This window comes from Neobittarella massiliensis (ex Bilen et al. 2018), assembly GCF_014269355.1.
Lineage (GTDB): Bacteria > Bacillota > Clostridia > Oscillospirales > Ruminococcaceae > Neobittarella > Neobittarella massiliensis.
In genome coordinates this window covers 1-57671 of sequence record NZ_JACOGI010000003.1, presented here as the reverse complement: position 1 = coordinate 57671, position 57671 = coordinate 1, and the positions used below count along the sequence as shown (strand labels likewise).

The following is a 57671-nucleotide window of genomic DNA, read 5'->3' as shown; positions in this document are numbered from 1 at the left end:
TCGATCACAATCCGGGCGAGCCACGACTTCTGCTGCCCCATCTGCCAGAAGGAGAGCCGGTGGAATACGTGCAGTCAGCCACCGATTTTTCTGAAGGGGTGGCTATTGCCAAGGAAATCGCCCGCCTGTCCGGCGGTGTAGACATGTTGGCCGCTCAAGATATGGAACAGCCAGAACGCGTCTATGCCTTTGGTGAGATAGCAGTGTTGGCGCGCACACACCACCAATTAGATCTGATCGAACAGTGTCTGCGCCACGATGACATCCCCTGTATCGTCACCGGGCGAGAAAATTATTTAGAACAGCCAGAGGTACAAGGTGTGCTGGCCCTTTTTAGCTGGTTGTGTCAGCCGGCTGATCGTCCGGCACTGGGGGCGGCACTGCGGATGCTGTGGAACTGCCCAGAAGACCTGGTACAGTCAGTGTGTCGGCAGTGTGGTGAGATGGGGGAACTAGAGATAGAAGACCTACAGCGGACCTTCGGTCAACAGCCGCTGCTCGCCTCTTGGTTGACCGCAGTGGAGAGTTATCTACCCCACTTAAAAGATAAGCCGCTAAAGCTTTTACAACAATGGACCGACAACCAGCCGGAGCAGACGGCAGGCCTACAAAAGCTGCTGGGAGCCGCAGCTTTTTACAAAACGCTGCCAGAGATGTTGCAGGCGCTGATCTTGGGTCAGGAAGGCGACTTGCGCCGCCGCAGTGGTAAAGTCGGCTCTGGCGGAGCAGTGCAGTTGATGACCCTGCACGGTGCCAAGGGATTGGAGTTTGCGGCGGTAATACTAGCGGGGCTTTCTAAAGGGAATTTGCCCCTGGAACGCGGTGGCGAAGTGGATGACCTGGAAGAGGAACGACGGCTGTTTTATGTGGGGATTACCCGAGCTAAGGAGCACCTGATGCTGACGGGAGCTGACAAGAGCAGCCTTTTTGTGGCTGAGCTGCCGGCAGAGGTGCGCATGATACAGCGCCGTCGCCCGGCACCCCGGGTACAACAGCTGCGCTTTTTCTAAGAGCTACCGGAGGTCAAAAAATGAGAGTGAGAGAAAAGCAGGCCAACAGTCGTATGTGCGTGATCTGCGGGATGGATAATCCACTCGGTGTACAGGCGCCGTTTTACGTAATGGAAGACGACTCGGTAATGACACGCTTTTGCTACCGCCCCGAACACCAGAGCTACCCCGGCCGGGTACACGGAGGTATGATCACAGCTATGCTCGATGAGTTGGGTTTCCGCGCTTACTGGGTGGTAGAGCCGGAGGTGTTGGCAGTTACCATGACGTTGCAGACCAAATACCGCAAACCAGTGCCCTACGGGGTGCCGCTGCTGGGACAGGGTTCTATAGAGATGGCCAACTCACGATTTGTGAAGAGCCACGCCGAGATACGAGACTTAGATGGGGAAGTACTGGCCGAAGCCGAGATGAAGTATATCAAGTTGCCGAGTGCGGCAGTGACCGACGCTGACTTTCACGAGGAGATGTGCTATCCGCTGATAGATGATGTGTGGGAGCTATAAATATTCTTGCTGTATCCCTTTCATATTCCAGAAAACAGTGCAGAGATAACGGCGCCTATTGGTCAATTGAGAGGAAGACGCAGGGATGTTATCTCCAGTGTGATCCACTACTTTAACAGGCCTGTTCTAAATATAATTGCAAACAATTTTAGTACAAAACAGGCGTATGCAGATTATTATAGGTTGGTCGTCAAGTGTTTCCCTATCTCCTGATATACGCTCACTGTCTTGGAAAATACCCGTACAAAATGTGCGTATTTCAACAAAATAGAAACAGACAAGTCCTATATGCTCTATATACTTGTAGGTATAGATGCTTGTACGAGCGCATACAGCAGGAACAAAGGCAGTCGTCGATGGACACGAACCGGATATAAACCCCGATTTTTCACAACACAGAATATTTAATGTCGAGAGACTGCGCTTTTATCATCAGCAATTACTATCTTGCCATTGGTTATCTGGAGCATCGAATCCCCACTTTCTGAACTGTTGCCAGCAGATATGGGTAGAAAGAGACACTTCAGTACTTTTTAGTCAGGAGGGGTCTAGGGCCGCTACACGCTCAAGTGCTAAAGAAGGCATTGGTGCAGATCTAGACAAAGAATACAATAGTAGGGGCGAATTTCTGAGTTAAATACTTATAATATAAAAGTGGCGCTATATTTATATAGCGCCACTTTTTGCTTATCAGTAGATTTATAAGCAGCTATAACTGCTCGCTGCTCAATCTGCCAGGCAGAGACAGAGCGGATGACCGGCAGGGTCGAACATGGTGACGAAATGATCTCCGCCAAATTGAGCGGTAGCCTTAATAGCCCCCAACTGCTCTGCTTTAGCTACAGCTGCCGCCACATCGGGCACCAGAAAGTCAAAGTGCAGCTGTTTTTGCTGCTTATCAGGTTCCTCTGGCCAGACAGGAGCTACATAGTCTTCCTCCTGAACAAAAAGAAACATCACGCCGTTTTCGCTGACCACTGCCGGATGTCCAAACATCTCACTGCGAGACCAGCCCAGCAATTCCTGGTAAAACGTGCAGAGTTTCTGTTCATCTGGGCAATCCACCACAATATCGGCTAGTTTGATCTGATCAGCCATTGAGATCCCTCCTATTCGTTAAACAAGTAGAACAATTTTACAATCTTACCATACTACTTGCTGCAGGTGGAAACAAGAGATCTCATATACTTTTTACAGATTGTACAGGAATCGCTGCCTCGATAGCGTGCATCTGCCGATAATACTGGTATGCAAAAAAGAGTGAGACAGTGCTGAGCACAAATGCAGGGTACAGAAAGAATGGTTTAGTATAAATAAAAGGCACCCGACGTTTAAAACGGCGGGTGCCTTTTATTCACGTAGATAAACCTAGACAGAGTTATTCGGTGCCAGGCACCGGCGCTCTGTTTAAAAAACTTAGTCTTTCAGCGCAGCCTGAGCAGCGGCCAATCTGGCGATGGGCACGCGGAAAGGCGAGCAGGAGACATAGTCTAGGCCGGCGCGGTGGCAGAACTCGACTGACGTCGGATCGCCGCCGTGCTCGCCGCAGATGCCCAGGTGGATGTCAGGTCTGGTCTGGCGGCCCAGTTTGGCGGCCATCTCTACCAGCTTGCCAACACCTTTCTGATCCAGGTGAGCGAACGGGTCAGACTCGTAGACTTTGTTGTCGTAGTAGTAATCCAGGAACTTGCCGGCGTCGTCACGGCTAAAGCCGAAGGTCATCTGGGTGAGGTCGTTGGTACCGAAGCTGAAGAACTCGGCCTCGGTGGCGATCTCGTCGGCAGTCAGAGCAGCGCGGGGGATCTCGATCATGGTGCCGACTTCGTACTCGAGGTCGATACCCGACTCGGCGATCAGCTTGTCAGCGGTGGCAACGACCACGTCTTTGACAAACTTCAGCTCTTTGACCTCGCCGACCAGCGGGATCATGATCTGGGGTTTTACCGAGAATTTGCCTTTCTTGGTGACGTTGATAGCCGCTTTGATGACGGCAGTGGTCTGCATCTCGGCGATCTCGGGGTAGGAGACAGCCAGGCGGCAGCCGCGGTGACCCATCATGGGGTTGAACTCGTGCAGAGAGGCGATAACGGTCTTGAGCTTCTCAACGGTGATGCCCAGCTCGTCGGCGATCTCTTTGATGTCTTCTTCCTTGGTGGGCAGGAACTCGTGCAGCGGGGGATCGAGGAAACGAATGGTTACCGGGTCGCCCTCCATCACTTCGTACAGCGCCTCGAAGTCACCCTGCTGATAGGGCTCGATCTTGGCCAGCGCTTTTTTGCGGTCCTCGGTGTTCTCGGCCACGATCATCTCGCGCATGGCTTTGATACGGGTCTCCTCGAAGAACATGTGCTCGGTACGGCACAGACCAATACCCTGTGCACCGAAAGCGCGGCCCTGCTTGGCGTCGCGCGGATTGTCGGCGTTGGCCAGCACTTTGAGCTTGCGCACAGCGTCGGCCCAAGCCATGAAACGGCTGAAGTCGCCAGAGATAGCAGCGGGGCTGGTGGGGATGGCGCCGTAGTAGATGTTGCCGGTAGAGCCATCAATGGAGATGAAGTCGCCCTCTTTGATGGTCTTGCCACCCAGGGTAAACTCTTTGGCTTCCTCGTTCATGACGATCTCGCCGCAGCCGGATACACAGCAGGTACCCATGCCACGGGCAACAACAGCAGCGTGGGAGGTCATACCGCCGCGAACGGTCAGGATACCCTCAGCTACGTTCATGCCTTCGATATCCTCAGGAGAGGTCTCGCGACGGACCAGAACGATCTTCTCACCGCGGTCGGCCCACTCTTTGGCGTCCTCAGCGGTAAAGACGACTTTACCACAGGCAGCGCCCGGAGAAGCGGCCAGACCTTTGCCGATGAGCTCGGCTTTTTTTAGCTCGGCAGCGTCGAACTGGGGATGCAGCAGAGAATCCAGCTGTTTGGGCTCAACGCGCAGGACAGCTTCGTTCTCAGAGATCATGCCTTCGTCGACCAGGTCGACAGCGATCTTCAGAGCGGCAGCGGCGGTGCGTTTGCCGTTTCTGGTCTGCAGCATGAACAGCTGACCATTCTCGATGGTAAACTCCATGTCCTGCATGTCGCGGTAATGTTTCTCCAGTCGGTCGGCGATAGCGGCAAACTGGTCGTACACCTCGGGCATATCCTCTTTCAGGTGAGAGATGGGGAACGGAGTGCGTACGCCGGCGACCACGTCTTCGCCCTGAGCGTTGATCAGGTACTCGCCGAACAGCGCTTTCTCGCCGGTGGCGGGGTTGCGGGTAAAGGCAACGCCGGTACCGGAGTTGTCGCCGGAGTTACCGAATACCATCATCTGTACGTTGACAGCGGTGCCCCAGTCGTAGGGGATCTCATTCATGCGGCGGTAGACATTGGCGCGGGGATTGTCCCAAGAGCGGAACACGGCTTTAACGGCCTCCATCAGCTGGACCTTGGGGTCAGCGGGGAAGTCGGTGCCTTTCTTCTCTTTGTAGAAAGCTTTGAAACGGACGACCAGATCTTTCATGTCGTCGGCATCCAGCTCGGTATCCTGAACGACACCGCGCTCCTCTTTCTTCTGGTCGATGATCTTCTCGAACTCGGGTTTGGGCAGCTCCATGACCACGTCGGAGAACATCTGGATGAAGCGGCGATAGGAATCGTAGGCGAAACGGGGGTTGTTCGTGAACTTGGCAAAGCCCTCGACCACCTCGTCGTTGAGGCCCAGGTTGAGGATGGTGTCCATCATGCCGGGCATAGAAGCTCTGGCGCCGGAGCGGACAGAGACCAGCAGCGGGTTCTCGGGGTCGCCGAATTTTTTGCCGACCAGTTTCTCAAAATCAGCCAGATTGGCGAAGATCTCGTTCCGGATATCCTCGTTGATCTGTTTGCCGTCTTTGTAGTACTGGGTGCAGGCCTCGGTGGTGACGGTGAAGCCCTGGGGCACCGGCATGCCCAGGTTGGTCATCTCGGCCAGGTTGGCACCTTTGCCGCCCAAGAGCTCGCGCATAGTGCCGTTGCCCTCGGAAAATTTGTACACAAATTTTGTGCTCACAAATATCTACCTCCTGATATTTTTACATCCACACAAACAGACAGCAAAATACCCATGCAGACATCTCCTCGCAAGCGGATTTCTCGCGGGGTTAAAATCTGCACAGAGTGCGTCGCTGATTGTTCATATGCTTTAGACCCTTTGTCTATGCCTATCATTATAACAAATGGGACCTCTATTTGCTATACCCAAATTGATTTGGCGGGCAAATATTGTGTAGTTTCCATATATTTTCCCCAGCAAATCAAAAAGGACTTGCAAAAAAGTTTTAAAATTGTAATAATTATATATACAAACTGGGTCGGACGTCTGCCTATTTCACAAAAAATTGTTGTTTCCGCGGGTGCAGTGCGCCCGCTTTTGGGCTGTTTTAGGTCGTGAAAAGAGATCGGGCAGACCGCGAGCAGATGTTTTGGCTCACCGCCATGAGAGATAGCGCCTTATCGGCGCGTTTTGTGTGGGAGGAAAAGTAATGGAGCAAACCATCAGCGCAGTGGTGCTGGCTGCCGGCGAAGGCAAACGCATGCGCTCGAAAAAACCCAAGGTGCTCTGCGAGGTGCTTTTTAAGCCGATGATCAACTGGGTCGTCGATGCGCTGCGCGAGGCCGATATACAGGACATATGTGCCGTGGTGGGCAACGGCAGCCAGCAGGTCATCGACGTGTTGGGTGACGATGTGACCACGGTGCTGCAAAAAGAGAGACTGGGAACAGGGCATGCTGTGATGCAGGGGAGAGTATTTTTATCTTCGCGTACCAATGGGCATACCCTGATTTTATGTGGAGACGCCCCTTTTATCGACGCCGACACCATCCGCCGCTCGCTGCAGGCGCACGTGCAGAGCGGCGACGCAGTCACTGTGATCACCGCCGAGCTGAGCGACCCCACCGGCTATGGCCGCATCGTAAAAGGGAGCGATGGCAAGATAGCGGCAATTGTGGAGCAAAAAGACGCCACCCCTGAGCAGCTGCTTATAAAAGAGGTCAATTCCGGCGCTTTCTGGTTCAAGACCGGCGACCTGTTAGAGGTGCTCGACAGCTTAAAAAATGACAATGCCCAGGGCGAGTACTACCTGACTGACTCGGTGGCGCTGCTCGTCGAGATGGGCCGCGGGGCCGGGAGCTTTGCCGCCGCCAGCGATGATGTGGTGCTGGGGGCCAACGATCGGCGCAGTCTGTACAAACTCAACCAGATTGCCCGGCAGCGGGTCATCGAGCGGATGATGGACGAGGGGGTAGAGTTTGTCAGCTGTGACGGCGTAGTGCTGTCACCCGACTGCCAGATCGGCCCCGATACCAAAGTGCTGCCCGGGACCATCGTCAAAGGTCGCTCGGTCATCGGTGGCGGCTGCATCGTCGGCCCCAACTCGCTCATCGACGATTCGGTCATCGGCGACGACAGCATCATCAACAGCACCCAGATGCAAAATGCCACCGTGGGCAGCGGGGTGCGCATGGGTCCGTTCGTGCAGCTGCGGCCCAATTCGCATATCGGTGACATGGCCAAGGTGGGTAACTTTGTAGAGGTGAAAAACTCCACCGTGGGCGAAAAGACCAGCATTGCCCACCTGACCTATGTGGGCGACAGCGATGTGGGCGACCGGGTCAACTTCGGCTGCGGCTGCGTCACCGTCAATTACGACGGGTCTAACAAGTTTCGCACTACCATCGAGAGCGACTCGTTTATCGGCTGCAACACCAACCTGGTGGCGCCGGTAAAGGTGGGGCAGGGGGCCTATACCGCCGCCGGTTCTACCATCACTGAGGACGTGCCCGCCGGCTCGCTGGCTATCGAGCGCGGATACCAGAAAAATATCGAGGGGTGGGCCAGCAAAAAGCTGGCGGCCCGCATCAAGAAACAGCGGACCCAAAAAGAGGAGAAGTAGCCGGCCGCTATCAAAAAGGGGAGAAACGGCGGACCGTGTCCCGCCGGATAAGGGATAGACTTGATTTTAAGATAGGGGAAAAATTATGAACATACACGGGAAAGACATCAAGATTTTTACCGCGAACTCCAACCCCAAGGTGGCCGGAGAGATTGCCGAGTATCTGGGGCTGCCGGTGGGCAAATCCGACGTAGGGCAGTTTTCTGACGGCGAGATCTCGGTGGCAATCCACGAGTCGGTCCGCGGCTCAGACGTCTTTGTAGTGCAGTCTACCTGTGCGCCGGTCAACCGCCACCTGATGGAGATGCTCATCATGATCGACGCCTTTAAACGGGCCTCGGCCGGCCGGGTGACGGCGGTCATCCCCTACTTTGGCTACGCCAGGCAGGACCGCAAGTCCAAGGCCCGCGACCCCATCTCGGCCAAGCTGGTGGCCGACCTGATCACCGCCGCCGGCGCCGACCGGGTGCTGACCATGGACCTGCACGCCGCTCAGCTGCAGGGCTTCTTCGACATCCCGGTAGATCACCTGTTGGGCGTGCCGCTGCTGGCCCCGTACTTTGAAAAGAAGTTTGCCGGCGCCGACGACGTGGTGGTAGTGTCGCCCGATTTCGGCTCGGTGACCCGTGCCCGCAACTTCGCCCAGAAACTGGATTTCCCCATCGCCATTGTCGACAAGCGCCGCCAGAAGGCCAATGTGTCGGAAGTGATGAATATCATCGGCGACGTGAAAGACAAGCGCATCATCTTGGTCGACGACATGATCGACACCGCCGGCACCCTGTGTAACGGCGCCAAAGCGCTGATCGAGAAAGGCGCCAAAGAGGTATACGCCTGCGCCACCCATGCGGTGCTCTCCGGCCCGGCTATCGAGCGCATCAAAGAGAGCCCCATCAAAGAGCTGGTGTTTTTAGACACCGTCCCGCTGCCCAAAGAAAAGCAGCTGGATAAGATCAAAGTGCTGCCGGTGGCCCCCGTATTTGCCGAGGCCATCGCCCGCATCTACTCTGACAAACCGGTGTCGACGCTGTTTGTCTGAGTGCAGTGCCGCCGGGCCAGCTCGGCTGAGGCACCTAGCGCAGAAGACGAGCGACATACAGGTATACATAGCAATTGGCGGGGCGGTGTTTTTCACCGGTCCGCCAATAGGCGTTTCGCCGCTTTTTGGCAAATTTTTGGGCGGCACCGTGACACAATGAGCTGAAAGATCAGTGTCATACTTAAACCGGGCTTACCCAATGGGCAGCGCGGCGATAAAATTTGCCCGCATATAAACCAGCTAAACGCCCCCAGATGGGGAAGTAGGAGGGACTTTTATCGTGGCACTGTTTTCGCGGCCCCAATTTGACCTGTGTGTGGTGGGCCTTGGCAACCCCGGACCCAAATATCAAAATACCCGGCACAACACCGGCTTTATACTGATGGAGAAGATAGCCGATCAACTGGGAGTCAAGATCGATCGGGCCCGTTTTCAGGGCAAATGTGGCAGCGTGCAGATAAACGGAAAAAAGGTGCTGCTGTTAATGCCTCAGACCTTTATGAACCTCTCGGGCCACAGCGTGCTGGAGGCCTGCAACTACTATCAGATCCCACCGGAAAAAGTGCTGGTCATCTTTGATGATATCTCGCTGGAGATAGGCAAGATGCGCATCCGGCGTAAGGGATCGCACGGCGGGCACAACGGTATCCGCGATATCAGTTACTGCCTGGACAGCGAGGCGTTTCCGCGTATCAAGGTGGGTATCGGCAAAAAGCCCGACCCCCGCTACGACCTGGCCGACTGGGTGCTCTCCCGCTTTACCGAGAGCGAGCGCCGCCGCATCGAGGAATTGGCCGAGCCCTGCCTGGACACCGTACAGCTGGTGTTGCAGGACAATATCGGCGAGGCCATGAACCGCTACAACAGCTAGAGGCGCACCATGGAATTTTTTCACAGTATCCTGCAGAACTCGGGACCCTATCAAAGGTTAAAAGACGCACTGAAAGACGAAAATACCCCTATAGCGGGGTACGGGCTGTCTACGGTGCACAAATCCAACCTGGCCATGGCCGCTTACTGCGACCTGGGCGGGCAGTTTTTGCTGCTCTGCCCTGACGAGCGCTCGGCCGAGCGCACCTGTGACAACATAAACAACATGTACGGCAGCCTGCTGGCCCAGGTGTATCGGCAAAAAGATTTTGTATTTCGGCCTATCGAGGGGGCCTCGCGGGAATTTGAGTACAGTCGCCTGGCAGTGCTGGGTGGCATACTCGACGGCAGCTGTAAGATTGTGGTGACCACCGCCCCGGCGGCGCTGCAACACACGATACCACCGCAGCTTTACCGGCAAAACAGTTTTGAGGTGGGTCAGGGCGACGAGCTGCCGGTACAGCAGCTGGCTGCGCGGCTGGTGGCCAGCGGATATATTCGCCGGCCGCAGGTAGATGGTCCAGGTCAATTTTCACTGCGGGGCGGCATTCTGGATATCTTTCCCCCGCAGGCGGCGCAGCCGCTGCGCCTGGAGTACTGGGGCGACGAGATCGATACCATCTGTACCTTCGACCTACTGAGCCAGCGGCGCACCGACCAGCTGGAGAAGATAGCCATCACCCCGGCCAAAGAGGTGCTTATACAGGAGCCGGAAGACCTGGTAAAGCGGCTGCAAAAACTGGCCGCCAAGCAGAAAAACGAGCAGCTGGCGGCAGATATCGAGCGGGCACAAAACGGTGTGGAGATCGTGGACATCGACCGCTATATCGGCCTGTGTTACCCGCAAGGAGCAACGCTATTTGACTATTTAGAAGACGCAGTGGTATTTACCAGTGAGCTAAACGATATTTTGGTAGAGCTCGACAACTTTCTGTGGCAGATGGGAGAGGATATCCAAACGCTCCTGGAAGAGGGGCTACTGGTAGAAAAACTCACCACTTTTTGCGGTGATAAGGGTTATCTGCTGGGGCAGTTGGGCCGGCGGCGCACCGCCTTTTTAGAGACTTTTTCCCGCCCCATCCCCGACTTTGCCTTAAAAGATCTGATCGATTTTACCGCTATCTCTACCTCCTGCTGGAGCGGCCAGATGCAGATGCTGCGCGAGGAGATTGACGGCCAGTTGGAAAAGAGCTACTGCCTGTTAATTTTGGCCGGCACCGAAAAATCAGCCCGCACGCTGGCCCACGATCTGCAAAAAGACGGCTATAGCGCCCAGTATACCGAGAGCGGCAAAGATATCGTGGCCGGGCGGATATACGTGGCCACCGGCAGCTTGTCGGCGGGCTTTGAGTACCCCGAACTGCGAGTAGGGGTCATCACCTATCTGCAGACCAATGTGGGTGCCGGTAAGCGCCGGGCCAAAAAGGTGCGCAAAAAAGACGCTATAACTTCGCTGGAGGACATCACCAAAGGCGACTACGTGGTGCACATCGCCCACGGTATCGGCCAGTTCGACGGGGTGACCCAGCTGGAGATACAGGGGGTAAAAAAGGACTATTTAAAGATCAAGTACTCGGGCAAAGACGTGCTGTTCGTTCCGGTGACCCAGCTCGATCTGGTGTCGAAATACATCGGTCCCAAAGAGGATAAGCGGGTAAAGCTCAACCGGCTGCACTCCACCGAGTGGCAGAAGACCAAACAGCGAGTATACGCCTCAGTGCGCGACATGGCTGACGAACTCATCGCACTGTATGCCTCCCGCGCTCAGGCCAAAGGCTTCGCCTTCTCTGCGGACAACGACTGGCAGCGAGAATTTGAAGAGCGCTTCGAGTACGCCGAGACCGACGATCAGCTGCGATGCATCCAGGAGATCAAACAGGATATGCAGTCTCTTCGCCCCATGGACCGCATTTTGTGCGGTGACGTGGGCTTTGGCAAGACCGAAGTGGCGCTGCGGGCTGCATTTAAATGTGTGCTCGACTCCAAGCAGTGCGCGATCTTGGTGCCAACCACCATCCTGGCTTGGCAGCACTATCAGAACCTGCTCAAGCGCATCGGCGACTTCCCGGTAAAGGTAGAGCTGCTCTCGCGCTTTCGCAATGCCAAGCAACAGCGCGAGATCATCCGTCAACTGCGCACCGGCGAGGTGGATATCGTGGTGGGCACTCACCGCCTCATCCAAAAAGATGTAAAGTTTAAAGACCTGGGACTGGCCATCATCGACGAGGAGCAGCGCTTTGGCGTGGCTCACAAAGAGCGGTTCAAAGAGGCGTTTAAGGGGATCGATCTGCTGACGCTGTCGGCCACCCCCATCCCCCGCACCCTGAACATGGCCATGTCGGGCATCCGCGACATCTCCATCATCGACGAGGCGCCCCAGGACCGCCACCCCATCCAGACTTATGTGGTGGAACACAGCGACGTGCTGGTGGCCGACGCCATCAAAAAGGAGCTGCGCCGTGGCGGCCAGGTCTACTATCTGTATAACAAGGTGGAATCGATCGAGAGCCGGGCGGCCAAGATCGCCCAGATGGTCCCCGGGGCCAGCGTGGCTTTTGCCCACGGTAAAATGACCGAGCGGGAACTGTCGTCGGTGTGGTCACAGCTGCTCGACGGCACCATCGACGTGTTGGTTTGCACCACCATCATCGAGACCGGAGTGGACGTGGCCAACTGCAACACCCTCATTATCGAGGACGCCGACCGACTGGGTCTGTCGCAGCTATATCAGATACGCGGCCGGGTGGGCCGCTCCACCAAGCGGGCCTTTGCCTACTTTACCTTTAAGCGGGGCAAGGTGCTCACCGAGATCGCCTCTAAGCGGCTTACAGCCATCCGCGAGTTTACCAGTTTTGGCTCGGGCTTTAAGATCGCCATGCGCGACCTGGAGCTGCGGGGCGCCGGCAACCTGCTGGGGGCCCAACAGCACGGCCATATGGAGGCGGTGGGTTACGATATGTACCTGCGCCTGCTGGCCGAGGCGGTGAGCGAGAAAAAAGGCGAGGAGCGGCCGTACAAAAATGAGGAGTGCCAGGTAGATATCCAGGTGGACGCCTATATCCCCGAGACCTATATCGAGAGCCTGCCCAGCCGTATCGATATCTATAAAAAGATCGCTGCCATCGCCTCGCGGCAGGAGGCAGACGATGTGCTCGACGAGATCATCGACCGCTTTTCCGACCCGCCGCGCAGCGTGCTGGGACTCATCGACGTGGCGCTTTTGCGCAACCAGGCGGCAGGGCTCGACATCACCGAGATCGTACAGCGGGAAGATACCATCTATTTCTATATAGGCCGGCCGGATATGGACCGCATCTCGCGGGCGCTTTCGGGGGGCACCGGCGCCAAGAATATCGTCTTTAACGCCGGTCAAAAGCCATATTTGGCCGCGCGGCTGGCAGCGGGCCAAAAGCCTATCGACCTGATCAAAAAAGTGTTGGCACTGATGGAGAAATAGCCGTCTAGCCGGCTATAGCTGGCTAGGTTTGCCTTTACACCGGGCGCGAAAATTGCTATAATAACAGGCAAAGTATTATGGGGCCATAGGGCCCTGCAGAATGTTAAAAATTCCCGCCGGCAGCCCGCCGGCGTCGAGGGGGAGACCTAGAAATGTCGATAAAGAAAAAGCTGCTGGCACCGCTGGCGCTGGTACTGAGCTTGGTGATGGCCGGCTGTACCTTTGGCACCCATTTTGGCACCGTGGCCACGGTGGGCGACGTAAAGATCACCGACGGTATCTACCTGTATTATCAGTACACCGCCTATGGCGAGGCGCTCAGCGCGGTAGAGGACTCGGAAAAGAGCCTGTTTAAGCAAAAAGTCGGTGATCAGACCGCTTCTGAGTACATTGTGGACCGCACCAAGACCCACTGCGCCTCCTACGCGGCAGTCGAGCAGCTGTTTGCAGAAAAGGGGCTGGAGCTCACCGACAGCGATCGCGATTACGTCGATGCCGCTGTGGCCCAGAACTGGCCCTCAGGCCAAAAAGTGATGGAGAAAAACGGCGTGAGCGAAGCCACGTATAAGCTCATCGTAGAAAATGCCGTCAAGTCCACCAAGCTGTTTAATGCTCTGTACGGCGAGGGCGGTGAAAAGGCAGTGACCGACGAGGAACTGCTCACCTACACCAGAGAAAATTATATGCGCATCCGCTATTTTGAGATCCCAAAACTCGACAGCAACAGCGCCTCCATTAGTAAAGACGGCGTAAACCAGATGCTGGGGTACGCTCAGCAGGGCGTGACCGATGCCAATGGCGGCAAAGACTTTGCCCAGGTGGCCAGCGACGTGATGGCCCAGTGCCTGCCGGTGGGCGGCTACACCGTGAGCGAGGGGGCCGACTATATCGGCGCCACCTATGTCTCTTACAGCGAGGACGGCACCAACTTCCCGCTGGCGTACGTGAAAGCCATGAAAGACACGGCGGTGGGCAGCTACGGCTACTACGAAGGGGCCCAGTACATCTACGTATTTCAGCGGGTAGAGGTCGACAGCGACCCCGAGGCGTATGCCAGCTACAAGACTAGCCTGTTAGCGGCAATGAAGCAGCCCGAGTACGAGACGCTGGTACAGGAAAAACAGGACAGTCTGGAAGTAAAGATCAGCGAAGAGGCTCTGAAAAAGTACACCCCTAAAAAGGTGAAGTACGAGAAGTAGCCTGCCATTGACAAAACTATACGGCGCAAAAGAAAAAACGGATGCTCCGCTCCGTTTTTTCTTTTACCTATTTGCCCATTTATTCGGTACACCGTGCTGGGCAGCGGGTATGATACCTTGGGAGGACACATTGCAAAAAAACAGCCATCGCCGCTACAGACACCTATTCGTAAGCCTACTGGCCCTGCTGCTCTTGACAGCGCTGACTGGCTGTCAGCTGGGAGACAAAGTGGAGGGCCTGCTCGGGCCTGAGGCCGACCCCATCGTGGCGGGTGAGGATATCGACGCTAAACTAGAGACCAAATATGGCCGCACCCAACTCAGTGGTGACGAGCAGGTCCTCTACGACGCACTGTATACCGCCGTCGCCTCGCGGCAGGACGAGGTGCGTATAAAGGGCGATATCACTGCGGAAGAACTGGAACGGGTATACCGCTACTATTTTTCCGACTCGCCAGAGCACTTTTGGATCGAGGGGTATCGCTATGTGACCCGCACCGAGTCGGGGCGGGTAAAGAAAGTACTGCTGGATTACAGCGGTACCCGGGGCGAGATCGAGGCTCAGTCCTCGCAGCTACAGCAAAAACTGGAAGAGCTCGACAGTCAGATGCAGGGGCAGCCGGGTGATTTTGAAAGAAGCGTGTTCGTCAGCGACTATCTGTCGGCCACACTGCAGTACGATACCGAACAGGCCGCTGGTGCCGATGCTTACACCGCCTACGGGGCGCTGGTGCAGGGGCAGGCGGTGTGCCAGGGGTATGCCAAGGCCGCTCAATTGCTGTTTCAGCAGGCGGGCATGGAGTGCCTATATGTGCGGGGCGAGAGCCGTGGTGAGCGCCACGGCTGGAATATCGTCAAGCTGGAGGGGGCGTACTATCATCTGGACCCGACCTGGAACGACATTCAGTTCGAGAGCTCTGAGCAGGAACAAGGGGTGCGCAACCACACTTATCAAAATATTACCACCGCCGATATTTTGCGCGACCACCAGATCGACGATAGCGAGAACTATCCCCTGCCCGACTGCAGCGAGCAGGCGCTCAACTACTATGTGAAAAACGGGTTGCAGGCTGCTGATTTTGAGCAGATCGCCGACCGGGCCGCCGAGGTTGCGGCCCAGAACATCGCCGCCGGTGAGGATTATCTGGAGCTGCGTTTTGGCAGTAAAGAGCAGGCTTTGGAGCTGGTGGAGTCGCGCAACGCCATGGGTCGGCTGCTGGGTGATATCAACTACCGGCTATACGACGTACAGCTGAGCTACGCTTACTCGTACTACCTCAACGAGGAGCAGTCCACGGTGCAGATCTACTTTCAGCGGGCCGAGAGTTGACTGCATACCAGAGGAGGGGCGGACATTGGCAGTGGATACAGTAAATTTAGAAGAGGGCCGCCCCTTTGTAAAAGAGGCGCTGGAACACATGGAACGCGCACTGGAGCGCTCGAGGAAGAGCGGCTGTAAAGTGCTCAAATTTATCCACGGCTACGGCTCCAGCGGCAAAGGCGGCAAGATCAAAAAGGCAGTGCGCCAGCGGCTGGGCGAAAAACTGGCCGATGGCGAACTGCAGGCGGTGATCTACGGCGAAGACTTTACCCTGTTCGATGCCGATACCCAGCGCGCGTTGGCCAAATACTATTTTTTGGCCGGAGACAGCGATATGGGACGTATGAATTTGGGCATTACTTTCGTGGTATTCAAATGAACACCGCTGTGCCTCCTCAAAAAGACTTTGAGCCCGGTTCTGGCATAAGCGGTGGATGTGCGATCTTGGTGGCGGGTATACCGGCAGCGGGCAAGACCCGTTTTGCCTGCTGGCTAGGCAGTGCCTGGCAGCTGCCCTGCCTATCTAAAGATGGCGTAAAAGAGTTGCTCTTCGATCAGTTGGGCTTTGAGAGCAGGCGACAGAAAGTGGCGTTGGGCGCAGCAGCACAGGCAGTCTTGCTCGATTTTGCCGCGCGCCAGCTAGAAGCCCAAAACAGCTTTATTTTGGAGAACAACTTTGAAGACAGCTCGATCCAGCCACTGACGCAGCTGCTGGATCGGTATGGTTGTCGGGCAGTGACGGTGCGTTTTGGCGGCGATATCGAGGTACTGTACCATCGCTTTATTGCCCGCGACAAGTCACCACAGCGCCACCGCGGCCATGTGGTGAATGCTGTCTACCCCGAAGTAGGACCCCCGCCGCCCTATGTGCCTATGGGATTAGCAGCCTTTACCGCTGGTGTGCAGACCCGCGGCTTTGACCGCTTTGCCGTACGGGGGCCAGTGATCCCGGTCGACTGCACCGATTTTGCTCAGGTGGATTATAAAGAGATCGCCCGGAAAATAAAAGAGGTATTAGGGCAGCTGCTGGCGCAGATAGAAAGCGCCTGTCGCCGCCGAAAATGACTCGTAAAAGCCCCCGGCACAGCTTACTTTGCCTGTGCCGGGGGCTTTTATTGAGGTGAGAGATACGGAGTTAGAGCAGATCTGCTCAACTGTTAGTCGGGTGACGACACAGTAGGTGTCTCTTTTTGGAGGCCCACTCCAAAGTAGTCCCGCAGTACGCTGCCGTGCAGGTCGGGCTGATAGTCGCCATTTTCGTCGCAGTAGATCTGTGGTGTGGTCACTGTGCTGGAGCCGGTAACCAACACCTCGCGCAGAGCGGCCTGTAGATCGGGGATATCGATGGAGGCGATATCGGTCTCGATGTTGTCGGCTACCCCGGTAAAGGTATCGGCCAAACGCTCGACTTCGTCGCGGTTAAAATAGTGTTCGATATAGGCCTTGATGAGCTGTAGGCGCAGGGTATCTTTTTCCTGCCCCTGCAGACCGCAGTAAGAGAGATACCCCAGGCAGCGGCTGCCGTCGAGCCGCTGCCGCCCGTAGAGCAGTTTGAACTGCAGCAGACCGCTCTGCTCACTGTAGTGGTAGATGTTTTCGTGTACGTCAAAGTCTACCGGTCCAAAACTGTCGGACAGAGCGATCAGCGAGGCATCGGTCAGATCAACATAGTAGTCGGTCTTTAGACCGGTGAGCTGCTGCAGACTCTCGATAAACTGGCCCACCCCATTATAGGCATACGCCTGGCGCAGGTCGCCGGTGCGAGTGCCGAACTGTACCTTCCACGACAGGGGAATATTGGTCACCAGCAACTGCCCCTGTGCGGGGGAGATGCGCACCAGCTGGCAGCTCTGGGGCAATCCCCGCCGGTCGGTGCGGTGCAAAAACAGGATATTTACATCGTCGGCAGTATCGGTGTCAGCCGCTGCCTGCTGGGCGTCAGATGCTGCCGGCTTTTCCTGTTTGGGCATAAACAGCAACCACGACAGTCCAAATACCAGCCCAATAGCGGCCAGGCTTAGGAAGAAACTCTTCCAAAAGGTCTTTTGTTCCGGGCGCATGGGCGCACCTCCCCTCGTCCGGTAGTATGGGACAAAATGGGCCGTATCATGCGGGCAAACAAAAGTAGAGGCAGCGGCTGGCGCCTACTGGTCGGGGGCGCCGGCCCGGTGAGAGCGCCATCCCATCAGCACTCGACGACATAGGGGATCGCTGGGGTGATAGTATTTTGTCACTTTGTGGCGCTCATGGTCAAAATGGGGCTGCTGACAGCTGGACAAGCTGGCCCCGGTATGGTATATTTGTACCAGAAAAGTTGGTAGAGGCGCAGTGCGGATGAGTACCGCGGCACAGGGGGCACCCGGTGACGCCGCGGAAAAGGCCAAATTGCCGAAACTGTCTGCCGGGCGCGGCAGGTCAGTTGGGCGCAGGGAAAACATCTCTGTGACTCCTGTTTTTTAACAGAGGCGCTATCGGTGAAAACGGCTATATGCCCGCAGGGCCTATGGAAAAGTTGCATCGGTGGGGTGCAGCTTTTTTATTTTGCCGTGTAGGTAAAAAGAGGAGTAGCGGCGCGCATCCGCGCCGGGAGAAAGGATGTTTTTTCTTATGGCAAACACACAGGATACCCACTTAAAGGAGCTGCAGTCTGAAAAGACCGAGTTCAAGCGCGAAGTGGGGCTGTTCGGCGGCGTCTCGGTGCTGGGCGGCATTATGATCGGCTCGGGTATCTTCTACCTGGGCAGCTATGTGCTGATGCGCGCGGGCATGAGTCAGGGTCTGGCCCTGATCGTGTGGGTGATCGGCGGCCTGGTGATCCTGGCCTCGGGCATCTGCTACGCCGAGCTGGGGGCTATGATGCCCAAAGCCGGCGGCGGCTATGTGTACCTGCGCGAGGCGTACGGTGAGCGCACCGCTTTTATGAGCGGTTTTTCAAACTTTATATTGGGCTCTTCGGGCTCGATCGCCGGGCTGGCCATTGCCTTTCCCGAGGCCATATCCAGCCTGGTGCCCATCAGTGCGCTGGGCTGTAAGATCATCGCCATCGGTATGATCCTCCTGCTCACGGTGATCAATGTGTTCGGTATCAAGATGGGCAGCATCATCCAGAATATCTTTATGGTGCTCAAGCTGCTGCCCATCGCGGCCATCATTCTCTGTGGTCTGTTTATGGGCAAGCAGACCCCCAATTTAAGCCCCATGCCCGCTTCCAATCCCAGCGTGTTCCAGCTCTGCGGCATGATCGCCTTTGGCGTAGTGGCTACACTGTGGGCCTACGAGGGCTGGACCAACCTGAACACCATCAGCGAGGAGATCAAAAATCCCCGCCGCAATCTGCCGCTGGCTATTATCATCTCCATCTGCGGCGTCATGGTGGTCTACGTACTGTTTAACCTGGCTATCTACCGCACCGTCCCCTACGCCACCATCGAGACGATGCTGGCCAACGGCGACTTTTTTCTGGGCACCCAGGCCGCCAAAGAGCTGTTTGGCAATCTGGGCATGATCGTGGTGGGCTCAGCTATGGTGGTGGCCATCTTCAGTGCCCTCAACGGCTGTGTGATGGTGTTCCCCCGCTCCTACTACGCTATGGCCAAAGACGGCGCTTTCTTTAAGAGCGTGGGCAAGCTGCACCCCAAGTACAAAACGCCGGTCAACGCCCAGATCGCCTCGGCCATCGTGTCTATTGCTCTGGTGATGGCCCGCGACCTCAATCAGCTGACCAGCCTGGTGGCTTTCAGCGGCATGCTGTTTAACACGCTCATCTTCTATGCAGTCATTCGGCTGCGCAAAAAATATCCCCATATGGAGCGACCGTACAAGGTGTGGGGCTATCCGGTGCTGGTGATCGTCACCATCCTCATCACCATTGGCCTGCTTATCAACACCCTGATCGAGGACCCGGTCACTTCCCTGATCGGTCTGGCAGTGCCGGCAGCCGGCCTTGTCATCTACGAACTGGTATTTAAAAAGAGCCGCCAGGCAGTGCTGGCTGCTCAAAATGCCGAGAAGGAGGATAACTAACATGGGCAGACTCATAACCAACGCCAAAGTATATGTAGAGCGCGAAAAATTTGCACAGGCGGTGTATATGGAGGACGGTGTCATCAAGGCAGTGGGCACCAACGAAGAGGTGCTGGCCGTAGCCCCGGCCGGTACGCCCCAATACGACGCCGGCGGCCGCACCGTGGTGCCCGGTTTTAACGACAGCCACATGCATCTGTACTTTGTGGGCGAGAACTTAGAATCTATCGATCTGCACGGCGTCACCTCGATGGCCGAGGCCAAGCAGATCGCGCGCGACTTTATCGCCCGCACCAAGCCCGCGCCCGGCACTGTGCTGCACGGAACCGGCTGGAACCAGGATTACTTTACCGATGAGCCCCGCATGATGGACCGGCACGACCTGGATGAGATCACTACGGAATATCCCCTCATTTTAGAGCGGGCCTGTGGTCATGCCCTCACGGCCAATTCGCTGGCCATCCAACTGGCCGGGGTCACCAAAAATACCCCGCAGCCCGAAGGGGCCCAGTTCGATGTGGATGAAAACGGCGAGCCCAACGGCATCTTTCGCGAGACAGCGGCCAATTTGGTGATGTGCCTGCGCCGCGACCCCACGGTAGAGGAGATCGAGCACACCCTGCACACCGCTATGGAGCATGCCGCCGAGTGGGGCATCACCTCGGTGCAGACCATGGATGTGCGGCCCGGTGCCTATAGAGATATGCTGCAGGCCTATCACAACATCCAGTCGACCCACCCCACATTGCGGGTCTATCACCAGTGTAATTTTATGGCCCCCGACGATTACCGGGAGTTTTTAGAGCAGGGCTATATTACCGGCAGCGGCGACGCCTTTAATAAGATCGGGCCGCTGAAACTGTTTGTAGATGGTTCGCTGGGCGCCCGCACTGCGCTGATGCGCGCACCGTACGCCGATGACCCGTCGACTACCGGTATTCAAACGCTCACCCAGCAACAGACCGACGAGCTGGTTCAGATAGCCGATGCCGCCGGCTGTCAGGTGGCGGTGCATGCGATCGGCGATGCAGCCATTGAGCAGGTGCTTAACAGTTACGATACGGTCTGCGGGGATGGGGAGAACCCCCATCGGCACGGCATCGTCCACTGCCAGATCACCGATCGGGCGCTGGTAGAGCGCTTTACCCAAAACAATATTTTAGCTTACATCCAACCCATCTTTTTACACTACGACATGACGGTGTTAGAGAGCCGGGTGGGCAAAGAATTGGCCGCGACCAGCTATGCTTTTGCCACCATGAACCGGTTGGGCATCCACAACAGTTTCGGCACCGATTCGCCGGTGGAAGACCTGAATACCATGCACAACATCTACTGTGCAGTGACCAGAAAAAATCTGGCCGGCACCCCGAGCGGCGGTTTTTATCCCGATGAGTGTGTAGACGTGTACGATGCGGTGGATGCCTACACGGCAGCCAGCGCTTACGCCAGTTTCGAAGAGGATGTGAAGGGCCGCATCAGGCCCGGGTACTATGCCGATTTGGCAGTGCTCAGCGAGGATATCTTCACCATCGACCCCGAGCGCATCAAAGATGTAAAAGTCGACGCCACGATATTGGCCGGTGAGTTCGTCTATCAGCGAAAAGATGTCTGATCGGCTCTATAAATAGAAAGAGGGACGGGACCTATGGCGGTCCCGCCCCTCTTTCTATTTATAGTCTATTCTATCTACAGCAGCGGCGATAGCAGATGGATAAGAAGTAGCGCCGCCAGCGGTACCGCTGTACCACCGGCCAGTTGGGCCGATGTATGCCGCCCGGTGTGCAGACTGGCCCACCACACAAAAACCAAGAGCACCGCCCCCGGGAGCAGCGCCGGCACTCCAAAGTAGCAGAGCAGTGCCACGGGCCCAGCGGCACCACAGGCATGGCCGCTGGCCTTTTTACCGATGAGCTTGTTGACCACCAGCAATAGTAACCCAGAGAGCAGATACTCAGTATACACGATCCACATAGCCCGGGTACCGCGCAGCAGTGCGTTGCCCACACACCCCAGCAGATAGCCGATAACGGCGAACACCATAGCTAAGCTGCGCTGACCCTCCCGCCCGCGGTCGCGAAAACCGGGAATATATCGCTGCAGGGGGTAGGCCAGCAGCGGCAGCACCGTCAAGCACAAAAGCCCCCACTGCAGTGGAGGGGCTCCTCCTATCAGTTCGGGCCGGCAGCAATACAAAACGACCAACATACAGCCGGCCAAAATAGGGGCTGCAGTAGCGACGCATATCCATCGAGAAAGTTTGTCCACAGCACTTTACCTCCTGCTCTGGTATAGGGCGGCCATATTCAGTAAGGGCCCGTTCTCTATAAATACCAGTATACACCAATTTGCCCACAGACAACAAAAAAGCGTTTTCCTGGGCCTTATCTGTAAGTCAGGATAAGAGATAGACAAACAAAAAAAGAGAGGCAAACGCCATCAGCGTTCGCCTCTCAGCAGTGTGAAAATAAAGAGAAGGAAAGAGGGGAGGTTCAGTTCATGCTGCCGGGGAACTGGGGCAGACCGGCAAAACCTCGTGCTAGGTCTTCATCGGTGGGGATATAGTCGCTCATCTCGCCGTTGTTATAGCGCTCGTAAGCGGTCATATCGAAGTAGCCGGTACCGGTGAGACCGAACACGATGGTCTTTTCTTCGCCAGATCGCTTGCAGGCCAGTGCCTCGTCCACCGCCACTTTAATGGCGTGGCTGCTCTCGGGAGCAGGAAGGATGCCCTCGATGCGGGCAAACTGCTCAGCTGCGGCAAACACCGCCGTCTGTTCTACGCTGCGGGCCTCCATAAGACCGTCGTCATAAAGCTGCGACAACACACTGCTCATGCCGTGGTAGCGCAGCCCGCCGGCGTGGTTGGGAGCGGGGATAAAGCCGCTGCCCAGCGTATACATTTTGGCCAGCGGACAGACCATACCGGTGTCGCAGAAATCGTATGCGTATTTGCCCCGGGTCAAGCTGGGGCAAGAGGCCGGCTCTACGGCGATAAAGCGGTAATCTGCTTCACCCCGCAGCTTTTGTCCCATAAACGGGGCAATGAGTCCCCCCAGATTCGAGCCGCCCCCGGCACAGCCAATGATGATGTCTGGGGTGATATCATATTTGTCCAGGGCAGCTTTGGTCTCCAGACCGATGACCGACTGGTGCAGCATCACCTGCGACAGCACACTGCCCAGCACGTAGCGGTATCCCTCGCGGGTGGTGGCGGCCTCCACTGCCTCTGAGATAGCACAGCCCAAACTGCCGCCAGTACCGGGGAACTCGGCCAGTATCTTGCGGCCAACGGCGGTGGTGTCAGACGGAGAAGGGGTGACATCAGCCCCGTAGGTGCGCATCACCTCACGGCGAAACGGCTTTTGTTCGTACGAGACCTTGACCATATACACCTTACAGTCGAGCCCAAAGTACGCACAGGCCATCGAGAGGGCTGTGCCCCACTGGCCGGCGCCCGTCTCGGTGGTGACGCCTTTTAGCCCCTGCTTTTTGGCGTAATAGGCCTGGGCGATCGCACTGTTTAGCTTGTGGCTGCCACTGGTATTGTTACCCTCAAATTTGTAGTAGATCTTGGCCGGAGTACCCAGTGCCTGTTCCAGCCGGTAAGCGCGCATCAGCGGAGCAGGCCGGTACATTTTGTAGTAGTCGCGGATCTCACTGGGGATGTCGATAAAAGGGGTGGTATCGTCGAGCTCCTGCGCCACCAGTTCCTCACAGAACACCGGCGCCAGGTCGGCGGCGGTCATGGGCTGCAGAGTCTCGGGATTTAAAAGCGGTGCGGGCTTGTTTTTCATGTCCGCGCGCAGATTGTACCACTGGCGGGGCAGCTCGCTTTCAGACAGGTAGATCTTGTAAGGGATGTTTTGGTTTGCCATAGTATTTGTCTCCTTTCCAAAATATGCGACTCTTGCGGGACAAAGGCAAACAAAAAAGCCTCTGTCCCTGCATACTGCCGGGACAGAAGCTGTAAAAACACTCCTGCGGTGCCACCCTGCTTGGCGCTCGTCTGTGCAAACAGCACTGCGCCCACTCGCCGCGTACAAACATACGCCAGACATTTGTTAACGGAGGTCTCACTCCGGCGCGCCTACTTTTCTTTTGCTAACCAGAAAAGTTCGGGTTGCTCTCAGAAGCCCATTCACTGCTGTCTTACCGCGCTGCGATCTCACCGCCCGCAACTCTCTTGGCCGGAGGGCACAGCAGTTACTTCCTCTTCCTCATCGATTTAATCTGTATTTTAGCACATGACGGACAAATGTCAAGGTTTATTTTTAAAATCATATCGCCCATCAAAGGTGATCAGATAGGGGTACTTCGCTCAGTCTGCCCATTCTATGCCGATTTTTAATCAGTGTGACTGCGCACCTAAAAGCGCTCTGCCCCACCCGGACAGAGCGCTTTCTTATATGGGCCATATCCCTTATCTACCGCTCTTGGGTGGCGGCGGACAAAGAGCGATAGACGTCTTTTAAGATCTGCACACAGCCATCGATCCCCAATGCACTGCTGTTGAGACAGATGTCGTAGTTGTCGGCATCGCCGAATTGACGCCCGGAGTAAAAACTGTAGTAGGAAGCTCGACGCTTGTCGGTCCTCTCTATATCCGCCAGAGCATGATCGGTCGTCTCGTGATAGGTATGGATGAGCCGGTGTTGGCGGCTCTTGCGATCGGCATAAATAAATACCCGAATTACATTTTGTCGGTCCTTGAGGACCTGATCGGCACAGCGGCCTACAATGATGCAGGAGTTCTCGCTGGCGATCTGACGAATGATCTGTGACTGGTGTAAAAATACCCGATCATCGACCGAGAGACCCTGTCCGACATCGCGGGAGAGCCCATCTAGCAAACTGCCCGCCCAACGTGTCTCGGCCTCTTCAAAAAAGCTCTGGTCGATCGTGCTGGAATTGACGGCCCGCTCGATGATCTCGTGGTCGTAAAAAGGAATCTTTAACTGCTGTGACAGCTGGTGCCCGACCATACGCCCACCGCTGCCGTGTTGGCGGCTGATGGTAATGACCGGCGGCAGGGGTACTGCGCTGACGTTGTTGGTGGCCTCTTGCCGATCAAACTCGCCGGCCCATTCAAACCCCTTTTTGGCCATGACGACGGCGATCACCTCGTTGATCACCGCGGCGGCCGCGATCGTGCCCTGAATGATCTTGGCGCAGGCCGGTGCCGGCCCCGCCAGCACCGATACGGCAATACCGGTAAACACCAGCGATACACCGGAGTGGGGCAGCAGCGTAAGGCCGAGATAGTTGCGCACAGTTTTGGGAGACTTGGTCACCGCAGCGCCAAAAAAGGCGCCAAAGTACTTTCCGAATGCCCGGGCAGCGATGTAGATCGCTGTGTAGAGCCCCGCCCCCAGAATCAGGTGGTAATCCAGCGGTGCACCCAAATTTAGGATGACGACGATCATGGCCACTCCGAGAATGGGATTAAAGCCCTGCATGATCTGATCCAGCCGTTTTTCAGAGACCATATTCGAAAATGTAGCTGAAAAAGCCATACCGATCAGCATAAAATTGAGCACCGGTCGCGGCAGCAAATCATTGCACCAAAAACCCACCCCGGAGGAGAGGAGGATCATCGCTATCAGCAAAGCTAAAGTGGGGCCTGCGCCCCGCTCTTTTTTCAGCACCAAGCCGGCCAACAGGCCGGTGACGACGCCAATGATCAAAGGAAGCAGCACTACCAGCGCGATCATATAGGCCGGTAGCTCTCCCGCCGACAGATTGCCCGCCACGATGGCGATGGTGCTAAAAAATACGATACAGCCCACAATGTCGTCCAGCGCCGCCATAGGAATAAGGGTGGCGGTCACCGGCCCCTCTGTTTTAAATTCGCGCACGATAGAGAGGGCCGGTGCCGGAGCGGTGGCCAGAGCGATACCACCAAAGAGAAACGCCAGGTATAGAGGTATACCGGAAAAATAGAACACGATACCAAATACCAGCGACACGACTAGGAATGTGCCGATAGATTGGGTGAGCGTAGTGATGATGATCGCTTTTCCCGAACGTTTTATCTTACGCCACACCAGTTCGGTACCGATCATCAGGCCCACAGCACACTCTAAAACGTGCATGATGCTCTGATACCAAACGGCATCGAGCAGAGTGTCGCTCACGAGAGAGACCGCGTGGGGGCCTAAGATCATGCCGGCGATCAGCCAGCCTAGGATCGAGGGCAGCTTGAGTTTCGACACCAATTTACCGGCCACAAAGGCCAGCGCAACAGCGGCCAGCAGCCGCAGAAAAAGCAAGATCATTTTTGTATCCTCCTCTCGGCGATACCATATAACATAAAATCGAGCATTTTTGCCAGGCGGCTCTCGTGGTCGGCCACCAGTACCTGTAGGTCTTTGCCCACATAGGCCGGGCTGCTAAAATAGCCGTTAAACATCTCCTGCATGACTTCATAATACGCTATAGCGTCATCCTGCGTAACGCCCGGCCGCAGCGTCATTTTAGACAGTGCCGCCTGGTAGATCTTTTTGTTGAGACAGTCAAAGTCGGCTTTGGCCTCGCGTATCTGTGCCGCCAGCGATGCTGGCGGCTGAAGGACTGCTTCAAAAAAAATTCTGGCGCACAGCGGATGCTGAGAAAAATACCGAATGCGCAGCTGCATATACCGCTCTAAGTCATCTCCGATGTCCTGATCTTTTAAATATGCAGTCACTTCGGCAAAGCAGCGCGATACACAGGCCAGATACAGTGCATCTTTACCGGAAAAATTGTGGTAGAGCAACCCCTTAGATATTTCATGGCCACTGCAGATGTTGTTGATCGCCGCGGCACTGTAACCGACAGTGCCAAATTCTTCTATGGCGGCGCCGACGATCCGCTCACGCGTCCGTTCTGTCTTCTCCTGTTTTTTCACCAAAACACCTCTGATCCCAAATATAGACTGAATGGTCTGTAATTTATTATAACAATTACAGACCGTTCGGTCAATATTGCTTGGGGCTTGTACACCAGGGATATCCTGTAGCTACAAACAGGAGCATGGCAGTATTGTCTTTAGATAAACAGGCGCATATTTGGTTGCTGGATCTACCCGGTAAGGTGTGCATAGCCGTCGTATACACAAAGAGAAGAGCTGTGCCGAGTGGCGGCCATTTTGTAACGCTGGATGTGGACAAAATACTTTTTCGAAAAATGCATGGGGAACGTGTAAATGCGGCTGGAAAATGAGTCTTTTAATTACTATTTGCATTTGCGCGCATGCATCAGACAGTAAAAAAGACTGGACCGAAGTGGCACAGCCTTTTTTACTGAGAGGGACAAGCGGTTTAGATACCGCCTCAAACGCGAGCATTTTGCGTTACTAAAAGAAAAAAGCTGCGGTGTGCAATGCACACGCCGCAGCTTTGGTGGTGGAGGATGGATTCGAACCATCGAAGTCACTGACAACAGATTTACAGTCTGCCCCCTTTGGCCACTCGGGAACTCCACCATATTTTATTTCAGTAGCCACATTGGCCAGCTCTTTTCAATGGAGCTGGTGGACGGACTTGAACCCCCGACCTGCTGATTACAAATCAGCTGCTCTACCAACTGAGCTACACCAGCGAATATGACAACAACGTGAATTATATCATCTACCTATTAGGTTGTCAATGTCTGAGGGAGAATTTTTAAGACCATCATGCTTATCTTTTTGTAACCCATAGGCTGTTCATCCAGGTAGGTTACAAAGTTAGCCGCGGTAAAAAGTTTTACTCGATTGTGGATAGAGATACAGATATACACATCCGTACAATTTGTATGTTATGAATAAATATTTTAATATACAACTAAATATACAATAATTAAAGGCATTAAATACAAAAAATGGAATATATATAGCTTTATAAATGTATAATTACTAGATAAATAGAAAATTTATTGCAATCTATTGCAATTATTATAAAATATATCGTATAATTATGCTACTTTAAAAAACATACAGCAGAGAGGGCTTTAAAATGGAGCATAAAACAGTTACCAAACTGTGGGGCGGTCGTTTCCGCCAGGACGAAAACGAGCTGATGGAGCAGTTTAACAACAATCTCTCCAATACGACCTGGCTGTGTGGGCCAGACATCCAGGGGAGTTTGGCCCATGTAGCTATGCAGGTAAAGTGTGGGCTGCTCACCGTCCAGGAAGGTGAACAGATCGCACAGGGCCTGCAGGGTATCCTGGCGGACGTACAGAGCGGTGCCCTGCAGATGACCAACGCCTACGAAGATGTGCACACCTTTGTAGAGGTACATCTTATCGAGCGCATCGGCGATGTGGGTAAAAAGCTGCACACCGCCCGCTCCAGAAACGACCAGGTCAATACAGATATGAAGCTGTATGTAAAGCAGCAGACAGCGTACGTTATTGAGCTGGTGGAGAAGATGCAGCGCACACTACAGGAAAAAGCGGCGCAAAACCCCTGTATTATGCCCGGCTATACCCATCTGCAGCGGGCACAGGTAGTCACCTTCAAATACTATCTAATGGCTTACCACGGTATGCTCCAACGCGATAAAAAACGGCTGCAGAGCGCACTGGACAACATGGATCTGTCGCCGCTGGGCTGTGGCGCACTGGCCGGTACGACACACCAGATCGACCGCGCTTTTACCGCTGAACAGTTGGGTTTTAGCGGCGTGTATGCAAACTTTATCGACGGGGTCAGTGACCGCGACTACCAGTTGGAGGCCATGTCTGCCTTTAGTATCCTTATGATGCACCTCAGCCGTCTCAGCGAGGAGATCATCCTCTGGAGCTCGCAGGAATTTGGCTTTATCAGTCTCGACGACAACTACACCACCGGTTCCAGTATCATGCCTCAAAAGAAAAATTCAGATGGGGCCGAACTCATTCGCGGCAAGACCGGCAGAGTATACGGCGATCTGATGGGGCTGCTCACCGTAATGAAGGGGTTGCCACTGGCCTATAACAAAGATATGCAGGAGGATAAAGAGGCCTTTCACGACAGTCTGCAAACGGTCATCTTATCGCTCTGCATGATGGAGCGAATGATCGCCACGCTCACTGTGAAAAAAGAAAATATGGAAAAAGCGGTCAAAAAGGGCTTTCTTAATGCAACGGAGGTAGCCGATTACCTGGTGGGGAAAGGGATCCCCTTCCGTGATGCCCACGGCATCGTCGGCCAGATCGTCATTTACTGCGAGGACCACCAAAAAGCTATTGAGGAGCTGCAGCTCTCAGAATTGCAGCAGTTTTGCCCCGTATTCGATGATGGCATATATCCCTATATCGACTACCACAATATCCTGAAAAAAGGCATTAAAAAAGAGATGCTCTAGAGGGGACTTAACTATGCGCATCAAGTTTATAAACCCCGATTCTGGTCTCGATCGCCAGCAGTTGGTGGCCCGTGAAGCGCTGCTGTTGACAACAGCCAGACCGGATACCCAAATATCGATGATCTGCCCCCAGTGTACCGAGGTCTGCATCGATTCCGACTTGGATGTGGCGGTTGCGGCCCCCGAGATCGTGCAGCTGGCACTGGATGCCCAACAGGAGGGGTACGACGCAGTGGCGCTATACTGTTTTAGCGATCCCGGTCTGGCTGCCTGCCGCGAGGTGCTCTCGATCCCAGTGCTGGGTGGGGCCCAGTGTTCGCTGGCGCTGGCCACCCAGTTGGGCTATCACTTTTCGGTACTCACCACCGACGAGCGCCGCATCCCCCCAAAAGAGGCTTTTATTCGCGCATTGGGTTATGGCAGCTTTTTGACCTCGGTGCGCAGCGCGCAGCACGGGCCTGATCAGATACGCACCGCCACTGGCGATGACCAGCTGATCGCTCAGCTGGCCGAAGCGGCAAAAAAATGTGCCGCCGACGGGGCCGACACCGTGATCTTGGGCTGTCTCAGCTTTGCCGGGCTGGCGCCACAGGTCTCGGCGCTGGTCGGCATCCCGGTCATCGACCCCGCTATGGTACTGGTAAATACCGCCGAGATGCTGGTGGCCCAGTCGCTCTCCCACAGCAAGCGCGCTTACCCCACGCCACCCCGGTCGCCCCGGTGCTGGAAAGCGGGAAAGATCGACTTGTCAGCACAGTAGAGCTGACGGTTTTACAAACAATATCTGTATGAGAGAAAGAGGAGTTTTTATGAAACTGAAAAAAATACTTGCCCTGTTGGCGGCATCGGTACTCACTCTGGGGCTGTTTGCCGGCTGTGGCGAAGAGACCAAAGAGACCGGTGCTGCGGGAGGTGACAGCTCAAAGCCCCTGTCTGGCAAGCATTATGTTATCGCCCTGAGCGCCTCGTTTAAAAACTTTGAGTCGGTCACCGTCGACGAGGAGGGGAACGAGACCTACGAAGGGCTGGATATCGATTTTATCGAGCAGCTCTCAAAAGATCTGGGCTTTACCTACGAGATATCCAACATGCAGTTTTCCGGGCTGATCGGGGCGCTGCAGTCCGGCCGGGCCGACATGGTCATCTCCGGTATGACTGCTACGGATGAGCGCCGCAAAAATGTCGATTTTTCGATCGGCTACATCCAGGCCCGCGATGCCTTTTTGGTCAAAAAGGGCTCCGGTATCACCACGGTAGACGATCTGACCGGTAAAAAGATCGGCTGCTCTACCGGTACCTCATACGAAGATATGGCCCGCCGGGTGCCAAATGCCCAGGTGTCAACATTCGACGGCCAGCCCGCGGTTTTGCAGGAGCTGCTCAATGGCCGTATCGACGCCATGTGTACCGACGGTTCGCTCATCGACGGTTTTATGAAACAGTACGATGAGATCGACGGTTTTATGGTGCCGGTCGACAGTTCGCTGAGCGAAGGAGTGGCCAAAGAGTTCGCGATCGCTTTCCCCAAGGATTCAGAGCTTAAAAAAGTTTTCGACGAGGAGATCCAGACACTTAAGGACAACGGCACGATGGACCAGATCATCGTCAAATGGCTGGGAGAGGCATATATCGGCGAATAGCTTTTTGCGCAATAGGCCACCCCAATACGGGCAAAAGATAAGAGCTACCCCCCGCCGGGCAGCGCAAAAAGTGTAAGAACAGCTCTCGGAACACAGTTCCTCGCGCCGCGAAGCGGCAGCGCTGTTCTTGTGGCTGACGATACGCTTTTTGGCGAAAAATTGGATATTTTCCATCACATCCTAGTGTAAAAAAGATCTCAGCGCCGATATCGGCATTTCGCGCAGGCAGAGCCAGGCGGGCAGCCGTCTGGCTCTACGCTGCGGCCAAAGGAGAGAGAACGTGAACTTAGACTTTAGTGTCATTCCCAAATACATGCCGCTGTTTTTTAAGTCCATCGGCATGACCTTACAGATCACCGGCCTGTCCCTACTGTTGGGCTTTGTCATCGCCATTCCGCTCACGCTGTGCAAGATATCGCGCAGCAGAGTGTTGCGGGGCATCGCCTACTTCTACACCTCCATATTCCGCGGTGTTCCCCAGCTGGTGCAGCTGTTTTTGGTGTACTTTGCCGTCCCCCAGCTATTTGCCTACAAGATCACCGCCATGCAGGCCAGCGTATTGGCTTTTGCCTGCAACTCGGCCGCCTTTTTGTCAGAGAACCTGCGCGGTGGTATCCAGGCAGTAGATGCGGGTCAGCGCGAGGCGGCCATCGCTCTGGGGGTACCCTATCCGCGTATGATGTGCGATATCATCTTTCCCCAGGCGATCAAGAGCACACTGCCCAGCGTCATCAACGAGATCATCAACCTGCTCAAAGGTACTTCGCTGGTGGCCACCATCGGTCTGGTAGATATTATGCGCACCGCCCAGCTGGTAATGAACTCCACCTATAAGGCGTTTGAACCACTCTTGGTATCGGCGCTCATCTACTACATCATCGTCATGCTGCTGACGCTGCTGGCCCACCTGGTTGAGAGGAAGGTACATAAGAGTGATAAGCGTTAAAAATATCTATAAGGAATTTGGCGCGCTGGAGGTGCTCAAAGGCGTGTCGCTGGATATCCACAAAGGGGAGATCGTGGCGATCATCGGTCCCTCCGGGTCGGGAAAATCCACCTTGCTGCGGTGCATGAATTTGCTCGAAAAGCCATCTGGCGGCTCGATTTTTATCGACGGGCAAGATATCACCCAGAAAAAAGTAGACCTGATGTCGGTGCGCGAAAAGGTGGGGATGGTCTTCCAGCACTTTAACCTCTTTCCCCACATGACCGTGTTGGGCAACATGACATATGCCCCCCGCAAAGTAAAAAAAGTGCCGCCCAAACAGGCCGAGAAAAAGGCGCTGCAGCTGCTAGAACAGGTTGGACTGTCCGACAAGGCCAACGTGTACCCCGATACGCTTTCTGGCGGGCAGAAGCAGCGGGTGGCCATCGCCCGTGCGCTGGCCATGGACCCGGAAGTCATCCTGTTCGATGAGCCCACCAGCGCCCTGGATCCCGAGATGGTAAAAGAGGTGTTGGGGGTCATCAAAAACCTGGCCGATACCGGCATCACGATGGTACTAGTGACCCACGAGATGGGCTTTGCCCGGGAACTGGCCGACCGCATCTGCTTTTTAGACGAAGGCATATTGGTGGAGGACGCGCCGCCCGATGTGTTTTTCTCCACCCCCAAATCCGACCGCGCCCGTGTGTTTTTAGAGAAGGTGCTCTAACAGCACCTCACGATAGAGAGGACGACCTATATGCAAGCTGTAAAATGGCCCCACGGCTGCAAGAGCGCGGCCATGTTTACTTTTGACCTCGACGGCGATATCATCTGGAAAAATATGTCGTCTGACGAGCCCAACGCCGATAAACTCATCCGCGCCCGCTCGGTGGGCCAGTACGGCCCTAACCGCTGTGTGGATATGATCCTGGATCTGCTCGACAAGTACGGGGTAAAGGCCACTTTTTTCGTTCCCGGCTACGTAGCCGAGCACAATCCCGCAGTTGTGAAAAAAATACATGCCGCCGGCCATGAGATCGGCAATCACGGCTATACTCATGAGCGCTTTGTGGAAAAAACGCGGGAGGAGCAGATCGAGATCATCGAAAAGACCCAGAAGATCATCAAAGATATCACCGGCACGGCGCCGGTGGGCTTTCGCACCCCGTCGGGCGATTGGGCGGTAGACACCCCCTACCTGCTGGAGGAACGGGGTTTTTCCTACTCCAGTTCCATGCGCGGCGACGACCGGCCCTACCGCACCGTGCTCGATGGCCGGGTAACCGACTTTATCGAGATCCCCTCCAAGTGGGAACTGGACGATTATGTGGCGCAGGCCTACAATATCTATCCGGCTGAACCGGCAGGTCTCGACCGCATCTCCTGTTACCGCAATGTACAGCAAAATTACCTGGCCGAATTTGCCGGTTACCACCGCTATGGGCTGTGTATCTCTTTCCTCATGCACCCACAGATATCCGGCGCACCGGGCCGCAATCAGATATTGGAAGAGATACTCAGAGAAGTCACCAGCCACCAAGACGTATGGGTGGCTACCGCCAGCCAGATCGCCGACTGGTGGCGGCAGACATACCCGGCCGAGAGCAGTAGGGAGGGATAGATAAACATGTATACACAGCACCCCAAATGGCCGCAAAACATCCAGTGCGCGGCCATGATCACCGTCAATCTCGACGCCGAATACTTTTGGCTGCAGCTGGATGAACGGGCGGCCCACATGCCTAAAACGCTCTCGATGGGCCAGTACGGCATGACGCGCGGACTGGGCCGGTTACTGGATATCTTACAGAGCTTTTCGATCAAGGCAACCTTTTTCGTCCCCGGCATCGTGGCCGAAAAATATGCCGGCTACATGAAAGACATCGTGTCTGCCGGGCACGAGATCGCCTGCCACGGCTATCTGCACGAGAACTTGTCGCTGTTTGACCGCGCCCAACAGCAAGAACGGCTCAAAAAAGCGGTGGCCGCTATCGAAAAGTACAGTGGTGTTTCGCCTCGTGGTTTTCGTGCCCCCGAGGGGGACCTCACCCTGGAGACGCTGCAGATCGCCCACAGCTTAGGCATGTGTTATTCCAGCGACCTGAGCGATGACGACCGCCCCTACTTTATGCCGATAGACGATGCCGGCACCCAAATGCTGCAGATACCTATCCAGTGGGCCAACTTCGATTTCCCCTATCTGGCCTTTAACTACCGGCCGGCTTTTCCCACCGGTCAGGGCAGGGTAGCGCCTTACAGCAGTATGCTCTCGAACTGGAAGGATGAGTTTACCGGCCACTACACCCATCACCTGTGTTACGTCATGCAATTAGATCCCCAAACGATCGGCAATCCCGGCCGCTCGGCCATACTTGAAGAGTTTTTGACCTTTGTCAAAGATAAGCCCGGGGTGTGGTTTGCTACCGGCAGCGAAATGTACGACTACTGTCATCAAAATGAGTCGGAGATCCTGCACCGGTGATGGTAAAAAGGTGCTGCTGTCGACAGTCAGTACCAGATAAAAAAGAGCAGCACCGTGCTGCTCTTTTTTATCTGGAAGGAAATTTGTGAAAAAGCAAGGTGAAAATAGGAAAATGCCGTTGACTTTTTGTTCTGGATACGATAAAATTAAAAAGCTGTAGTTACGGCCGTGAGCTACAACTGCGCACTGTGTACCGAGGCGTAGCTCAGTTTGGTAGAGTGCCTGGTTTGGGACCAGGATGCCGCAGGTTCAAGTCCTGTCGCCTCGACCATTTAAAACCAAATATGCGGTGGAGTTCCCGAGTGGCCAAAGGGGGCAGACTGTAAATCTGTTGTCAGTGACTTCGATGGTTCGAATCCATCCTCCACCACCATAAAAAAGCCTGTACCCATCGGTACAGGCTTTTTTATGCATCCAAGTACAAAGTATCTGGCCCAATATACGGTGTGTCGCCTCCTGCTTTATATAATAGCCCCGATAAGACGTGCATCAACACAGAATTTTGGTAGCAAAAAGCAGCGCCAATGTGCTCTATTTTAAAGAGCTTTGGCGCTGTTTTTACGAGTTTTTCTATTTGGCGCTTTTTTGATAATTGAGTCCCCATATCTCCATAGCTTTTATGATGGGACGCATGGATTCCCCCAATTCGCTCAGGGCGTATTCTACCCGGGGTGGCACTTCGGGATAGGCGGTGCGAGTGACGATCCCGTCGTCTTCCATCGAGCGCAAGCTGTCGGTCAGCACCTTCTGACTGATACCCTCCAGATCCTTGCGCAGCTCGTTGAATCGCCACGGCCGAGCGAGCAGATTTCTGATGATCAGCAGTTTCCATTTGCTGCCGATCATCTGTACGGTGGTCGCAACGGGGCATGCAGGCATCTCTGCTTTGGTCAGCACAATGAATACCTCCTTAAATAGCTGTTAGATCAAAATATAATATTACATGCCTATTATACGATACTATTCTATTTGCGTGTAAGCAGTATTGTAAAATATTTTAATACCGCTCATATTTTTGACCTCTATAAGCCCGAGGCGGCGCAAAAGTCACCTCAAGGTAACTGTGTTATAAAAAAGTGCGTACTTGTGACCGAAAAATAAAATCGTACAATTAGAATTACAGAGAGCAAAACAGCAACACCAACAGCACTCTGAATACAAAAGTGGAGGTCACAGTTATGGCACTCTCAAACATCTTTGGATGGAACGAAAAAGAAACGGTATCTTCCGCCTGCGGTGCAGCAGATAGGCCGGAGGAAAGTCCCGCCGCCTGCGGTACCGCCTGTGGCGCTGGCGACAGACCTGCCGAAGCACCTGCCGCCTGTGGCGCAGCGGACAAGCCGGAAGAAAAGCCCACTGCCTGTGGGGCGGCTTGCGGCGTTGGTGACAAGTAGCTTGTTCCGTCGACCCGTTCCCGGTGTATATCTTCGCCGGGAACTCAGAATTGCAAATCGGCCTGTCCGATCTTATATAAAGTGAGGATGCATCAAGTATGAAACAGTATTTTGCCTTTCAGTGGCACATCACCGATGCCTGCGACCAGCGCTGTAAACACTGCTATATCTTTTCAGAAGACACCCGCAAAGAGCCAGAGGCTATGAGCTGGCGGCAAATGCAGGACACGTTTTACAACTGCCTCGACTTTTGCAGAGTCTACGACCGGCTCCCGTACTTTTATCTCACGGGCGGCGATCCGATCCTGCACCCAGATTTTTGGAAGCTGCTGGCACTGATAAAGGAACACGATATCCCATTTACCATCCTCGGCAACCCGTTCCACTTGACCGATGCAGTTTGTCAAAAACTGCGGGAATACGGCTGCCAGAAATATCAGCTCTCCATCGACGGCATGCGCCAGACCCACGATTGGTTCCGCAAGCCCGGTTCTTTCGACTGTACGCTCGAAAAGATCGCCTGCATTAAAAAAGCGGGTATGCGCGCGGTGATCATGACGACTGTATCGGGGACGAACATCAGCGAGGTGCCCGACATAATCGGTACGGTCGTAGCGGCGGGGGCAGACATCTTCGCCTTTGCCCGCTACTGCCCCACCAGCGAGGAAAAAGACACAGGCATGACCCCGCAGCAGTACCGGCAATTACTCGATACCTGCTACAAAAAGTTCCAGGCCTACGAAGCCGCCGGCTGCACGACTTACTTTAACAAAAAGGACCACCTCTGGACTCTCTATGAATACGAGAGAGGTATCTTTCAGATCCCAGAGGGTGCCGGGGAAAAGGTGATCTACGGCGGTTGTAACTGTGGCAACTGCCATATGACCATCCTGCCGACAGGGGAGATCTACGCCTGCCGCCGTGTGCAAAACAGCAAAGTCGGCAATGTGTTTGAAGATCGACTCGCCGACGTGTGGATCTGTCAGATGGAGACCTACCGCGACTACTCCAGGTTTGAAAAATGTTCTAGGTGTGAGCTGCTGCGCTTTTGCCGGGGCTGCCCCGCCGTAGCCAGCGGACAAAACGGAAATTTTTATGCCGCCGACCCCCAGTGCTGGAAGGAGGTTGAAATAGGTGCAACTGTTTGAACTGATGAGGTATCGCCGATCTATCCGCAAGTATAAAGACCAGCAGATCGCACGATGCGACTTGGAAAAGATCATCGAGGCCGGCCTGTATGCCCCCAGCGCCGGCGGTGGCCAGCGCGCCGCGATCATCGCCCTTCGCAATCAGGCTCTCTGTCAAAAAGTCGGGCAGCTCAATATCGCCAGATTCGACCGACAGCAGCTGGCCGGCTCTTACGTCTCTTCCGAGCAGCCGAGTATCATCGATGATCCCGCCCTAAAAAGTGGATTTTACGGTGCACCGACCGTCTGCATGGTCCTGTGCCCGAAAAACTTTTTATACAGTATCCCCGACGCATTTTGCTGTGCAGAAAACATGGTGTTGGCGGCGACAGAGCTGGGCATCTCCTCCTGTATCGTAGCTCGGGGAGAAGATACCTTTGCCGGTGAGGCCGGTGCTGCGCTCTTGCGGGAGTGGAAAGTACCCGACAGCTATGTTGTGCGGTGCTTTGTTCTGCTCGGTTACTGTGCGGGAGCCTATCCCGCCGCCAAGCCCCGAAAAGACGGGCGCAGCCTTATCATCGAGTGAGGTGGATCTTATGGACGCACAGACCTGTTTAGAAAAATTGCGATACGTGGGAGTACTCAATTTTGCCACGGTGGGGCTGGATGGAACGCCGCAGGTGCGGTGTATAAGCGCCATCCACTATACACCGGACACGCTTTACTTTTTCACTGCGCGGGGCAAAGAGTTCTGCCGTGAATTGCTGCGCGATGGGCGGGTGCAGATACTGGCCTTTACCCGTTACAAGGAGATGATCCGCGTCTCTGCCAAGGCGGTACCGGTCCCCCGGGCCGAGCAGAAAAAATATATTGATAGGATCTTTGCCGAGCAGCCCTATCTCTCAAATGTCTATCCCGGTGACACGAGAAAGATCGGGGTCGTATTTGCCGCTGGCGACCTGCAGATCGAATATTTCGATCTCGGTGTGCGCCCGATCTTTCGGGCGTGTTATACAATCGGCAGCGGTAAACGCAAGCTGCGGGGCTACCGGATAACAGACCGCTGTATCCGCTGTGGAAAATGTCTGCGCGTCTGCCCACAGCAGTGCATCCAGGCGGGAGACCCCTACCACATCCAACAGGCGCACTGTCTGCACTGCGGCAGTTGCTTTGAAAATTGTCCGGTCCAGGCAGTAGAGCGGAGAACTTGATGAGATCTGCGCACAGTATTGCCGGTAAGTCCGCTAAGGCGTCTTGCCGGTGTTGTCGGCGGTAAATACGGGCGTTGCTTTCACTGCACGTCAGCGGGGCTGAAGTATCGCGCTCTCAACAAAAAGGTCCTATCCCGATCGGGATAGGACCTTTTTGTAATGGTTCAGTACGAGTATCTATCGGTTTTTATGCCTGGTGGGTCAGACCTCAGACGGCAACCGGGTAATTTCAGCGTATCGTGTGCGAGACGATCTGCGCTTTCTCCCCGATCAGGCCGGGCCATGTACTGTTTTTTGATGATCAAAATAGTATTGGGCCGCCTCGCCGATAAAGTGGGAGGCTCCTTGACCATATTTTTTATCTATCGCTGCGATGAGCTTGTCGTTATACAGGTAGGCGTCGATCACCATCTGCCAGTTCTCGGTGGTCTGCAGCGCAGAGATGCTGCTGTCGCCCGTCAGCCCAACGATGCGCGCTACGATGCCCTGCACTTCCGGGTCGCTTGCATCGCGGGTGAGGTCGGCTACCAGCTCCAGCATATAGCGCTGATTTTCTTCCACTTTACCTTCCTGCTGTAACGCGTCTAACGCCTGCATGTGCTCAGAAAAGTGGTCCATCTGCTCTCTCATAGCAGTTACATAGTTCTCGACACTGCCGTAATAGCGGATGGCATTTTGGGCAATATTGGGCCCGTGTTCCCGGCAGCGCCTTATCAGCTCGTCAAAATGCTCCTCGCTGCCCCAATAGGTGACGATGTCTGTGCGGTGCGTCTGCTTAAAGTCCTCCAGGGCCTGTATATAGCCACCTATATCAAAAGCTTCAAAATCCATGCAAGTCTCTCCTCTCTCCAGCTGGTCCAGCAGCTGTAGCAGGCGGTCCAGCCGATCTCGTTTGGCGGTCAAAAGTGCTTTTTGCCGCTGAAAAGTCTCCTGCCTGCTAAAGCCGGGGTCGGTCATGATGCGCGCGATCTCTTTTAGGGGAAAATCGAGTTCCTTAAAGAACAGGATCTGCTGTAGGGCAGCCAGCGCCTTTTCATCGTATAATCGGTAGCCCGCCGTAGTCAGTGCAGTCGGGTGCAGGAGACCGATCTCGTCGTAGTACTGCAGGGTGCGCACGCTGACGCCGGTCAGCGCGGCAATTTCGCTGATGGTCTTCATCTCTCATCGCCCTCTTTACTCTCTTCGCTGGATGGATATACGTTTGCCGGCAACTGCTTTACCATCTACTGCTATCCTACCCTATCACGCAGCGTGAGAGTCAAGGGGCACAGACGTTTTTTTGCAAAAAATCGCAGCGAGATTAAAAACCGCCCCACCGGTGTACAGTGGGGCGGTTTTTGTCACGGATACAGTAGGCTGGTCAGTCAGCCCTCGACAGCGGCAGTTTTAGCGCTGAGATCCTCGCACAGGTCGAGCCCGGCAAATTCGGGGTTTTGGGGCAGCAGGAGCTCAAAATCATGCAGCGCATTAATCTGGTATTCCAGTGTATCGGCGCTCAGCCCCAGGATATGGCCGCCTTTTTGCTTGTCGCCGCTTAGAAAATGGAAGTGCCAACCCGGCAGGTTGATGCCTTCTACATATGCGGGGCAAAATACGGCGATAATACTGCCGGACACATTTCCACAGCGGAATTCCCGCTGCTGGCCGGCCGCCTTCGAGAGCGTGGGATAAGGTTTTTCACACACAAAGCAGCTGCGCACGTGCATGGTGCGAAAGTTTCCGCGAACTTTGAGCATGTAAAACAGGTTGGGGTTAGCCGCCACTGCGGGCGCCAATTTCTCCCGCAGTACATCCAGCGGCGGTATACCGCGCAGCTGTTGAATAGGTGCTTGGCTGTCAGAGCGCGATACGGTGCCAAAAGCCACCCCGTCCTCTGGCTGCATTACCGCCACCTTGTCGCCAAAGACCTTTGCGCAACTGCAGGCGATCCTGGCCAAGCAGCTATACTTCGAAGCCAACCGCGGTGGGGTGATGTTCTCCACCGCCGAAGAGGTGCTCACCCGCCTTCTGGACGACAAGTTTTCCAGCGAGGTGTTTTTTAAAGCACAGGCCGCCACCTACCTCGCCGACTATCGGCCTCAGCGCCTGGCACTGATCGACCTGGGGCAGTATCGCAGTCTCAATTTTGGCGACGACGCCCTAAAAAATCAGCTCAACTATGTTTTCTACGCCTCCCACCCCTTCCTCTATAGGGGATCGGTGCTACTGTTTCTCAACGACGGCCACGACCTGACCCAGTTTGATGATCTGGCCCGGCAATTTCACCTGCGGGTCGTTGTTTCCGACGTGCTTGACCGGCTGTATCACCTGCCCCGGTACTACCGTGCGGCAGACGAGGTGATGCAGTATTTGCGGACGCATACCGCCGGCAGCTGGGTCGCGCGGGTCGAGCAGTTTCACGACCTGATGCTGCTGCGTCGACTGCAGGGAAGAACTGATCTCATCCACCCCCAGATCCGGGCACTGTTCGATTACGACCACCAGTACCACACGCAGTACTGCCGCACACTGTACGCCTACTGTATCAGCCGCCACTCGGTAAAGCAGACCTGTGCCCAGCTCTTTACCCACCGCAATACGGTCCTCTACCGCCTGCGCAAGATGAAAGAGGAGTTCGATCTGCCGCTGGACGACCCATCCCAGGCGTTGGCCCTGCTGCTGTCAGCGGTGCTGGTACTGCTCTGGGATCATCAGGACCGGCTGTTTGTGCGGGACTTTCAGCTGGCCCCGTTGCCTGCAGCCGGTGCGCGGCAGTCATAATACCCCTGTATCATAGATAAACGGGGTTTGCCGGCGCGATCAGAAATGTGGTACAATGCGGGCATACGCGAAAATAGTACCGTGGATGACACATGTCATCCACGGGTCATATAGGAGAGATCATATGCCCATCCCCAGTGATCCATTTTTACTGTTGAGTTTTTTGAACACCAAGCTGCGCGACTGCTACACCAGCCTGGATGCACTGTGCGACGACCTGCAGGCCGACCGCGCCGCACTCGAAAAAAAGATGGCCGCTATTGGCTATACCTATCTGCCGGCACTCAATCAGTTTCGCTGATACAGGCCGCTGTGCCCGCAAAAAGCACACCCGAAAGATGTAAAAGGAGAGACAGGATGAAAAACGACCAGACCACCACGGTGGCCCAACTCAGACAGCAGATCCAGCAATTTTCAGATGCGCGGGGCTGGCGCAAAGAGCAAAACGCCAAAGATCTGGTGATGGCCCTCACCGTAGAGGCCGCCGAGTTGGCCGAGATCTTTATGTGGAGACACTCCGACGCAGCCGATGATGTCAGGCAGGACGCCCGCGAGTTTGAGCACCTGCAAGAGGAATTGGCAGATGTGTTTTGGTATCTCTGCCGCATATGCCAGCATTTTGATATCGACCTGACCCAGGCAGTGGCCGACAAAGCGGTGAAGAACGCCGTCAAATACCCGGCTAAGACCGGCCGGGATCGGTAACACCGCAGGAACTTTTGCAGTGCAAACTGGCATGTCTGCCAGATCTCCGGCCACGCCGGCCCTGTAAAGGGGCGGTCTTGGCCAGCCGCTATACCTGGTCAGTCGCCCCACCGCGCGGGTGTCCACGGCAGCAGGGGCAACGGCTGTGGTTTTGGTGTGGTGGGTAAACAGCCCGACCCTAGAATAGACCGCCTGTTTTGGCGGTGAGCGGTCATCTGACCACTGTGTGTGCGCAGGGGTTCTTGGCTGCGGCCCAAGCGCCGTGTGGCACTGTGAGCAGGGTTAAAAGTTAAACTGCTGTCCGCCGTCGGCAGCTGCCCGGCGAAAAAATAGGACCGGCTATCTAATATAGATAGCCGGTCCTGCTTTTTTGATCGTCAGGCGCAGTCGGGGCAGGCCCACTCTATCCCGGAGAATTTACCACTTATTTACCGCTTTTGCCGCCTGCAAACAAGTCTCCGTCTCAGGCATAGTCGCGGCGGTCATCGGTGGGTAGCTGGGCCATAGCTGTTCGGTAACGGCTGGGCGATAACCCAAACTGCCGGGTGAACACAGTAGAAAAGTAGGCCGAGGAGTAAAAGCCACAGGCCTGCCCTACATCGTGGATAGACATGCGCGTAGAAAGCAGCAGCTTTTTGGCCCGCTGCATCCGCTGCCGGGTCACATAGGTGGTAAAAGACATGCCGGTGTAGCTGGTAAACAGCTCCGACAGATAGGTCTTACTGATAAATACCCGCGCGGCCACCTCCTCCAGGCGCAGCGGCTTATCCAGGTTCCAGTCGATGTAGGCTTTGGCGCGGGTGATGTAGTTGCCTCGGCAGCTGTCACAGCGCAACTCGCTGCAATAGGCCTCTAATATCTGCTCGGCCAGGTCGAAGAACTGCTGCCGAGTGTGACACTTGTGCATCAGCTTGCTGTTTTCAAAACAGCACTGGTGCAGCGACAAGCTGGTGCGGTAGAGGATAAAGTTATAGAGACTGCGGTTCATAGAGGTCAAAAAGACCATCATCGACTCCCACGACGGCCGCTCGCTCTCAAACAGGCACTGCGACTGTTCTTCCAGTACCAGACGGGCCTGTATCAGGTCCCGGTGCAACACGGCATCACACAACAGCTGAAAGTTATAAAATGCCTCGGGGTACATCTGTTGAGTCTCTTTCATAGACGGGTCCTCCCTGCTAAATTGCAAAAGCTGCCTAATATTTTGAAAGACATGAAAGTTTTCTGTGTGGTATACTTTAGCACGTAGTTAGCTATCGCTAACCACATCGTAACATGTTTTCCATCTTCTGTAAAGCGGATTTTCGCCGCTTTCATCCAATTTTACAGCAAAAAAGGGAGGTCAAAATTTGGAGCATATCATACAGCGCAAGATCGCCATTTACGGCAAAGGCGGTATCGGTAAATCCACCACAACATCGAACCTATCGGCGGCACTGGCTGGTAAGGGGTACCGGGTCATGCAGATCGGATGCGATCCCAAGGCCGACTCTACCAAAAATCTGATGGGCGGCCAGCGCATTCCCACCGTATTAGAGCAGATCCGTCAAAAAGGTGATGCCATCAAACTGGAGGACATCGTTTTTACCGGGTTTGGCGGCGTGCTGTGCGTCGAGTCTGGCGGCCCCACCCCCGGGGTGGGCTGCGCCGGACGGGGTATCATATCCGCCTTTGAGCAGCTCGAGAGCCTCGACGCTTTCGCGGTGTATCGTCCCGATATCGTCATCTACGACGTGCTGGGCGATGTGGTCTGTGGCGGGTTTGCCATGCCCATCCGCGGTGGCTATGCCCGCGAGGTGTACATCGTCTCCTCCGGCGAGATGATGAGCCTGTACGCCGCCAACAATATTGCCACCGCCATTCGCGGCTTTGGCAAGCGGGGCTACGCCAAGCTGCAGGGCCTTATCCTCAACGCCAAAAACATCGAAAACGAGCGCCAGATCGTCGATCGGGCCGTGCAGGAGATAGATACCCGTGTCATCCAATACATTCCCCGCTCACCCGATATCCAGAGCGCGGAGGCTCGGGGAGGCACAGTGTTCGAGACGTTGGAGAGTTCTCCCATGCAGGCCGTATACAGTGAGCTGGCCGAAAAGATCTTATCGGCCTAATATAATCCAGCCGGCTCTGAACCGGCCCACCGAAAGGAAGGAATACCGATGAAACTGAAAAAGATCGCCGCCGCGGCCCTGGCTGCCGTGTTGGCCCTGTCTATGGCCGGCTGTGCCGGCGAAGACGCCAAACAGACCGCATCTTCCGGCACTGCCGACAAGCAGAAATTCACCCTCGAGTACCCCGCCCATATGCAGGAGCTGGGCTACACCGATAAGATCGAGCTCGAAAAGGCCCCCGAGCGCATCGTGTGCACCACCACCTATCCGGTGATGACGCTGTACGATATGGATGTCGAGATGATCGCCGTGCCCCAGACCTCGGTACTGGATTACCCCGCTGATCTCGAGGCCCAGCAGCTGCCGTCGCTGAGTATGGAGAGCTTTAACGCCGAGAGCATCGTCGAGCTGGAGCCAGATCTGGTGATCATGGCCGCCGCCAGCAAGCAGGATTACGGCGATACGCTGTCCAGTCTGGGCATCCCAGTCTACTATATGGCCACCAACTCCCAGACCTACAGCATCTACGACGTGGTGCGCGAGCAGAGCCAAGCCCTGGTCGACGCCTTCACCATGGACAACGCCTCCGCAGCCAAGGCCAAGGAGGTCATGGCTCAGTTTGACGATCTCGATAAGCGGGTGGAGGAGATGCAGAAGATCTGTGCCGGAAAATCGGTGCTGATGCTGCTGGCCGGCGGCCCCACATCCATGTACCTGCAGACCGAAAAAGGAACGCTGGGCTGCATGGCGGCCATGTGTGGGCTGGAGAGCGTGTACCAAAACGATCAGGCCGCTTCCATGATCCCGCTGGATATGGAAAAGGCGCTGGAATACGATCCCGACGTGGTGCTTATTACCGGTATGGGTACCTCCGAGGATGTAGAGACGCTGATGAAAGGCGTTTACGAGCTCAACCCCGACTACTGGAACAGTATCCCCGCCATTAAAAATGGAAACGTCATCTACCTGCCGGGCAACTACGTCTCGACCGCGGGTATCAACATCATCCAGAATATTGAAGACTTGGCCGATATTTTAGAGGACTACTATGCCCAAAAGTAGCCGGCCACGCCCGCTACCGGAAAGGAACATACCCATGACAGCAAAAAAACACGGTAAAAATCAGGGTGGTGTCCAGCTGCTGCGGGTGGGAGTGGTGTGGACGGTGCTGGTGGCGGTACTGGTGGTGCTCAGCATCACCGCCATCGCCATCGGCAGCGCGGGCTACTCATTTCGCGCGGTGCTGGGGGCCATCTTTTCCAGCGAGCGCAGCACTACCCGCACAGTAGTACTCAACCTGCGCCTGCCCCGAGTCATATTGGCTCTGCTCATCGGCGGGGCGCTGTCGGCTGCCGGTGCGCTGTTGCAGGCCGTCATGCGCAACCCTCTGGCCGACCCCGGTACCATCGGCGTCTCGGCCGGTGCCGGTACCGCCGCCATCACGGTGCTGCTCATCTTCCCCAATCTCACGCTCTCTCTGCCCCTGTTTGCCTTTGTGGGCGCCGCGCTGGCCTGCGTGCTCATCTATGCGCTGGCCTGGAAAGGCGGCGTCGATCCGGTGCGCATCATTCTCTCGGGCGTGGCCATCAATTCGGTACTGGGCGGCTATAACTCGCTGCTGCAGCTTATGAACAGCGACAATCTCTCCGGGGTATTGGCCTTTATGAACGGCAGTCTGTCCGGCATGTCTTGGGTGCACGTGCGTACCATGGCGGTGTATGCGCTGGTGGGCCTGGTGCTGGCGCTTCTGTGTATCCGCCACGCCAACGCGCTGCAATTGGGGGACGAGATGGCCAAAAATTTGGGGATCCGCGTCAATGCCAGTCGGGTGTGTCTGTCGGCCGTATCGGCATTTTTGGCCGCCTCCACCGTATCGGTGGCCGGCATGATCGGCTTTGTCGGTTTGGTCGTGCCGCATATCTCGCGCATGCTGGTGGGCTCTGACTACAAGATGCTCATGCCCACCAGCATCTTGTTGGGCGGTTCGATCCTGCTCTTTGCCGACACGGTGGGGCGCACCATCATCCCCGGGATGGAGATCCCGGTGGGCATCGTCATGGCGGTGTCCGGCGGGCCGTTTTTCCTCTATATGCTCAGAAAGCGGGGTAAATTTAATGGAAGTTAGCGCCGAGCGCCTACAGATCGGATACGGGGACTGCGTGGTGGTCAAAGACCTCGATATCCACATCGGTCGACACGAGGTCACCAGTATCATCGGGCCCAACGGCTCGGGCAAATCCACGGTACTCAAGGCTCTCACCCGGCTGCTCAAATACCAGCGCGGTACCGTCTGCATCGACGGGCGGGACCTGCAGGATTTTGGGCCCAAAGAGTTGGCCCGTCGCATCGGTGTGCTGCCGCAGATGCATTCGGCTCCGGCTGATTTTCGCGTAAAAGAGCTCGTCAGTTATGGACGTATGCCCCACCAGGGCTTTTTTGCCCGCAAGTCGCCCGAAGATGAGCGCATTATCGAAAGCGCCATGCGCGCCACCGGTACCTACCACCTGCGCGATAAATCTATCCACGAGATATCCGGCGGCGAGACTCAGCGCGTCTGGATCGCCACCGTGCTCACCCAGCAGCCCGAGATCCTGTTTTTAGACGAGCCCACCACCTATTTAGATATCTCTCATCAGCTCGACACGATGCGTATGGTGCGCCGTCTCAACCGAGAGACTGGCGTAGGGGTGGTGATGGTGCTGCACGATCTGTCGCACGCACTGGAAGTCAGCGACCACATCGTGGTGATCAAAGATGGAAAAAAGTACAGCGAAGGCACCCCCAGCGAGGTCATCACCAGCAAAATGTTGCGCGAGGTCTACGGTGTGGGCGGCGAGATCATCCATATCGAGGGGCGGCAAAAACCGCTCATCGCCTTTGCCGAACTCGCCTAGCGCAGAATTAAAGGAGGAATTATATTGAACGGACAGGACCTTGTTTCGCGCATGAAGCGACTGAGTCAGGTCACCGACATAAAAGAGGTCACGCAGCTCAGCAGCGCTATATTCCCCGGGCCCCACTGCCCGCTCATGGGCGCCATGATGGCGGTGCGCGGCATCAAAGACAGCGTGCTGCTGGTAGTGGGTACCGACGAGTGCACCTACTACACCAAAAACACCACCATCAGCGGCAGCTCGTTCGGTGGCCTCGACGGGCGCTGTCTCTCGGTGGTGCTCGACAGCCACGACGTCACTTTTGGGTGCCGGGAAAAGCTGTACCGGGCCTTTGCCGAGCTGATGGAGGAGTACGCCCCCAAAGCGGTGTTCGTGGTCACCACCTGCGTAGTAGAAGTCATTGGCGACGATGTCGACTCGATGGCCCAACAGCTGGGCGAGCAGTACGGCATCCCGGTCATGGCGGTGCACACCGAACACTTTAAGACCGAGAACCACCTGCCCGGAGTACAGGATACCATCACCGCCTGCTTTGCCATGATGCGCCCGCAGCCGGTGGGGCAGACGGTCAATGTCATTGGCCAACGCCTGGGCGATTTCACTACCACCGAGCTCTACCGCGTGCTACAGCAGGCCGGTGTGCCCATGGGGATGATGCTGCCCAGCGGCACCACCGTGGCCGAGATCGAGCGGGCCGCAGCGGCCCGGGTAAATCTGGTAGTCAACCCCATCGGTCTGCCGCTGGCCAAAAAAATGCAGCGGGCGTTCGGCACCCCCTATGTGCTGTTCGACAAGTATATCGACCCTGCACGCATCTACCGGCTATACGCCCAGTTGTTTGGCTATCTGCAGCTGCCCCTGCCAGCCGAGGTCGAAGACCTATACCGCCAGGCCTGCCGGGCAGTGGCCGGTGCCTCTGCCCACTTAGCGGGCGTCACCTACATCTACGGCAACACGCCGGTAGAGTGTTTTGAGCTTAACGCCTTTATGGTCAAACTGGGTATGCGGCCGCTGCTCATCCAGACCAGCGCCATTCCCGGGGAAGAAGACCCTGCCCGGCAGACCATATTAAAGCAATGTGACCCCTATGTCACCAAAACTGCCAACATCGCCCCGCTGCAATACGTGTACGACGTGCTGCAGCCCCACCTGTATCTGGGGCATGAATACGCCGAACGGCTGCGCAAAAAAAAGATCGAGATCGCCCACACCGATGTACTGTCCCCCATGCTGGGGCTAGAGGTCACCATAGCCGGGGTACAGCAGCTGATCGATGCCAGCACCGCTGCTCGGCAGCTGCGTGAGGGGAGGGCCGCCGTATGAGTCTGTGCAGATATCTGCCGGTCCCGTCTGACCGCATGGCTGTCATGTGGACGCTGCTCACCGTAGGCGACGCGGTGGTGCTGGAATACGGCCCGGCGGGGACCACCCACTACTGCGTCAGCCTGTTTGGTGCCATGGGCATCTCGCCCGACCAGTCACTCTTTACCACGCACATGAGCGAAGACGATGTCATCATGGGCGATGTCCGGCGTCTGGAAGAGGCCATCGTCGAGCTGGATAAGGGGTATCGCCCCAAGGTGCTCTTTGTCATCGCCTCGGCGGTCACCGCGGTCATCGGCACCGATCTGGTCGGCGTTTGTAATTACATGCAGCAGCAGGTCGATGCCCGCCTCATCGCCCTGGAAAACGGCGGTTTCAAGGGAGATTATACCGTCGGTCTGCGCCAGGTCTACCGCCTACTGGTCAAACAGCTGGCGGGGCAAAAGCAGGGGCTGCTGCCCGGCCGTTACAATGTGCTGGGCGCCTCGGCCAGCAGTTACCGCATCCGCTCCGACCTCAGGGAGATAGAGGACCTGCTCTCGCGCTCCTTTGGTCTTTCCCGTCACACGGCTCTGGGGGTAGATACCAGCTTACAACAGCTGGCGGCCATGGGCGGCGCCCAGCTCAACATCGTGCTGCGAGCCGAGGCGCTCCCGGCTGCCGAGTGGCTCAAACAGCAGTTTGGCACCCCTTATGTCTACGGCGTCCCGTACGGCTATCAGGGAACTGAACAATGGCTCGAGCAGATCGCTTCCGTTTTGGAGCGGCCTATCGTCCGATCGGTGCGCGACCAGCTGGGCCAGCGACAGAGCCAGACAGCTACTTTCCGCATGTATGCCACCATGTACCGCAACAGACCCCACCCCCCTGCTGCCGCCATCATCGGCGATTACGACCTGTTGCAGGGCCTGGCGGGCCTGTGCCGGGAGCTGGATATCTGCCCAGACCTGCTCATCTGCCCGCACACCTTAAAGGATATTACCGACTGCGACCCCGCCGTTCGTCACTTTGCCACCGAAAAAGAGCAGATAACCGCCCTGCGCCAGCTGCAGTACCATCTGGTATTGGGCGACGATGTATCGCTGCATCTGTGCGACCGCACCAACACCGGCCTCTGTGTCAGCTTTCCGCTGGTCAGTCATGTGCAGATCGCCGAGCACCTGCCTCTCATGGGCATTCGCGGCACCGACTACATCCTTGAGACGATCGACCGCTATTATCAAGTATTGGAGTGATCGCATGAAAGTGGCTGTATTCTATTCCACCCGTACTGGCAACACCCGTCGTCTGGCGCAGGGCATAGCCGACGAGCTGTCCGCCTACGCCCCCGCCCTGATCGATCTGACCCAACTGCAGGGTCCACTGCCCGCCGCCGACTGCTACCTGGTGGGCTACTGGGCCGATCGGGGCCGCGCCGACGAGCACGCCCAGCATTTTTTAAAACAGCTCACCGGCCAAAAAGTGGGCCTGTTTGGCACTTTGGGAGCATATCCTTACGGCCCCCACGCCCGGCATATCATGCAGGCGGCAGAGGACTGCTTGTCCGACAGTTGCCTGCTGATGGGGCACTTTCTCTGTCAGGGGCCGGTCGACCCAGACCTGCTGCGGCGCATGGCCGCCGATAAGCCGGTCGCGCCCCAGGCGAAGACCCGCCATACTATCGCCGCCACACATCCCAACCAGACCGATATCCAGTATGCCGCCTCCCTGTTTAAAGAGCGGTTGCAGCACCAGTAGGGCTGCCCGCACCTTTCTCCTTCCATACAAAGACAGCTGCCCGCTGCAAATGCTGCGCAGGGGCAGCTGTCTTTTATCGTGGGCAGCGTTTTGGTCGTCGGCCGCACCAACAGCTGACCTGGCGTGCGACACACGTCAAACGGCAATATGCCACAAGAACAAAGCGCTTTTTTGTGGGTAGTCATGTTTTGTCGAAAAGGGGCTATCTTTTCAGACGCTGATTAGACTATAATAAAAGGCGAAACGGCGGCCGAGATGGGGGAGAAAGGCACATATGGGCGCTCCTCTTATGCCGCTGGCCGGTCAAGCTTCAAAAAGTCGAGTACAGGCCTTAAGGCCCCTGCTCAAGACACAGGTGATCAGTTGCTCTCATGATCGGCGCCACCCGCTCGTTTATCTCCAGAACACCGTGTATACGGGCTGTCGGCGACCGGTATCTGTACAATAAAAATAGGCTGTGAAAAACGCTGTAGTGCAGGGGAGAAGACCGCACAGCGATGCTTTCTAAAAGAGGGCTTATATGAAACACAAAAAAGGGGCGCTCACCAGGTCGCTGCTGGCGCTCACCATCGCCCCACTGCTGGTTTTTGGCCTGGTGGTCACCATCGTCACCTCGCATCTCATCTACACCGGCCTGCGCGACGAGGTGCGGTACAGTCTCGACGTGCTGGTGCACGCCGCCTACCAGACCTATCAGCTCACCTACCCTGGCGATTTTGTGAGCGACGGCACCCGCGTTACCAAGGGAGGGCAGGACCTCTCTGCCCACGTGGAGCTGGTAGACCAGGTCAAAGCGGATACCGGCGCCGATGCGACGCTATTTTGGGGCGACAGGCGGTATCTCACCACCATCCGCGGGGCGAATGGGCAGCGGGCGGTGGGCACTCAGGCCGAAAAAGTAGTGTCCAGCACGGTCCTGCAGCAAAATAAAGACTATTTTTCCGACCGGGTGCTGGTCGATGGTACCGAGTATTTTGGCTACTACATGCCGGTACAAAACACCGACGGCGCCACTGTGGGCATGCTGTTCGTGGGGCGCCCCCGCACCCAGGTGATGCAGCGGATCGACCGCAACATCCTGCTGGTCTGTGTGTCGGCGGTGGGCATCCTCACCATTGCGGTGGCAGTGTCCGGCCACTACAGCAAAAAATTGCTCTATTCGCTGGATAAAACGGAGCAGTTTTTGGGCGAGATCGCCGGCGGCGACCTCACTGCCCGCATCGACCCCTATCTGCTCGACCGCAAAGACGAGATCGGCGAGATGGGCCGATTTGCCGTAGTGCTGCAAAACTCCATCACCGATCTGGTAGGAAAAGATCCGCTCACCGGCCTGCACAACCGCCGTAGCTGCGACGTAGTGCTCGAGAGTCTCATGGCCGAAAATCACCGCAAGGGAAGCGTCTTTACCGCCGTCATGGGGGATATCGACCACTTCAAGTCGATAAACGACACCTTTGGCCACCAGGTGGGCGACCAGGTGTTGCGGCAGGTGGCCCAGCGGCTGACGGCGCATATCGAACATCTGGGCTTTGTATTTCGCTGGGGCGGGGAGGAGTTTTTGCTCATCTACGAGGATGCGGACTGCGCCCAGACCTTAGAGCATCTGCGCCAGCTGCAACAGCAGGTGGCAGCCCCCATCTCCTGTGGCGGCCATCAGATATCGGCCACCATGACCTTTGGTCTCTCCTGCTGCACCGAGGGCAGTGCGGTGAGCGAGATCATCAGCCGGGCCGATAAAAATCTCTATGTCGGCAAAAATCAGGGCCGTAACCAGATTGTATGGCAGTAAATACAAAACACAAAAGAGCTCCCGGCGGTCACCGCGGGGAGCTCTTTTGTGACCACATATACCTACTTATTTACAAATAGTCATTGTAGTATAGCTGGCTATTTTTCCATCAAAATACGGTACATCGGGCAGCCAGTCGGTATATAAAAAACACCCACACGGTTTGCACCATCGCTCTCTGTGTGCGCTCGGCCGTCAAAGCAGCCACAGCCCATGGGCGGACAGAGCAGAGTGGCCGCTCGCCTGCAGCTTTTCCTCGTAGGCGGTCAGCTGTGCGATATAGCTCTCGGGCCGGTGGGCGTCAATAGGGCTGTACAGCCCTCGGCGGCCGATGTTCAGCACCCGGTGCACATGGCGAAAGCCAAATAGGACCGGTGGCACGTGGGTCACGATATCGCTCAGGTTGCGCACCGGAGTAAAGTGGATCCAACGGCGCCGCAGGTCCTGTCGCAGCCAAAAGCCCCAATATACCCGCGGACAGCCAAAACCGTAGCCGTAAAGCACCTCGCGCAGGTCCGGGCGCACCGCCCACACCCATTCGTGGGCCAAGGTGGCGATGGCCGCGCCGTGGCTGTAACCGATGAGCACGATCTTTTTTACAGCCGGATCGCGCACCTCGTGCTCAATGTGCGGCCGTATCGACTCCCACACCCGCAAAAAACCGCGGTGGCAAAACCAAAGCGTCCCGCTGTCGCAGTGCAGCTTGGCGGGAAAGTCAAAATTGTTTACCCAGTCCTCCAGCCCGTTAGATTTTTCAAACATCAAATACAGCGTGCCACATTGGCGCTCGGTGGCGTAGCTGCCGGCGTTTTCCACCTGGTAGTATTTGGCGTACAGGCACTTTTCATAGTAGTAGCGCAGCAGGTATTCGTCCTCCACAAAAATGCCCCCTCTCTGGCAGAGATATGCCGCCCGGCGCACCAGAGTCACAAGGCGCACACCATGTTTTTCCATTTCGTCGTACTTTTGTACAGAAATGCCCGACTTCTCTTGCCAATCCGGCAGTAAATGGGGTATGCTAAAGCTGTAAAAACAAATAGACCGGCCCGGTGCAAACCGCTTTATTGCCCCGCGCCGGCCCATCCATAAAAAGGGGGCCAATAATGCGAAACGATATTCGAAAAGTGGCGTTGGTCGGCACCGGCATGGTGGGCATGAGCTACGCCTATGCCCTGCTCAACCAGGCAGTGTGCGATGAGCTGGTGCTCATCGACTTAGACAAAAAGCGCGCCATGGGCGAGGCGATGGACCTCAATCATGGTCTGGCCTTCTCCGGCTCCAACATGAAGATCTATGCCGGCGAGTACCGCGACTGTGCCGACGCCGACATTGTCGCCATCTGTGCCGGTGTGGCCCAAAAGCCGGGCGAGACCCGGCTGGACCTGCTTCAGCGCAACACCGAGGTGTTCCGCTCAGTCGTCGATCCGGTCATCGAGTCGGGCTTTGGCGGCATCTTTTTGGTGGCTACCAACCCGGTCGATATCATGACCCGCATCACCCACAAGCTGTCGGGCTTTCCCGCCGGCCGGGTGCTCGGTACCGGCACCGCGCTGGATACCGCCCGTCTGCGCTACCTGCTGGGCGACTATTTCGAGGCCGACGCCCGCAATGTCCACGCCTATGTCATGGGCGAGCACGGCGATACTGAATTCGTGCCCTACAGTCAGGCCATGCTGGCTACCAAGCCCATCCTCGATATCTGCAGCGAGTCATCCGGCCGCTACAAGCTGTCCGATCTCGACGACATCACCGAGGAGGTGCGCACCGCCGCCTACAAGATCATCGACGCCAAACGCGCCACCTACTACGGCATCGGCATGGCCATGACCCGTATCACCAAGGCCATCTTTGGCAACGAGAACAGCGTGCTCACCGTGTCGGCCCGGCTCAACGGCCAGTACGGCGCCTCCGACGTGTTCGTGGGCGTGCCCTGCTTTATCAATCGGGGCGGGGTCAAAAAGGTGCTCACTTTAAATCTGCTGCCCGAGGAGCTGGAAAAACTACAGGCCTCCTGCCAAACGCTGCAGCAGTCCTACGATCAGATCAAAGTCACCCATTTTTAGATATAGGTATAGCCGTTTAAAAAGCCGACCCGTGCGGGAAGTATAGCCGCCGAAAGGTCGGCTTTTTTGCTGCCTGTACGGCGGTGCTGTCCGCTGCTGGGCATACAGTGTGCATCCACTGTGCGCCGGCCGGTGACAGCGCGCGGTGGCGGGCGCTATGTGGCCTCTGCAGCGCTTGACTTTGTCGCGGGGGGATACTACAATACTCATATCGCGCGCTCTGCCGCCGGCCCCCGCCGCGGCGAGCACCTGCCCCGCCTGTAGCTGCCCGCAAATCGGGCGGTCGGTGCGGGTAGCAGCGGCAGATAAGGCCGCCGGCAGCCGGTCGGCGGCACTTAAAATTTTGGAGGTTTCGCAATGCTTGCAAACAGTGAAAAGACCATGGACAAAGTCGTAGCGCTCTGTAAAAACCGCGGTTTCGTGTATCCGGGTTCCGAGATCTACGGCGGTCTCGCCAACACCTGGGACTACGGCCCGCTGGGCGTCGAGTTCAAAAACAACGTCAAGCGCGCCTGGTGGAAAAAGTTCGTGCAGGAGTGCCCCTACAACGTGGGGCTGGATTCAGCCATCCTCATGAATCCGCAGACCTGGGTGGCCTCTGGCCACGTGGGCGGCTTTTCCGACCCGCTGATGGATTGCAAGGACTGCAAGACCCGCCATCGCGCCGACCAGCTCATCGAGGATCAGACCGGTGTGGCCCCCAACGGCTGGAGCGACGAACAGATGTCCCAGTACATCAAAGAAAACGGTGTCTGCTGCCCCAACTGCGGCGGAAAAAACTTTACCGATATCCGCAAATTTAATCTCATGTTCAAGACCTTTCAGGGCGTGACCGAAGACGCCAAAAACGAGATCTATCTGCGGCCCGAGACCGCACAGGGCATCTTCGTTAACTTTGCCAACATCCAGCGTACCACCCGCAAAAAACTGCCTTTTGGCGTGGCGCAGGTGGGCAAATCCTTTAGAAACGAGATCACTCCCGGCAACTTCACCTTCCGCACCCGCGAGTTCGAGCAGATGGAACTCGAGTTTTTCTGTGCCCCCGGCACCGACCTGGAGTGGTTTGCCTACTGGAAAGACACCTGCAAAAACTGGCTGCTGTCGCTGGGCATCAAAGAGGAGAACATCAAGCTGCGCGACCACGACCCCGAGGAGCTCTCCCACTATTCCAAAGGGACGACCGATATCGAGTTCATGTTCCCGTTTGGCTGGGGCGAGCTGTGGGGCATAGCCGACCGCACCGACTTCGACCTCACCCAGCACCAAAACACCTCCGGCAAGAGCCTGGAGTACTTCGACCAGCAGACCGGCGAGCGCTTTGTCCCCTACGTGGTCGAGCCCTCGCTGGGCGCCGACCGCGTGGCGCTGGCCTTCCTGTGCGAGGCCTACGACGAGGAGCAGCTCGACGAGAAAGATACCCGCATCGTCATGCACCTGCACCCGGCGCTGGCGCCGTTTAAGGCCGCCGTGCTGCCGCTGTCTAAAAAGCTCAGCGAGCCCGCCGGCGAGGTGTACGCCCAGCTGGCCAAAAAGTTTATGGTCGACTACGATGATGCCGGCTCTATCGGCAAGCGCTATCGCCGCCAGGACGAGATCGGTACGCCGTTTTGCATCACCTACGACTTCGAGTCGCAGGAAGACGGCTGTGTCACCGTACGCGACCGCGACACAATGGCCCAGGAGCGTATCGCTATCGCCGACCTGGAGCGGTATATCGAGGAAAAGCTGGCTTTCTGATCTGGTCAGCTAAAAAGGCAGTCCCTTTAAGGGGCTGCCTTTTTATTGCGGAGGTCTAACCTAGCTGCCACTCACTGCACGGTCAGTAGTCCACTCACCCGATTGCCTGCCAGGTCGGTGGCTTCTAAACAGTAACTGCCCAGCGGCAGTGCCAGCAGTACAGTACCGCTGGCCGGGTCTGTTTGGGAGGAGAAAAATACGGCGTCGTCGTCACCGGTCGCCCGCACACTGGACCAGTCTATGCCGCTCCCACTGTCGGTCAGGCACACCGATACGTATCCTTCCTGCTGCCCCCAGCGCACTATCTGGGGCGGCTCATCATCCAGGCCGGTCACCATTACCTGGCGGCTGGTCTTGTTGCCGGCGGCGGTGACCGCCGTTATGGTATAACAGCCGTTTTGGGTAGCTGTGACCACATAGCTGCCGTCCTGCCGTGACATGGGCAGGTGCTGGCCCGCTGTTGTCACATATACCTGCCGGATCTGCGGCCCCTGCACCCGGGCGGTGATGCTGGCGGTGGTGGGGGTGAATACCTGACACTGTGCCCCGGTAATGCGCGGTGGGAGCAGCGCGCCGATACTCGCTGCTCCCACTGCTGCCACCGCGCAGGCCGCCAAGGCGGTGCGTGCCTTTATCCCGGTCTTAGCTTGGCCGCCATCCAGCCCAATTGCCGCCGCGTCTTGCTGCAGTGCGACCTGTAGGCAGATACCCAGTGGAAATATTGCCGGGAAAAAGTCGCCCATCTCGGCGCGCAGTTGGCGCTTGGCGTTTTTTAGGTCCCGCAAAACAGTATTCCTCGAAACGGACAGGATCTCAGCAATCTCATTTATCCTGCAATTATTAAAGTAGCGCAGCAAAATTGCAGCCCGCTGACGGTCGGGCAGTGCCTCCAGCGCGGCGTATAGCTGGCGGTCCCGCTCTTTTCGCTGCAAGCTCAGTTCCAGCTGGCTCTGTTCCTCGCTGCTCTCTAACCCCTCCAGGTCCGCATCCTGCACAGTGGCATCTCGCTGCCGCTGCCACCAGCGCTTTTTGTTTTGGCAGACAAAGTAGGTGGTGTGATTTAAATAGGCCACCACCGAGCGCCCGCTCTCGATCTGTGGCAATTTGCGGTACAGGTTTAAGTACACCTCTTGCACCGCCTCGTCGGCGGCGTCGGCATCTTTTAAGTAGCCCAGCGCCAGATAGCGCTGGGCGCTGCTGGTGGCGCGGTACAGCTGTTCAAAGGCGGTGCTGTCGCCGCCCTGGGCCCGCTGTACCAGCTTTTCCAGCTCTTTGTGTGTAAGTGTCATTCCACCACCCTATCTGACAAAATTTTCTGTTTTTCGCCTTGAGTATAACATGATTTAACAGGGGCGACAACGGAAAAAGCACCCAGGCACGACTTTTATTTGCCGATTGGTGCTTTTCATATGGGCCAGACACCTATTGACTATAAGGGCGCTTTAGGGGAAGAGCACCCGGCCAAAATAACAAGGAAGAATTGGAGCGAAAAGCAATGAGACAGCTTACAGAGAGTATAAGGAAGAGCCGCGATCGCCTACTGGCGTTTATATTGGTGCTAGCCCTGTGTGCGGCCTGCCTGCCGATGGGTATGTTGCCCGTATCTGCCGAAGGAGAGGACGACTCCGACAGCGAGTTCGTGGGCAGCTTTGACCTGCAGGAGATATTTAGTGCGAATGTACTGGAGATAAAAGAAAATGATGTACTGCTCTGTGCGCCGTCACATGCTCATGCAAGTTGGAAAGAGCCAAATTGGAGCACAAAACACTGGCAGACGAATGGCAGTATAGCTAGCTTGCGAAAAATATCTATGAAGGCAGATTGGGAGCTTGTAAGTGACTTCACACTGGAACGGGGCACGTCCGATGGCATTATGAGCGGCTATACGATTAGTGGAGAAAAAGGCAGTATCTCAATAGAGGCATCAGCATACCTAACAACAACAAATTTGTTAGAAATACATCATTATAATGGCAGTATCTTTGATGTCACCTATTCAAAAACAAATCTTTCCGAGGAAGATGTGAAAGGTACGCATCCGTATGTGCTCAGTTTCAAGGCCGATACTGGAACGCTCACTGCCACCTTTAACGGCAAAACAGTATCTACCACTGTGACTGCATGCCCCTATTTAAATGTAGATGAAGTTACAGTCGGTCTGTCGGGGCTGTCGTATTGGCCTAAATCCATCGCCACCCCCACTAACGAGATCAAGGCGCACTTTAACAGCGCACGCTACACAAAATACCAGCCGCAGTTTGTCGAGACGGCGGTGGTGACCCAAAACGAGGACGGCAGCTGGCGCCCCATGACCGAGCAGGAGCTAAAGTCGGTCAAAGACGGCGACATCATCGCTATCCAGGCCAAGGTCACCAACAACTATACCGATCCCGAGACCGGCGCCAAAAACGGCGACCCGGTGCCGGTACACCTGAAACTGTCGGACAAGGAGAAGTACACCACCGCCGGCCTAGATTTTGACGACACGAGCTGGGAGGGAGAGAGCCAGCAGGTACAGGTGCAGTACGCCGGCCAGGCGGCCCAGACCATACCAAACGCCAACATCACCGGGGACGGTATCCCTTTTTCCTGTAAGGCCGGCGACACCATCGTCACCTACCGGGCCAAGGTGGTAAACCCCGACGGGCTGGCGGTGTCGGTGGGGCAGATGATGGAAGACGACTTCTTCCTCTCTAAACAGTACTCTGGCACCGAACTGGTACCCGAGCAGCCGCTCATTCCCTACGACCCTGCCGCCCCGGAAGAGGAACAGCTGGAGCCGGGCAAAGACTACCACTACATCCGCACCCCGGCCAACGAAAACGGCTGGAACAACGGGGACGTGAAGATCGAGTTCTGCCCCGGCGACTTCGACCGGTTCGGCATCACCGACAGGCAAAATGCCGGCGATAAGGTGCTGCTGGACGAGACGAACAAGGTCCAGCAGTACACCGACGAGCTCTCCGGCAAGCCGGTGTACCTGCAGGCCGAAAGCTCCAAAGAAAACGCTGTATCGGTAAAAAAAGAAGACGAGATCAAGATCGATAAGACCGCCCCCGGTCTTGCCGCCGCCAGCACCGACCTCACCCTCACCGACAGTCTCTCCGGCGT

At 56.0% G+C, this 57671-nt stretch carries 50 protein-coding genes, 4 tRNA genes, 1 pseudogene and 1 riboswitch (1 of these 56 running past the window's edge); of the genes and pseudogenes, 39 read left to right on the top strand and 16 right to left on the bottom strand.

Annotated features, from left to right (window positions below; translation table 11 throughout):
* On the top strand, positions 1–1010 hold the 3' end of the coding sequence (locus tag H8K20_RS13910) for a UvrD-helicase domain-containing protein (RefSeq protein WP_341480852.1). The gene continues 1789 nt to the left of window position 1, outside the view; the window shows 1010 of its 2799 coding nt (coding positions 1790–2799); its start codon lies off the left edge, out of view; it ends in the stop codon at positions 1008–1010.
* Positions 1011–1030: 20 nt separating this feature from the next.
* The gene (locus tag H8K20_RS12095; RefSeq protein WP_105204636.1) at positions 1031–1516 is read left to right on the top strand and encodes a PaaI family thioesterase; all 486 of its coding nucleotides are present in this window, start codon (positions 1031–1033) and stop codon (positions 1514–1516) included.
* Between the two features lie 726 nt (positions 1517–2242).
* On the opposite strand, the gene H8K20_RS12090 is transcribed toward H8K20_RS12095, so the two are convergent.
* Together H8K20_RS12090 and ppdK are read right to left on the bottom strand one after the other, a co-directional pair.
* Entirely contained in the window at positions 2243–2614 is a 372-nt protein-coding gene (locus H8K20_RS12090) for a VOC family protein (RefSeq protein WP_154866280.1), read from the bottom strand.
* A 318-nt stretch (positions 2615–2932) separates the two neighbouring features.
* Positions 2933–5554, bottom strand: coding sequence for a pyruvate, phosphate dikinase (ppdK, locus tag H8K20_RS12085; protein WP_186488590.1), 2622 nt, complete (start codon positions 5552–5554; stop codon positions 2933–2935).
* 472 nt (positions 5555–6026) lie between these two features.
* Here ppdK and glmU point away from each other — a divergent pair, with 472 nt between their 5' ends.
* From glmU to H8K20_RS12045, 8 genes are all read left to right on the top strand, one after another.
* Complete coding sequence (glmU, locus tag H8K20_RS12080) at positions 6027–7439, top strand: bifunctional UDP-N-acetylglucosamine diphosphorylase/glucosamine-1-phosphate N-acetyltransferase GlmU (protein WP_186488589.1); 1413 nt, start codon at positions 6027–6029, stop codon at positions 7437–7439.
* An 85-nt stretch (positions 7440–7524) separates the two neighbouring features.
* Positions 7525–8478, top strand: a complete 954-nt coding sequence (locus H8K20_RS12075) for a ribose-phosphate diphosphokinase (RefSeq protein ID WP_105204640.1) — start codon at positions 7525–7527, stop codon at positions 8476–8478.
* 280 nt (positions 8479–8758) lie between these two features.
* The gene (gene pth / locus H8K20_RS12070) at positions 8759–9349 is read left to right on the top strand and encodes an aminoacyl-tRNA hydrolase (RefSeq protein WP_341480851.1); all 591 of its coding nucleotides are present in this window, start codon (positions 8759–8761) and stop codon (positions 9347–9349) included.
* A gap of 9 nt (positions 9350–9358) precedes the next feature.
* On the top strand, positions 9359–12805 hold the full coding sequence (gene mfd / locus H8K20_RS12065; protein WP_186488588.1) for a transcription-repair coupling factor: 3447 nt from the start codon (positions 9359–9361) through the stop codon (positions 12803–12805).
* Positions 12806–12957: 152 nt separating this feature from the next.
* Positions 12958–14004 carry a hypothetical protein gene (locus H8K20_RS12060; protein ID WP_105204643.1) on the top strand — a complete coding sequence of 349 codons (1047 nt, stop codon included), beginning with the start codon at positions 12958–12960 and terminating at the stop codon, positions 14002–14004.
* A gap of 130 nt (positions 14005–14134) precedes the next feature.
* Positions 14135–15334, top strand: coding sequence for a transglutaminase domain-containing protein (locus H8K20_RS12055; RefSeq protein WP_186488587.1), 1200 nt, complete (start codon positions 14135–14137; stop codon positions 15332–15334).
* A 31-nt stretch (positions 15335–15365) separates the two neighbouring features.
* Entirely contained in the window at positions 15366–15704 is a 339-nt protein-coding gene (locus tag H8K20_RS12050; RefSeq protein ID WP_475600693.1) for a Smr/MutS family protein, read from the top strand.
* A 68-nt stretch (positions 15705–15772) separates the two neighbouring features.
* The gene (locus H8K20_RS12045) at positions 15773–16390 is read left to right on the top strand and encodes an AAA family ATPase (RefSeq protein ID WP_341480860.1); all 618 of its coding nucleotides are present in this window, start codon (positions 15773–15775) and stop codon (positions 16388–16390) included.
* Positions 16391–16482: 92 nt separating this feature from the next.
* Here H8K20_RS12045 and H8K20_RS12040 read toward each other — a convergent pair whose 3' ends face one another.
* Positions 16483–17385 (bottom strand): LCP family protein, encoded by a 903-nt coding sequence (locus tag H8K20_RS12040; protein WP_186488584.1) that lies wholly within the window; start codon positions 17383–17385, stop codon positions 16483–16485.
* 250 nt (positions 17386–17635) lie between these two features.
* A riboswitch (Lysine riboswitch) is annotated at positions 17636–17804 on the top strand.
* Between the two features lie 128 nt (positions 17805–17932).
* Between H8K20_RS12040 and H8K20_RS12035 the strand changes: the two genes are divergently transcribed.
* Together H8K20_RS12035 and H8K20_RS12030 are read left to right on the top strand one after the other, a co-directional pair.
* Positions 17933–19348, top strand: coding sequence for an APC family permease (locus tag H8K20_RS12035; protein WP_154866264.1), 1416 nt, complete (start codon positions 17933–17935; stop codon positions 19346–19348).
* 1 nt (position 19349) lies between these two features.
* Positions 19350–20963, top strand: a complete 1614-nt coding sequence (locus tag H8K20_RS12030; RefSeq protein WP_186488583.1) for an amidohydrolase — start codon at positions 19350–19352, stop codon at positions 20961–20963.
* Positions 20964–21037: 74 nt separating this feature from the next.
* On the opposite strand, the gene H8K20_RS12025 is transcribed toward H8K20_RS12030, so the two are convergent.
* From H8K20_RS12025 to H8K20_RS12000, 7 genes and pseudogenes are all read right to left on the bottom strand, one after another.
* The gene (locus H8K20_RS12025; RefSeq protein WP_186488582.1) at positions 21038–21481 is read right to left on the bottom strand and encodes a hypothetical protein; all 444 of its coding nucleotides are present in this window, start codon (positions 21479–21481) and stop codon (positions 21038–21040) included.
* A 359-nt stretch (positions 21482–21840) separates the two neighbouring features.
* Positions 21841–23226, bottom strand: coding sequence for a TrpB-like pyridoxal phosphate-dependent enzyme (locus tag H8K20_RS12020; RefSeq protein ID WP_154866258.1), 1386 nt, complete (start codon positions 23224–23226; stop codon positions 21841–21843).
* Positions 23227–23775: 549 nt separating this feature from the next.
* A complete protein-coding gene (locus H8K20_RS13905; RefSeq protein WP_341480859.1) occupies positions 23776–24363 on the bottom strand; it encodes a cytidylate kinase-like family protein in 588 nt (195 codons plus the stop codon).
* Positions 24364–24420: 57 nt separating this feature from the next.
* Positions 24421–25626, bottom strand: a pseudogene (locus tag H8K20_RS12015) (cation:proton antiporter); the annotation flags it as partial.
* Positions 25623–26237 (bottom strand): TetR family transcriptional regulator, encoded by a 615-nt coding sequence (locus H8K20_RS12010; protein ID WP_186488580.1) that lies wholly within the window; start codon positions 26235–26237, stop codon positions 25623–25625. The gene H8K20_RS12010 and the pseudogene H8K20_RS12015, both read right to left, overlap by 4 nt.
* Positions 26238–26728: 491 nt before the next feature.
* Positions 26729–26813, bottom strand: a tRNA-Tyr gene (locus tag H8K20_RS12005).
* A 40-nt stretch (positions 26814–26853) separates the two neighbouring features.
* A tRNA-Thr gene (locus H8K20_RS12000) sits at positions 26854–26929 on the bottom strand.
* A gap of 395 nt (positions 26930–27324) precedes the next feature.
* Between H8K20_RS12000 and argH the strand changes: the two genes are divergently transcribed.
* The 9 genes from argH (at position 27325) to H8K20_RS11955 (ending at position 34082) form a co-directional block, all read left to right on the top strand.
* Complete coding sequence (argH, locus tag H8K20_RS11995) at positions 27325–28659, top strand: argininosuccinate lyase (RefSeq protein ID WP_186488579.1); 1335 nt, start codon at positions 27325–27327, stop codon at positions 28657–28659.
* 13 nt (positions 28660–28672) lie between these two features.
* Positions 28673–29419 (top strand): aspartate/glutamate racemase family protein, encoded by a 747-nt coding sequence (locus H8K20_RS11990; protein ID WP_186488578.1) that lies wholly within the window; start codon positions 28673–28675, stop codon positions 29417–29419.
* 49 nt (positions 29420–29468) lie between these two features.
* Positions 29469–30299, top strand: a complete 831-nt coding sequence (locus H8K20_RS11985; protein ID WP_186488577.1) for a transporter substrate-binding domain-containing protein — start codon at positions 29469–29471, stop codon at positions 30297–30299.
* A 280-nt stretch (positions 30300–30579) separates the two neighbouring features.
* Positions 30580–31245, top strand: a complete 666-nt coding sequence (locus H8K20_RS11980) for an amino acid ABC transporter permease (protein WP_105204656.1) — start codon at positions 30580–30582, stop codon at positions 31243–31245.
* Positions 31232–31954: an ATP-binding cassette domain-containing protein gene (locus H8K20_RS11975; RefSeq protein WP_186488576.1), complete on the top strand. Its 723-nt coding sequence runs from the start codon at positions 31232–31234 to the stop codon at positions 31952–31954. The genes H8K20_RS11980 and H8K20_RS11975 overlap by 14 nt, the downstream gene beginning before the upstream one ends.
* Before the next feature lie 30 nt (positions 31955–31984).
* Positions 31985–32848, top strand: a complete 864-nt coding sequence (locus H8K20_RS11970) for a polysaccharide deacetylase family protein (RefSeq protein WP_186488575.1) — start codon at positions 31985–31987, stop codon at positions 32846–32848.
* Positions 32849–32854: 6 nt separating this feature from the next.
* Positions 32855–33709, top strand: coding sequence for a polysaccharide deacetylase family protein (locus tag H8K20_RS11965; protein WP_186488574.1), 855 nt, complete (start codon positions 32855–32857; stop codon positions 33707–33709).
* A 194-nt stretch (positions 33710–33903) separates the two neighbouring features.
* Positions 33904–33980, top strand: a tRNA-Pro gene (locus H8K20_RS11960).
* 17 nt (positions 33981–33997) lie between these two features.
* A tRNA-Tyr gene (locus H8K20_RS11955) sits at positions 33998–34082 on the top strand.
* A 197-nt stretch (positions 34083–34279) separates the two neighbouring features.
* Here the strand turns inward: H8K20_RS11955 and H8K20_RS11950 are convergent.
* Entirely contained in the window at positions 34280–34606 is a 327-nt protein-coding gene (locus H8K20_RS11950) for a winged helix-turn-helix transcriptional regulator (protein ID WP_105204660.1), read from the bottom strand.
* A gap of 281 nt (positions 34607–34887) precedes the next feature.
* Between H8K20_RS11950 and acgA the strand changes: the two genes are divergently transcribed.
* The 4 genes from acgA to H8K20_RS11930 all read left to right on the top strand — a co-directional run bounded on the left by acgA (position 34888) and on the right by H8K20_RS11930 (position 37441).
* Positions 34888–35103: an ACGX-repeat peptide gene (acgA, locus tag H8K20_RS11945; protein ID WP_186488573.1), complete on the top strand. Its 216-nt coding sequence runs from the start codon at positions 34888–34890 to the stop codon at positions 35101–35103.
* A 98-nt stretch (positions 35104–35201) separates the two neighbouring features.
* A complete protein-coding gene (gene acgM, locus H8K20_RS11940) occupies positions 35202–36251 on the top strand; it encodes a radical SAM/SPASM domain protein, ACGX system (RefSeq protein ID WP_186488572.1) in 1050 nt (349 codons plus the stop codon).
* Positions 36238–36816 carry a nitroreductase family protein gene (locus tag H8K20_RS11935; protein ID WP_186488571.1) on the top strand — a complete coding sequence of 193 codons (579 nt, stop codon included), beginning with the start codon at positions 36238–36240 and terminating at the stop codon, positions 36814–36816. Before acgM ends, H8K20_RS11935 begins: the two co-directional genes overlap by 14 nt.
* Before the next feature lie 10 nt (positions 36817–36826).
* Positions 36827–37441: a 4Fe-4S binding protein gene (locus H8K20_RS11930; protein ID WP_186488570.1), complete on the top strand. Its 615-nt coding sequence runs from the start codon at positions 36827–36829 to the stop codon at positions 37439–37441.
* Between the two features lie 270 nt (positions 37442–37711).
* On the opposite strand, the gene H8K20_RS11925 is transcribed toward H8K20_RS11930, so the two are convergent.
* Both H8K20_RS11925 and H8K20_RS11920 read right to left on the bottom strand, forming a co-directional pair.
* Positions 37712–38599, bottom strand: coding sequence for a MerR family transcriptional regulator (locus H8K20_RS11925; RefSeq protein WP_186488569.1), 888 nt, complete (start codon positions 38597–38599; stop codon positions 37712–37714).
* A gap of 206 nt (positions 38600–38805) precedes the next feature.
* Positions 38806–39324: an acetolactate decarboxylase gene (locus H8K20_RS11920; RefSeq protein ID WP_186488568.1), complete on the bottom strand. Its 519-nt coding sequence runs from the start codon at positions 39322–39324 to the stop codon at positions 38806–38808.
* Here H8K20_RS11920 and H8K20_RS14260 point away from each other — a divergent pair.
* From H8K20_RS14260 to H8K20_RS11905, 3 genes are all read left to right on the top strand, one after another.
* Entirely contained in the window at positions 39293–40201 is a 909-nt protein-coding gene (locus H8K20_RS14260; RefSeq protein WP_186488567.1) for a helix-turn-helix domain-containing protein, read from the top strand. The genes H8K20_RS11920 and H8K20_RS14260 overlap by 32 nt on opposite strands.
* Before the next feature lie 124 nt (positions 40202–40325).
* The gene (locus H8K20_RS11910; protein ID WP_105204669.1) at positions 40326–40502 is read left to right on the top strand and encodes a DUF4250 domain-containing protein; all 177 of its coding nucleotides are present in this window, start codon (positions 40326–40328) and stop codon (positions 40500–40502) included.
* A gap of 56 nt (positions 40503–40558) precedes the next feature.
* Positions 40559–40906 (top strand): nucleotide pyrophosphohydrolase, encoded by a 348-nt coding sequence (locus tag H8K20_RS11905; protein ID WP_154866222.1) that lies wholly within the window; start codon positions 40559–40561, stop codon positions 40904–40906.
* Positions 40907–41369: 463 nt separating this feature from the next.
* Here the strand turns inward: H8K20_RS11905 and H8K20_RS11900 are convergent, their stop codons facing one another.
* Positions 41370–42068, bottom strand: a complete 699-nt coding sequence (locus tag H8K20_RS11900; protein ID WP_105204671.1) for a helix-turn-helix transcriptional regulator — start codon at positions 42066–42068, stop codon at positions 41370–41372.
* A 196-nt stretch (positions 42069–42264) separates the two neighbouring features.
* Here H8K20_RS11900 and H8K20_RS11895 point away from each other — a divergent pair, with 196 nt between their 5' ends.
* From H8K20_RS11895 to H8K20_RS11860, 8 genes are all read left to right on the top strand, one after another.
* The gene (locus H8K20_RS11895; RefSeq protein ID WP_243562612.1) at positions 42265–43017 is read left to right on the top strand and encodes a nucleotide-binding protein; all 753 of its coding nucleotides are present in this window, start codon (positions 42265–42267) and stop codon (positions 43015–43017) included.
* Between the two features lie 48 nt (positions 43018–43065).
* The gene (locus tag H8K20_RS11890) at positions 43066–44079 is read left to right on the top strand and encodes an ABC transporter substrate-binding protein (RefSeq protein ID WP_186488566.1); all 1014 of its coding nucleotides are present in this window, start codon (positions 43066–43068) and stop codon (positions 44077–44079) included.
* Between the two features lie 34 nt (positions 44080–44113).
* Positions 44114–45142: a FecCD family ABC transporter permease gene (locus tag H8K20_RS11885; protein WP_186488565.1), complete on the top strand. Its 1029-nt coding sequence runs from the start codon at positions 44114–44116 to the stop codon at positions 45140–45142.
* A complete protein-coding gene (locus H8K20_RS11880) occupies positions 45132–45911 on the top strand; it encodes an ABC transporter ATP-binding protein (protein ID WP_105204675.1) in 780 nt (259 codons plus the stop codon). Before H8K20_RS11885 ends, H8K20_RS11880 begins: the two co-directional genes overlap by 11 nt.
* Positions 45912–45935: 24 nt before the next feature.
* Positions 45936–47234: a nitrogenase component 1 gene (locus H8K20_RS11875; protein ID WP_129589411.1), complete on the top strand. Its 1299-nt coding sequence runs from the start codon at positions 45936–45938 to the stop codon at positions 47232–47234.
* Positions 47231–48469 (top strand): nitrogenase component 1, encoded by a 1239-nt coding sequence (locus tag H8K20_RS11870; protein WP_186488564.1) that lies wholly within the window; start codon positions 47231–47233, stop codon positions 48467–48469. Before H8K20_RS11875 ends, H8K20_RS11870 begins: the two co-directional genes overlap by 4 nt.
* Positions 48470–48473: 4 nt before the next feature.
* Positions 48474–48971 carry a flavodoxin family protein gene (locus H8K20_RS11865; protein WP_186488563.1) on the top strand — a complete coding sequence of 166 codons (498 nt, stop codon included), beginning with the start codon at positions 48474–48476 and terminating at the stop codon, positions 48969–48971.
* 520 nt (positions 48972–49491) lie between these two features.
* On the top strand, positions 49492–50760 hold the full coding sequence (locus H8K20_RS11860) for a GGDEF domain-containing protein (RefSeq protein ID WP_186488562.1): 1269 nt from the start codon (positions 49492–49494) through the stop codon (positions 50758–50760).
* 195 nt (positions 50761–50955) lie between these two features.
* On the opposite strand, the gene H8K20_RS11855 is transcribed toward H8K20_RS11860, so the two are convergent.
* Positions 50956–51639 carry a lipase family protein gene (locus H8K20_RS11855; RefSeq protein WP_186488561.1) on the bottom strand — a complete coding sequence of 228 codons (684 nt, stop codon included), beginning with the start codon at positions 51637–51639 and terminating at the stop codon, positions 50956–50958.
* A gap of 224 nt (positions 51640–51863) precedes the next feature.
* Between H8K20_RS11855 and H8K20_RS11850 the strand changes: the two genes are divergently transcribed.
* Positions 51864–52823 carry an L-lactate dehydrogenase gene (locus H8K20_RS11850; protein WP_105204681.1) on the top strand — a complete coding sequence of 320 codons (960 nt, stop codon included), beginning with the start codon at positions 51864–51866 and terminating at the stop codon, positions 52821–52823.
* A 357-nt stretch (positions 52824–53180) separates the two neighbouring features.
* Positions 53181–54560: a glycine--tRNA ligase gene (locus H8K20_RS11845; protein ID WP_186488560.1), complete on the top strand. Its 1380-nt coding sequence runs from the start codon at positions 53181–53183 to the stop codon at positions 54558–54560.
* A gap of 71 nt (positions 54561–54631) precedes the next feature.
* On the opposite strand, the gene H8K20_RS11840 is transcribed toward H8K20_RS11845, so the two are convergent.
* Positions 54632–55849 carry an RNA polymerase sigma factor gene (locus H8K20_RS11840; RefSeq protein ID WP_186488559.1) on the bottom strand — a complete coding sequence of 406 codons (1218 nt, stop codon included), beginning with the start codon at positions 55847–55849 and terminating at the stop codon, positions 54632–54634.
* Between the two features lie 734 nt (positions 55850–56583).
* On the opposite strand from H8K20_RS11840, the gene H8K20_RS11835 reads away from it, so the two are divergent.
* Positions 56584–57671 (top strand): hypothetical protein (locus tag H8K20_RS11835; RefSeq protein WP_186488558.1); only part of this gene is annotated, 1088 nt, incomplete at its 3' end.

What these genes read in the sequence shown, in the direction of transcription:
- H8K20_RS12075 (WP_105204640.1), top strand. Translation starts at nt 7,525, where the DNA reads ATGAACATACACGGGAAAGACATCAAGATTTTTACCGCGAACTCCAAC.
- H8K20_RS11925 (WP_186488569.1), bottom strand. Translation starts at nt 38,599, where the DNA reads ATGAAGACCATCAGCGAAATTGCCGCGCTGACCGGCGTCAGCGTGCGC.
- H8K20_RS11990 (WP_186488578.1), top strand. Translation starts at nt 28,673, where the DNA reads ATGCGCATCAAGTTTATAAACCCCGATTCTGGTCTCGATCGCCAGCAG.
- H8K20_RS11930 (WP_186488570.1), top strand. Translation starts at nt 36,827, where the DNA reads ATGGACGCACAGACCTGTTTAGAAAAATTGCGATACGTGGGAGTACTC.
- H8K20_RS11985 (WP_186488577.1), top strand. Translation starts at nt 29,469, where the DNA reads ATGAAACTGAAAAAAATACTTGCCCTGTTGGCGGCATCGGTACTCACT.
- H8K20_RS12095 (WP_105204636.1), top strand. Translation starts at nt 1,031, where the DNA reads ATGAGAGTGAGAGAAAAGCAGGCCAACAGTCGTATGTGCGTGATCTGC.
- mfd (WP_186488588.1), top strand. Translation starts at nt 9,359, where the DNA reads ATGGAATTTTTTCACAGTATCCTGCAGAACTCGGGACCCTATCAAAGG.
- H8K20_RS11840 (WP_186488559.1), bottom strand. Translation starts at nt 55,849, where the DNA reads ATGACACTTACACACAAAGAGCTGGAAAAGCTGGTACAGCGGGCCCAG.
- H8K20_RS11860 (WP_186488562.1), top strand. Translation starts at nt 49,492, where the DNA reads ATGAAACACAAAAAAGGGGCGCTCACCAGGTCGCTGCTGGCGCTCACC.
- H8K20_RS11890 (WP_186488566.1), top strand. Translation starts at nt 43,066, where the DNA reads ATGAAACTGAAAAAGATCGCCGCCGCGGCCCTGGCTGCCGTGTTGGCC.
- H8K20_RS11965 (WP_186488574.1), top strand. Translation starts at nt 32,855, where the DNA reads ATGTATACACAGCACCCCAAATGGCCGCAAAACATCCAGTGCGCGGCC.
- H8K20_RS11900 (WP_105204671.1), bottom strand. Translation starts at nt 42,068, where the DNA reads ATGAAAGAGACTCAACAGATGTACCCCGAGGCATTTTATAACTTTCAG.
- H8K20_RS11880 (WP_105204675.1), top strand. Translation starts at nt 45,132, where the DNA reads ATGGAAGTTAGCGCCGAGCGCCTACAGATCGGATACGGGGACTGCGTG.
- H8K20_RS11850 (WP_105204681.1), top strand. Translation starts at nt 51,864, where the DNA reads ATGCGAAACGATATTCGAAAAGTGGCGTTGGTCGGCACCGGCATGGTG.
- H8K20_RS12030 (WP_186488583.1), top strand. Translation starts at nt 19,350, where the DNA reads ATGGGCAGACTCATAACCAACGCCAAAGTATATGTAGAGCGCGAAAAA.
- H8K20_RS12090 (WP_154866280.1), bottom strand. Translation starts at nt 2,614, where the DNA reads ATGGCTGATCAGATCAAACTAGCCGATATTGTGGTGGATTGCCCAGAT.
- H8K20_RS11970 (WP_186488575.1), top strand. Translation starts at nt 31,985, where the DNA reads ATGCAAGCTGTAAAATGGCCCCACGGCTGCAAGAGCGCGGCCATGTTT.
- acgM (WP_186488572.1), top strand. Translation starts at nt 35,202, where the DNA reads ATGAAACAGTATTTTGCCTTTCAGTGGCACATCACCGATGCCTGCGAC.
- H8K20_RS12035 (WP_154866264.1), top strand. Translation starts at nt 17,933, where the DNA reads ATGGCAAACACACAGGATACCCACTTAAAGGAGCTGCAGTCTGAAAAG.
- H8K20_RS12020 (WP_154866258.1), bottom strand. Translation starts at nt 23,226, where the DNA reads ATGGCAAACCAAAACATCCCTTACAAGATCTACCTGTCTGAAAGCGAG.
- H8K20_RS11870 (WP_186488564.1), top strand. Translation starts at nt 47,231, where the DNA reads ATGAGTCTGTGCAGATATCTGCCGGTCCCGTCTGACCGCATGGCTGTC.
- H8K20_RS11905 (WP_154866222.1), top strand. Translation starts at nt 40,559, where the DNA reads ATGAAAAACGACCAGACCACCACGGTGGCCCAACTCAGACAGCAGATC.
- glmU (WP_186488589.1), top strand. Translation starts at nt 6,027, where the DNA reads ATGGAGCAAACCATCAGCGCAGTGGTGCTGGCTGCCGGCGAAGGCAAA.
- H8K20_RS11910 (WP_105204669.1), top strand. Translation starts at nt 40,326, where the DNA reads ATGCCCATCCCCAGTGATCCATTTTTACTGTTGAGTTTTTTGAACACC.
- H8K20_RS12040 (WP_186488584.1), bottom strand. Translation starts at nt 17,385, where the DNA reads ATGCGCCCGGAACAAAAGACCTTTTGGAAGAGTTTCTTCCTAAGCCTG.
- H8K20_RS11845 (WP_186488560.1), top strand. Translation starts at nt 53,181, where the DNA reads ATGCTTGCAAACAGTGAAAAGACCATGGACAAAGTCGTAGCGCTCTGT.
- H8K20_RS11920 (WP_186488568.1), bottom strand. Translation starts at nt 39,324, where the DNA reads ATGCAGCCAGAGGACGGGGTGGCTTTTGGCACCGTATCGCGCTCTGAC.
- H8K20_RS11865 (WP_186488563.1), top strand. Translation starts at nt 48,474, where the DNA reads ATGAAAGTGGCTGTATTCTATTCCACCCGTACTGGCAACACCCGTCGT.
- acgA (WP_186488573.1), top strand. Translation starts at nt 34,888, where the DNA reads ATGGCACTCTCAAACATCTTTGGATGGAACGAAAAAGAAACGGTATCT.
- argH (WP_186488579.1), top strand. Translation starts at nt 27,325, where the DNA reads ATGGAGCATAAAACAGTTACCAAACTGTGGGGCGGTCGTTTCCGCCAG.
- H8K20_RS12060 (WP_105204643.1), top strand. Translation starts at nt 12,958, where the DNA reads ATGTCGATAAAGAAAAAGCTGCTGGCACCGCTGGCGCTGGTACTGAGC.
- H8K20_RS11885 (WP_186488565.1), top strand. Translation starts at nt 44,114, where the DNA reads ATGACAGCAAAAAAACACGGTAAAAATCAGGGTGGTGTCCAGCTGCTG.